Below are 41,458 nucleotides of genomic sequence, written 5' to 3'. Positions count from 1 at the left end.
TGTTCGAAAAAATAACCCGCGGGCGCTTCGCGGGTTATTCGTACAATTCTTTGTAGCGGGACGGCAGCACGCCGAAATATTTGCGAAACTGCCGGCTGAAATATTTGACGTCTTTATAACCGACCTCGGCGGCAATTTCATGCATTTTGAGTTCGGAACGGATCAACAAGGCGGCTGCGGCTTTCATCCGTTGCCGGGTCAAATAGTCATGAACGGTTTCCCCGGTCTGAAGCTTGAATTGCTCGCAGAAATAAGTCGGATTCATCGGAATTTGCTCCGCGATCGATTGGATCGTGAGCGGCTCGGTCAGATGAGCCTGTATCCACGCCTTGGCCTTGTTAACGGGCATTCTCTCCGATTGTTCCCGTTTCCGGCGGATGAACGCCGACGCCTGCAGCGCCAAATTCAGCAGCCGCTTCCGCAGCTCCGCGAAACTGGACGTATGGTCGTGCAGATCGTTCAACTCGGCCAGCATCCACGCTCTTGCCTTCTTATGATCGCTTTCCGACAGCACGCTCATCATTTGCAAAATGAAATATTGCACGGCCTGTTCCAGCGCGCCCGGTTCACGCCATTGGGCCAAATCATCCAAACATCGCTGGAGCAGCTTCACCGTCTCGGCCTCCTCGTCATGAACGATGGCGACGCGCAGCCTTTCCCCGAATTGCTGCAGCCTGGCGGAGCTTTCGGATGACGGAGACATCAGCATCTCTTCTTTCGAGTAGACGCGGTTGCCGCCGAAGATCAATCGCAGAAATAATTGGCCGAGCACTTCGTCGCGATAATCCGGCAGCGACGTCACATCGGCAAACTCCGATCCGACGGAAACCGTCACCGTTAATTTCAGATAGCGGTTGACGGAGGCGCGAACGGCATCCGCAAGCCGCTCCGCCTCCTCGATCCCTTGGAGCAGCATCCACGTATGTCCGTGGCTTTCCTGCCACACCCATCCTCTTCCGCCCTGACCGCCGCCATCGTCCTGATGAACCCATTCTTCCACAATATTCAGCACGGCATAGTAGAGCAAGTTCCAGTAACGTTCCGTATACCTTTTCATCCGTTGGGGAGGTTCGTCGAACGAGAGGCAGCAAAGACGGAATGTTCCCCCTTCCTTCAGCCACGGAGCCGCCGATTTTTCCATTCCCGCCATGCAGCGCTTGAAATAGTCAATCTGTTCCGCATACCGCTTTTTTTGCAATTTTCGTTGGATCTCCTGGAGCTGCGCGCGAAACAACTGACGGTCGACCGGTTTGAGAATGTAATCGATTACGCCTTGTTTCAGCGCGGTCCGCACGTAAGCGAAATCATCGTAACCGCTGATCACCAGCGGCACAATGTCCTGATGCGCTTTCAATTCCTGGATAAGCTTCAACCCGTCCATCTCCGGCATTTTCACATCCGTAATGAGCAGATCGATGCGCTGCACCGTCGACTTGATATAATTCAGCGCCTCCACCCCGTTGGCAAACGTATTCAAGACGTTCCACTCCGGGCTCGATTGCTCGACCATTCTGGCGATTCCTCTTCTGATCTTCGGTTCATCGTCCACGATAATGACATGCAGCCGTTCCTTCATGGCAATCTCTCACTTCTCCTTAACGCCGGAATGATGACTGTCGTAACCGTTCCTTCGCCTTCCTCGCCATCGATCCGCACACCGTACGGCTCGCCGAATTTGAGCAATATTCGGGAATGGACATTGGCCAGTCCTACGCCCGAATCCCTTGTCATGGCGGGAATTTCCCGCAGCGTCTGCCGCACCTGCTCGAGCCGGTCCGCGTCCATGCCGACCCCATTGTCGCGAATGACAAATCGGATCGCGTCCGTATTGTCCCTGTAATCCTTGACGTATTCGATCGTCAAGTCGATCTTCAATTGTTGGCGGTTCTCCAGACCGTATTTGATCGAATTTTCCACGATCGGCTGCAAAATGAACTTCGGTGTCATATACGCGTCCATATCGATCGATTGATGGATGGCATAATCGAGCGCCTCTTCGAACCGGTGGACCTGGATGCGCAGGAAGTCCTCCGTATGCTGCACTTCCTTCATTATGGGAACGATCGATTGATTGTCGCTCAAGGAATATCGCAGCATTCTGCCGAGCAGCGTGACCATTTCGACCACTTTCTCCTTCTCGTCCTCTTCGACGGACATGGCGATCGTTTCCAACGTGTTATACATAAAATGCGGATTGATCTGAAACTGCAAAGCGTACAGTTCCGCTTCCTTCTGCTTGATTTCGATCTGATAGTTTTCGCGAATCAGATCGCGGATCTCTCTCACCATCTGATTGAAACGGCGAGCAAGCATCCCCACTTCGTCGCGGGAGCGGATTTGCAGATCCACATCGAAATTGCCCCTCTCCACATCTTTCATCAGCAGGCTTAATTGATTGATCGGGCGCGTAAAATTCCAGGTAAGGAAAATCGAGATGGCGCCTGTTACGATGATCATGATGACAAAGACGACAAAGACCATATTCCGCACCTGACTCGCTTCGCCGGTCAATTCTTCGACCGCGATCCGATGCGTCAGCATCCACCCCGTCAATCTGGACTGGCTGACACTGTACAGCTCGCCGCCGGCGGCGGTGCGCTTTTCAAAGCTGCCGTTCTTCAGCGGAAAATTCGCGATTTCCGCGAACCGGCGGCCGATCCGTTCCGGGTCCGGATGATAGATGATTTGCCCGTTTTCGTCCATTATCCACAGTTCGGTCGAATCTCCTTCGATCAATTCGTCCAAAGCGTCCTTTAAAAATTGCAAATCGACGGCGATATAGATCGTACCCAGCGTCGTGCGGTTGTCCGAATCATAGATGGACTTTGCGAACAGCAGGTAAGGAATGTCGCCTTCGAACGTCAAAGGCGCCGATTTCGGAAGCAGGATGCGCACTTCTCTCTCCGCTTCCGCCGCTTGGTCGAACGGAAACGAGGCCAATTCGTCGAAATGCTCGTAGGGAACGCGCGCCGACTGAAATATCCGGTTCTTGGAAGCGATGAACACGCCCAGCAATCCCTTGTAATTGCCGGACAAGTAATACCGCGTCAAATTGCTTTCGATCGTAAACCGGTCTTTCAGCATTTCGGATTGGGATTGATACGAACCTTTTCTCAGGATGCCGATCATTTCCCGGGAGTTGTGAATCAGCTCCGGCAAATTTTGCAGCTCTTCCAGCTGGCGGTCGATATTTTGATTGGACTGTCTTAGCAGCTTCGGGATATAGGTGCCGACCTGGGTTTCGACGGATCTCTCGTATTCGATATAGGAAATGTAACCGAGAATGCCGATGGGGATGACCGTGAGCAGCAGGTAGGCAATCATTAATTTGGACGTAAACCGGTATTTTTTAAAAATCATACTCATTCACATTTTCCTTCGTAAAGTCCAAAGGCTCTCCCATAATGACCACGTCGCCCCTGACGCGTATATTTCCGACATTCGGAATTTCCTGCCCGTCGAAAGGCATTTGTCCGTCCAGCAATTGCTTGGCCAGATATACCGTCAAATACCCCAGCTTCTGAGGACTCCATAACGTCGTGACGGGCGCGATCCCGGCCTCGATATAAGGCTTCATCAACGCCGGACTGGAGACGCCGACCACAATCGTTTCATTCGCTCTGCCCGTATCCATAATCGCTTTGGCAGCGGCTGGCGAACTGATCGTGGCGACGCCGATAATCCCGCCCAGATCGGGATAACGCTCGAGCAGATCGAGCGCCAATTCGTAAGCTCGCTCTGGATCCTCGTCATTGGCCACCAGGTCGACGAATTGCATATGAGGGTAATACTCCTGCTGCTGAACTTTAATCCATTTGATCCATTCGTTTAAATTCATGGCGGTCAACGACCCGGTCATAATCGCGAACGAGCCCCTTTCCTTTTGATGCAAGGCCAGCGAATTCATAATATGGCGTCCCAATGTCTCCGCGTCGACCTGGTTGACGAAGAAAGTCCGCGCTTCCGGAATCGTGTCCGAGTCCCAGGTAAGCACTCTGATCCCATGCTGCTGCGCTTTCCGCATAACGTCCGAGAGCGCTGCCGGATCGTTGGCCGCTATGGCGATTGCATCCACGTTCTGTTCGATCAATTGCTCCACCACTTCAATTTGATGCTCGGCGTCCGCGATTCGCGGCCCCGTATAAATCACTTCGATATCGAGCGCCTTGCCGGCTTCAAGCGCCCCCTGTTTCGCCACATCGAAATACGCGATACCGTCGATCTTCGGCACCAGGGCGATTCTGTACTTTTGATCCAGCTTGTTCCCTGCCGTCTCGCGGATCGCGTTGTGCTCGGCCGGGGGATCGTAATAGATCACTTTATAGGATTCGCCATTTTTGCAAGCGCTTACGAAAATAATTAGAATCAAAAGGACCGCGAAGCTTGCCGTTCTGCAGGTGTTCATTTCATCTCATCTCCCCCTCGATGTGTGCCGTTATGAAATCAAGTCGAATAATAGTGAATATTACTAGAAATGTTTCTTCCAATCAAGAAAGCCTATTCATTAAAAACCAAGCGATGCCCGGTTCTATCCCCATTATATAAAACGATCCCCCGGGAAATTCCCGCGGGAAGAGGATCGTCTGTCTCGAAACTCCGACTTTATCGGCTTATGAAGCTACGAATTCAACCGGATTTTGTTTGGCATACAACTCTTTGTAATAACCGTTTAATTTCAGCAAGCTCTTATGGTTGCCGCATTCGATGATCCTCCCGTTTTTGACGACAAAATCGTATCGGCATGAAGCACCGTCGAAAGCCGGTGGGCAATCATAATGACCGTTTTATCACGATCAATTTGTCGGATCGATTCTTGAACGAGCTTTTCACTTTCGTTATCAAGTGCGCTCGTTGCTTCATCCAATAGGATAAGTGCCGGATCTTTTAAAAAGACACGGGCAAGGGCAATCCGCTGCTTCTGGCCCCCGGACAGTTTGACTCCTCGTTCACCGACTTCCGTATCATAACCGTTTGGCAACGCACAAATAAAATCATGCGCGAAAGCTTTCTTCGCTGCGGCAATCACTTCGTCATCCGTCGCGTCAAGCTTAGCCATTCTTATATTGTCTCGCACCGAAGAGCTGAATAAAAAGTTATCCTGCGTGACGATCCCCATTTTGTCCCTGAGACTGGATAGGGAATAGTCTTTTATGTTGACGCCGTCGATTATAATTTCACCGCGATCCGCATCATACATCCGGGTCAATAGCTGCAATATCGTACTTTTGCCGCCGCCGCTCCCGCCGACAAACGCATAGGTTTTCCCTTTTTTGAGCGTGAAAGATAAATCCTTGACCACTTCATCGCGGTTATCGTAAGAAAAAGAAACGCCGGAGAACCGGATGGAGTCTTGAAACTCTTTTAATTCTATGGGCCGATCGATTTCTTTAATGGTTGTCGGCGTGTTTAAAAATTCAAACAATCTTTGCAGAGCCACGCTTCCTTCCGTGATCGCCGGAAAAGCTTGAACTAAAGCCGCAACGGGACTTCTCATCCTATCCACATAAGCAAAGAAGGCAATCAGGCTTCCAAGGGTCAGACTGCCGTCGATGACGTACAGACTGCCGGCTAACACTACAATAAAAGGCGTCACGTCGCTGAGAACGTTGACGGAGGCTAACGAAATGGCATTGTTTCCAGCTTGCTTATCCGTTAAACGTTCATATCGATCCAAGTGTCGATCAAGCTCTTCTTGATCCCGAATTTCTGCCGAAAACAGTTTGGACCAAAAAGCTCCTTGTATTTTTCCAAAATGAATCCGCTTAGAACAGAACGGTAATTCATCATTTGGCGCGTAGTCGTTTTTAACTTCTTGGAAAGAATGTGAGCCAGCACAAATTGAATGCTGACAAGCAGCACGGAAAGCAACGCTAAATTCACATTTAAGGTAAGCATCACACTAACGACGAACAACAGAACAATCATTTCGATCCAGATATTGGAGAAAACGGCGGTCATGAAGCCTCTAATTTTCTCGATATCATCGAAGAAGCGTATTCCGATTTCCCCGCTTTTGTTATCCGCCAAATATTTCGCATCAAGTGAATGAATTTTGCTGAAGGCATCTTTACGGAGCGCTTTAATAATATTGTTGTTTGCCTTATGCATGAAAAACTGTCTCACATATTCCATCGGCGCCCGGATCAGGAAAAATACAACGAGTATAACAATGGCAATAAACAGCAATTGTTCCATTTTTCCGAACGGGAAAATGCTTCGTTCTGAAGCAAATCGTCGAACAGGTATTTAATCGCCAAAGGAACGGAGAGCGGGATAAGAAATCGAAATAAACTGCCGACAAATCCGACTATATATCGTTTCTTTTCTTTATTCACATAGGGTAAAAATTGTCTGTATACGTCCAAATGAAAACCCCCTTTTACGCGATCTTTCCAGATTTACTTGCAAAACCTTCGCTTTGCAATATCCCATAAACAAACCACGAAAGCGACCGCCATTCCTATTAGGAAAACTGCCGAAAAAATCCCGACGATTCGTTTCGGTCTGTCGCTTCCTATTATTTCTAAACAAATAGTAACACCAAAACATATAAGCATTCCGATCTGGCTGACGAAAACGATCCAGTCAAACATCCGATGCCGACTCATATTTATCCTCCTCGTTAACACGGTATTGGGTCTATCAACATCTTAACGTGCGAAGAGGCGCTGCAACGCGCAAACAATGAACGCGGCCCCGCAAAAGATTGCGGTCCGCGCGCAAATCATGACGAATCGATGATCGGGATTATTTATTTATTCCACCTCGACGACAAAAGGCACCGTAATCAATTTGCCGTCCCGTTGAAATTGTGCCCAAATTTTATAAATGCCTTTGTTTGGGAAGTTGGTAACAAACCGGGCCTCCGGCCCCTTTGCTTTCTCATCAACCGGATGGACATGCAGGTAATCCTCGGTGTCTTCGCTTAGGATGACCACGTGGCCTACAGCACCCAAATATGGCTCCAAATCGGTTACGGGTTCTTTCGTATTCGCATCTTCAAGTAGAAAATTCAACTCAAAATCCTGGCCGGCCCTCGGGTGGTCGTTCTGCAGCGTTACCTGCAAACCGTCTACGATTTTCGAATGATGGCGATCGGGTTGAAGCGGAACAGCATCTACGGAAGTCCCCTCCACCTTTATCCATTCCGTTTGGGTCGTTGTGCTCCCTCCGGCCGGGACGTAATCGGCTATCAGCTTATACTCCCCGCCGGCAGGGAAAGAGGTCGTGATCTCAAAGTCACCGCCGCCCTTATACTCGGGATGAATATGATCGAAGTAGGACAAATCTTTGCTGACCACGATCAGATGCAGCAGCTTCTCATGGTTGATGTCGAAATTCTCCACCGGTTTTCCTTCTTCATCCTGTATGTGAATCCGAAGCGTTGCATTTTCACCAGCCTTGGCATTCTCCGCAGACCAAACTGCATCGGTAGTCATCGAGACCGCGCTGCCGCGGTCGTTGCCATGGCCGTGCGCCTCTTGCTGTTTCCCTGCCGTCTCCTGATCGGCCTTCGGAACGTTCTCCTGTTTGCCGAAACCATAACCGGCAAAGAACGACATGCCGGCAAGCAATAATACCAGTACGAATTGCATTCTTCCATTCATCCCGATGTCTCCGTCCTTCACTGTTTTTCCGCGTCCTGTAATCGAAGGGCATTGAGCATAACGGAAACCGAGCTCAGCGCCATAGCCCCTCCGGCCAGCCATGGCGCAAGATAGCCGAAAGCCGCTATCGGTATTCCGATCACATTGTACGCAAGCGCCCAGAATAGATTTTGCTTGATATTGACCATCGTTTTCTTGCTCATCAAAATCGCGTCCGGGATACTGTTCAAGTCTCCGCGCATTAACGTCACGTCCGCAGCTTCCATGGCCACGTCCGTTCCCGTTCCGATCGCCATTCCGATATCCGCCGCGGCCAACGCGGGAGCGTCGTTAATCCCGTCTCCAACCATAGCCACTATCTTGCCGGACGCTTGCAGTTTCTTCACTTCGTTCGCTTTGCCGTCCGGAAGCACCTCAGCCAGCACATGATCAATACCGACTTGACTTGCAATCGCCTTGGCCGCACGCTCATGATCACCGGTGATCATCACGACTTCGAGGCCAAGCTGTTTCATGCGGTCAACGGCTTGCTTGGATGTTTCCTTGACGGTATCCGCTACCGCCGCCAATCCGGCATACCGGCCATCAACGGCAATAAGCATTACGGTTTTACCTTGGGATTCCAAACTGATCATTTCATCAAGCGCGTTTTCCACCTTCACGTCGTGTTGCTCCATCAGCTTCCTAGTCCCGATCATGACGGCCTTACCATTCACGACAGCCATAACCCCGTAACCCGGGATGGCTTGAAACGATTCGGCCTGCGGCATAGCGATCCCTTTATTGCGAATGCCCGCTACAATGGCCTCTGCGAGCGGGTGCTCGGAGTTTTTCTCCGCCGCACCGACCCAGGAGAGCAGCTGCGTTTCATCGAATTGTCCCTCGACCCGAATATCGGTCAATTCCGGCTTGCCCTTGGTGACCGTACCGGTCTTGTCCAATACGACCGTTGTGACTCGACGGGTATTCTCCAGATGTTCTCCGCCTTTGAACAGAATACCGAGTTCCGCCGACCGGCCGGAGCCGGCCATAATCGATGCAGGTGTCGCAAGTCCCAATGCGCAAGGGCAGGCAATGACGAGAACGGCGATCGCTTTCTCCAGAGCCTCGGCGAGATTCCCGCGCTCCACGATGAAGTACCATCCAAGAAAGGTGAGGACGGCAATTGCAATGACGATCGGCACGAATATGCCCGAAATCACATCCGCTATCCGCTGAATCGGCGCCTTGGAGCCTTGGGCTTCTTCCACTACTTTGATGATTTGGGATAATGCCGTCTCTTTTCCGACTTTGGTTGCTCTTACCTTTAACATGCCGTTTTTGTTCAGCGTCGCCCCGAAGACAGGTCGGCCTGCATGCTTCTCGACCGGTATGCTTTCGCCTGTCAGCATCGATTCATCAACAGCCGATACACCTTCCACAACTATACCGTCTACCGGCACTTTTTCACCGGGTTTAACCAAGCAAATATCCCCTACGGCAACGTCTTCCACCGGTACGCTTATTTCCTCGCCGTCTCGTATGACGGTTGCCGTTTTCGCCTGCAGCCCCATCAGCGATTTGATCGCTTCCGACGAACGGCCTTTGGCCAACATTTCAAGCAGCTTGCCGAGCAGGACGAACGTAATTAACACGGAGCTGGTTTCGTAGTATAGCTCCGAAGGATTGCCATCGATGGTGACATACAGGCTGTAAAAATACGCCGCCGATGTACCCAGCGCCACGAGCACATCCATGTTCGCGCCGCCGCTGCGCAATGCTTTAAACGCCCCGATGTAGAACCTGCTCCCGATCATCAATTGTACAGGGGTGGCCAAGGCAAACTGAAACCAGGGGTCCATGAAACGATCCGGAACCCAAATCCACGACGTGAAGGAAAAGTGACCGACCATAGCCCATAATAGAGGCACGGTCAGCATGACCGATAAAATCAGCATCCATTGCTGGCGGCGGATTTGTTGCCGCCGGTGACCCTCATCGCTTGTGGATTCGGTTCGGAGCTTCGCTTTATACCCCAGCTGTTCAACCTTCTTAATCAAGTCGGCGGTAGTAACCAGGGACGGAACGTATTCTACTCGAGCGGTTTCCATTGCAAAATTGACCGTCGCCTTGACGCCTTCCATCCTGTTCAGCCCTTTTTCGATGCGGGCTGCGCACGCGGCACAGGTCATTCCTGCAATTTGAAGTGTTTCCTGCCGGTTGGATTGGATCAATGGAATCACCTTATTCGCCTTTTATTCGCTCGCATTATGGAACATTCACGACATAGGATACCGTAAACACCTGATTGTCTTTTTGAAATTGTCCCCATATCTTATAAATCCCGCTCTGCGGAAATTCCGTTTCGAAGCAAGCCTCCGGTCCCGTGTCCTGCCCTTCGTCGGCATGAACGTGCACATACCGCTCGCCATCCTCCGACAAGATGACGACATGCCCGATCGCTCCCAAATAGGGTTCAAGGTCCGTAATCGGTTGATTGGTCTTCTCGTCACGGAAGAAAAATTTCAGCGTCACCGCTTGCTTAGCCGCCAATCGGTCAATGGTAAGGGCAACCTTTTTCCCTTCGAAGGTTTTGTCCAGACTCGCATCCGGGACGACCGGTACCGGTTTTGCGCTTTCTCCCTTTATCCGAACCCACTCCATTTTCGTCATGGAATCGCCGCCGGTCGGCTTAAAATCGGCAATCAACCTGTATTCCCCGCCCGCGGGGAAGTCATTTTCAATCTCGAATACGCCGTTTCCTTTGTACTCGGGATGAATGTGATTGAAATAAGACAAATCTTTGCTGATCACCATCAGATGCAGCAGCTTTTCGTGATTGATATCGAAATTTTCAATCCGCTCGCCGTCGTTCTTCTTGATCTCGAGCCGGATTAACGTCCCCTCGCCGGTACCGGACGCTTGCCCGTCGGCAAGCGTCCATACCGTCGTGACGTGGTCTTCCAGAATTCGGTCGCTGACAACCGACACTTCCTCGTTCTCCCACGAAGGTTCAGAGCCGCAGGCCGATAGCAGAACGGACAGAACGAGCATAAGCAGGAGCGGTTTATTCATAACGAAGCACCTCGCTCAAGCGGGTTTTAGCGGCTCTGAATGCCGGCATGAAACTGGAAATCAAGCTGATCAATATACCGAACAAGCCGATGAACAGAATGATGGTCCATGAAACTCCAAATTGATAGGTCAAGGAATGAACCTCCAGAAAAGTTGACGTAATATAGATCAATAAGATTCCAAATATACAGCCGGTAACGGTAGCGGCGAGTCCGATGCCGAAGCCCTCCAATAAAACCATCCGTATCAGTTGGCGGCGCGTAACTCCGACCGCACGCATCATCCCGAGTTCACGAACCCGCTCCATAATATTGATAAGCAGCGTATTCGTAATTCCAATTCCGGAGATCATGATCGATAGAATGACAAGGAAGTTGATGATGCTGAATGCCCCCGTATAGGTCACGCTGATCACCGATACCCAATCTTCCGGTCCGAACATTTCCATGATCCTGCCCCCGAATTGGTTGAAGACTCTCTCTCTCAATTCCAGCGGGGTGGTGTTTTCATCTTTGAGTACCAGAGCATTCCTCTCATATTTGAGCCCAAAGCTGTCTCTAAAGTCGTCTTCACGCATAAAAGCGCCATAACCGCTGTTCTTCATCGAATTGACAACCGCCACTACTTTGAAATTTCGAGTTCCCTGAAGCGTCTCGAGCGAAATGCTCTCCCCGATTTTGCCGCCCCATACGTCGTAAGCGATTTGATCCATGATGAGTTCGTCTTTTTCCAGATTGCTGACCAGTTCGCTGTGCGATTTTCCGGAAACCGCGAACAGCGGGAAACGATCGATCCATTCCTCGCCTACGCCATAAACGGGGAGTTTGCGTTTTTGACCGTGCAGGTTCCAGATGACGGATTGCAAAGGGTAGGTTTGCGCATCGGCCACGCCTTCGATTTTCTTCAACTGTTCCAAATCCGTTTTTTCGATGTGATGGAACTCGATATCCAGGTTTCCGCCGTAAGAGGAATAGATGATTTTTTCGTAAGTTTGTATAAACGCGGAATTCAATGAACTCATCAAAACAATCATCGCAATCCCCAAACAGAGAATAACGGAGGTCATGGCCGTACGGCTTAGATTCCGGTTTAAATTGCGCGTCGCCACTTCCCCGCTAAATCCGAACAGCAGCCGGTAGACCGGCCTTAACAACCAAACGAACATTTTAAACAAATACGGAAAGACCAAAGCGACGCCGATCAATAACGGCAAAATCAGGAGCAAATGCTTGATGAAAATCCGGACAAGATCAGAAGCGCTCCGATCATGCCTTGCCACGGCTTGCGGGAAACCGCCTCGGACCTGATTTCCTTTAATGCCTCGATCACGCTGACTTTGCCTGCTTGGCGGATCGGATACAGAGAGGCAGCGATGGGCACCAGAATGCCGGCAAGTACGGAGACGATCATTCCTTTTGCAAGCACCATGCCGCTTTCGTCATGGACACTGAACAACATAAAGATGATCAATTTCAAAAGAACCGCAAGTCCATATCCGAACAATAACCCTACGGCAGTTCCGATGACGGAAAGCAGGAGCACCTCGAACAGGACAAAAGCCTGTATTTGCCCGGGGGTATATCCGATCGTCTTGAGCGCGGCAAATTCGTTCTTGCGCTCTCTGACGCTCACGTACAGGGAATTGAAAATGATAAAGGCGCTTAAGGCAATCCCAAGAAATCCGGCAATATAGAGTGCGAGAAAGAAGGTATCCACTTCTTTGAAATGCGAATCGAAATCGAGCACGACAGGCTGCATATAGATGTTGCCGTAACGGTTAACCCATTTATCTACCTGCTGCTGCACAATCATGGAATCCGGTATGTTAAGAGACTTGATTTGGATGTTCTCGATCTTTCCGGCTAATCCGAACCAATCCTGTACGACGGACAGGGGAACGGCGACCGACCAAGGGTGGTACTTGGCCATCGACCAACTGGATGGACCCATCAGTTCGGCTGTATACTTGACGATAGCGGATACTTGAATCTTTTGATTCCTTTGTCCGTGTCAAAGGAAATCGTATCGCCCACATCGGTTTTCCAGACTTTTGCCGTTCGATCCGTTATAATTGCGCCGCCCGATGTCAAGCTCCCTTTGATCAGTTTGAAATCCGTAAGCGGTGTGTCCAACTTGCTGTAACCTTTCAGATCGACCCGTTTCTGAATGGAAGATATACCTTCTTCTTCGATATGCAGTTTTGTAGCCTGGTTTAAAACTGCGACAGAAGCCGTGTTTTCGATTTTCTCTACTTCTTGAAGCACATTTTCTGAGAAATAAGCTTCTGTACCGTAAATCGTATAATCCGCCTTGCCAAAGGCTGCTTTAAGATAGAGGGGAAAAGTCTTCTTCGCGGTATCGACAGAGGCGATTACCGCGAACGTGGAACTTACCCCGATCACAATCGATATGACCGTCAGCAACGTTCGTAGCTTTCGGCGCATCAGGTTGCGCCACGCGATCTGCCAAAGATTCAATTCAAGACCCCTCCTTCCGTCCCGTCCTGCACCACTTCGCCGTCCCGGATCATAATGATCCGATCTGCCTGCTCCGCCGCATGCCGATCATGCGTGACCATCACAACGGTGATTCGCTCCTCTTTATTCAATCGGGACAATAGCTGCAGAACGTCCTGGCCGTTTTTCCGATCCAGATTTCCTGTCGGCTCGTCTGCCAGAATGAGCTGCGGTTTCATCGCCAGAGCTCGCGCGATCGCCACGCGCTGCTGCTGACCGCCGCTTAACTGGGACGGAAAGTGGGATTCTTTCCCCTCCAGATGGACAGCCTCCAGCAAGCGTTGTACTTTCGCTTTGATCTCGGATTTGGAAGCCTTATTGGCCGCTAGCGGAAGAGCAACATTCTCCGCCACGGTCATCATCGGCAGCAGTTGATAGTTTTGGAACACGAAGCCAACTTTTGTTCGGCGGAACAAGGTTCTATCCTTCTCGTTAAGTTCATTCAGTCGAACCCCGTCCACGGTAATGCTGCCGGAGGTCGGAAGATCGAGGCCCCCGATTAATTGCAGAAGTGTACTTTTTCCCGAACCGCTGGGCCCCATTATGGCAATGAATTCTCCTTTCCTGATATGAATATCGTTCTGCTTTAAGGCCGCGAAATTACCCGCTTCCAGAGCGAACACTTTCGATACATTTTCAAGTTTGATCATTAGATTGCCGTCCTCCCATTTTGTATGAAATCCAGTACCCTCGTTTCGTATGTGACCATCATAAACCAGGAAGAGACGGGCAAACGCGCAAACGATGCGCGCATTCCCGCAAATATTTGCGGTCTCCGCGCAAAATGGCCTGCTTTGGACAAAGCAAAAGGCCGGTATTGACCGGCCTTGAACATTTGCTAATATAGATCCTCAGTTGGCAGTATCCCCAAGCTTTTTGCTTTTTTAATCACCTCAACCCGCGAACTGACATGCAGCTTCTGGAAAAGTTCAGTCAAGCTGTATTCCAATGAACGCTGGCTGATCATCAATGTTTTGGAAATCTCTTTGTTGCTCTTCCCTTTCGCCAATTCCCGAAGCAGCCTGTCTTCTTCCTGAGTGATCGTTGTTTTCTCGTTGTCGTTGTCCCCTTGCACCACAATCTCTTGACGCCTAAGCTGCTTGAGCAGCTGCATCGGGACAATGGCCTCTTTCCTCGCAGCGCAGCGTATGGCCTGGATCAGTTGTTCCCGCGTGGATGTTTTGGCAATAAAACCGGAAACGCCCGATTCCATAAGCAAATTGAAATGAGGCGCGATTTCAAACCCCGAATAAATCAGGATCACGGCATCGGGAACGTACTCGAGCACTTTGCGCGTCAAATCGGCACCGTTCATATTCGGCATGTATAGATCGAAAAGAATGACGTCAAATTTTTGAGGCGAACCAAGTCCGGCACGCAATACACATCCGTCTCAATCGTCACATTGATGTCCGGCTCGGATTCGATCAGCATTTTCGTTCCCTCTACCACCGACCTGTGATCATCAACCAATAAGACTTCCATATCCCTCACCCTTAGACTGTATTTTGGGAAAATGAATGTTAACGTGAAACCCTTTTTGCGGAGCAGATGTAAATTCCACGTTCCCTTCTAAACTGAGCACTCTTTTTCAATGCCTGCAATGCCCATATGCTGAAATGAACCTTCCAAAGCGGATAAATCGATCCCGATCCCGTCGTCGGAATAGGAAAAATAAATATGATCGTTCCGGCCTGTCAGCGCCATCGTCACCTTGGTTGCTCTGGAGTGCTTGGATGCATTGTTCAATAGCTCCTGTACGATCCGGTATACCCCGAGAATTTGCTCTTCGTTAAGCGAACAATCCAATTGCTCGGCCGAAAATTCAATCTCGTAATTGGCAAACATACGCGTATAGGAAAAAAGACTCTTCAAGGATTCGACCAGCCCCATTTTAAGGAGAAAAGGGGGTCGCAACTCGTTGCAGGTTATACGGATCTGATGGATGGCATCCAGCAGGCCCTCTTCGATTTGGATCAATTCACGCTGCGTTTCCTCGTCAAATGAAGCGGAGGAGCGTAACGATTCCAGCTTGCGATACCAGATGATCAAATCCTGCAGCACCGAATCGTGCAAGTCGCTGGACAGGGAAGACCGTTCCTTCTCCGATAGCTTGAATAGCAGTCTAAGCATCCATTTGGGCGTTTCGTTGTTCTTGACCATGTCTTCCAGTCTCTTCATCAGATCTTCAATCAGGTGAAGATTGTCGTAGAGAATGGTGACATAATGAACGGCCGTTTCCAGCCATTCCTGCTCAATCTTAAGCAAGGAATGATCCATGGCGATCCGCAGGTAGACCGGCTGCTGCTTCTCGCCGATTTTGATCCACATATCATACGGGCTTAAATTGTCCGGTTCCTGTCCCCTCGGCACTTCCTCGATGGACACACTTGTGACTTGCAGTACTTCCCTCACCTCGTTGATTAGCCGATTCTCCAGCTCCGATACTTTCATAACGTTCGCTAGGTCATTAGAGAAACGATTCAAACTTTGCTGGAGAGACTTATATCGTTCTTCGCTTTGGATTAATTCCCTCTCTTCTTTTTCCGTTTTGTAATATCCTTTACAATGCCATGTATGCCATTTAACTCCCCGAAAAGGAAAATGGGAACAAACGTGATGCTTACAATTTTCTCACCCTCCGAATTGATGATTCGGCATTCGATATCCATCGGCTCTCTCCGTTGTTTCACCATATGAAGAGCTTCATATACCGACGCGTGATCCTCGTCAAAGATCAAACCCATAAAACAACGATCGGTCAGCCGGTTTAATCGAATGCCGGTGATCCTTTCAAAAGACCGGTTGGCATTTACAAAATAAAATCGGTTCAATTCGATAGAAAAAACGCCGTCCAAATTGTTTTCGAATAATGATTTATACCTTTGTTCGCTCTCTTCCAACGCCAAATCGGAATGCTTCTTCTCGGTAATATCCAATATGATGCCGTCGATTCGTTCGATCGCGCCCGTATGGTTCAGGTAAGGGTGGACAATCAGCCTGCCCCACCTGGTTTCTCCCTCAACATGGATAAAACGGAACGTTTGGCTGACCGGAACCCCCAGATCGAGCTTCGTTTTTACTTCTCCCATGAGAACCACGTTATCCTCGGGGTGGATATGGTCATGTATACGAATCGGATTAGACATGATTTCCTGCCGGGTCAATCCCGATATTTTTTCGATGCTTTCAGAGCAAAACGTGTAGCGGTTAAAATCTTTGTCGGTCGACCAAACCGCAGCGTTTACATTGTCCAAAATATTTTCCAGAAATTGCTCCGCCTTTTTCCGTTCGGTCACATCCCTGACAACAGCCACAACATACTTTACATTACCATTGCCGTCCAAAACAGGCTTTACCCGGGTTTCCAAGTAAATGGTATGGCCTTGGACATGGTTAAGACGATATTCCACATCTACAGGTATCTTGGTTTGAACGGCTTGTGCATGCAATAAGCGAACGCGATCCCTGTCTTCCGGATGAATGATATCGAATGCATCCATCTTTTCATACTCTTCGACATCGTAACCTGTCATGGACTTGATGGATGGCGATACATAACGAACAATTGCATTGTTATCGACCAGAACGATCGTATCTGTTGTATTTTCGGCGATAATTCGGTATTTTTCTTCGCTTTCGTCCGCCTCCATTTCCGTTTGTTCCTGTCTCACGGCATCCTTCAACAATACCGTATAGGCGATAATGGAATGGTCGTCATTCAGGATAGGCACCAAATGAACATTCACCCGTATACGGGTTCCATCCATGCAATAGCGGATTGAATGGACACCGCTTGCCGTTCCGCCGGAACTCCATTTTATTTTCTGTTCCTCCAGCTCATCGGAAGCATGTTCCGGAATGAACGCTCGATCATGATGGTACAGTTGCTCGCCGGTAAAGCCGAACATGCTTTGAAAGGCTTGATTGACCCACAGAATTCGATTATGATGATCCATCATATATATAGGGTCCGGCATGTTCTGAAGCATTTGGTTAGCGCCTCTGATTACATCCTGGTATTTTTCCATTTTATGTATGCCCCTTGTTTTCATCTGATCGCATCAAAGTTCCTTCAACACACCCAGAACCATTATAAATGAATCCTGTAGCGGATATCGCGCAAAAAATAGGGAACGCCCGCAATTTATGCTGACGTTTTATTTTCCCCGTAAAAAAGCAACCTCGATTCATGGAAAATTGAATCAAGGTTGCCAAGAGATGATTATTCTATTACGTTAGACGCTCGGAAAGATTACGGGAGCAAGCTAAGTTCCGCCCAGTGCGGATGCGCCTCAAGCCGCCGTTCCATGTCGCGGAACGCCTGGAGCGAGCGTCGCAGCTTCGAATAGGCGTCGCCTCCTTCGCTCCAGCCCTGAAAGCCGATCATCCCGTCAAAACCGATCTTTTTCAGCTGTCCGAGCAACGCGAAATTGTCCAGCTCGCCCTCATCCAACGGCTCGATCGTCGCGACGTTGCCGAAGCCGTGCGGACTCGGACGGCTGCCGGACAAGTTCACCTGCTTCAGGTACGGCGACACCTCCCGCAGCACGCCCGCCAGATTGGTCCTGTCAACGGCGTACCAATGGTAGCCGCAGAACACGATGCCGAGATTCGGATGATTCAACCGCCGGCACAGCCGCACCGCATCTTCGTGGCGCTCGATCCAGAAGGACAGATGCGTGTACAGCAAAATGTCGATGTTGCGCCGCTCGCAAATTTTGAGCGCCTGCTCCAGCCACTTGACCGCGATGTCGTCACCCGCCGGGTCCGAAGGACGAAGATGACTGCCGACGGACTGAATCGCCAGTTCGACGGTCGAGCACCCTTCCATCGTCTCCAGCAGCTTCAGAATGCCCTGGTTTCTCGGATGGCTCTCACCCAAAGAGAGGTCCAGCACGACGTATACGCCCGCGACGTCCAGCCCGTATTTCTGCTTGACGCTGCTGAGCTTCGCCGCATCCCGCCACCGCTCTCCGTGCCAGATGGACAGATGCGCGGCATCGTACCCGATCTCTTTCAGCATCTCGCACCGCGCTTCGAAGCTGTATATCCCCATCGAATTGTAAAAGGAAAAATCCATCGCATAGACACGATAAGCCATCGTGATCAGCTCCTCCTTCTCGCCGAATCGGGTCCGCCGTCCACGTCCACGGAATCGCCGTAGGTACGCCCTAACGTATAGGCACGTTGCAACAGATTGTCGTAATGCCGGCCGATTTCGTCCTCGCTTTCCATATCTTCGGCCAGCGTGTTGTACAGAAATGCCACTTCCGATTGGGAAATGCCCGTATACCCGGCCAGACCTACATTCAGATAATGGGAAATCATCGTATCGAAATTTCGTTTTCGCAAGCTTTCTTCCGTCTCTCCGACAAGCGGAATCCACAATACTTTTTTGTGCGGCAGCTTCGTTCCGCCATACGCAAAGCCGTAGTTCCACGTGCGGTCTATATAGCCTTTCGTAATGGCCGGCAACGAATACCACCATAACGGAAAAATAAACGCAAGCCCTTCGTTTCGTTTCAGCCTCGCCATTTCGGCTTGAACGCGCGCGGAATAGCTTTTTTGCGGGTTATCCCAGTCGGGTTCGTCTTTTTCGAAGACGAGCGGATCAAATTCCTCCCCATACAAGTCGGCGATTTCCGCTTCATGGCCGGCATCGGCAAGTCCTTGAACGAAACGTTCGGCAACGGAAAACGTCAGCGAATTTCTTCTCGGATGCGAAACGATCGTCAGCACTTTCATAGGAGCCACTCCCTTAACGGATATTAGCGATCCCAACCGGTTCTGCCGCAACAGCGCCCGCCCTGTTCACGAACGATTTTGCCCGGCTGTCAATGCGGTTCCGCCGGTTAATGCGGGAAAATGGGGTACGACTTCCGCTCCCAATTCTTCGATCACGTCTTCGACAGGACGATGGCCGTACTTGAGGTTGATGATGACATGATTGACGCCCACATTTTGCAGAAACTCAAGAAATTCAATTAATGGTTTGCGCCCGATTTTGAACCCCAAATGAATCGGTACCGGAGCATGATTCGGATCTTCCATCAAATCGATATAGAGCGATTGGCTGAACGGTTTGAATTGATCGGTGAACGTTCGCCAATGTTTGATCAGTTCCGCTTGGAATTTGATATTCCGGGGATAATACATCCAACCGTCGCTGTTTTGGGCAATCCATTCAGGGGACTGCGAGCTGTGGCCGGTTACCAGCACCGGAATATCCGACAGACGCGGTTTGGGCAGCAGATCCCCGTTCGTCAGGTCGACTCGCTGCGATTGGATCGTCGGAAAACCTTCTTTCCACGCTTGTTTCATGACCGATACGGCTTCCTGAAACAAAGCGCCGCGCTCTTCGAAATTGACGGAGAACGCCGGGAATTCGATTGGCCGGTCCCCGGTCGCCACCCCGAGCACGAGCCGTTCGCCGGACAGGCGATCGACGGAAGCTGCCGCTTTCGCTACATGCAAAGGATGACGCAAGGTCAGAATAATGCTTGCGGTCCCCAACGCGATATTTTGGGTATGGGCGGCTATATACCCCAGATAGACCCACGGATCGTAAATTTGGCCTACATCCCCGAAATACGGGTCATGCAGCGGCACATCCCTGACGAACAATGCGGCAAAATTAAGCTCCTCCGCTCTTTTTGCCAGCTTCAATTGCTTTTCTATGTTCATCTCCGGCACGCTGCCTTCGTAGGATTCCAAAGGAAAGAACAAGCCGAGCGTCAACCGATTCTCTTTAAACATGCGCGAATAACCTTTGTGCTTTTCAAACCGACTCATCTTCGTCCCTCCATATCCATATTCATAAATATCTATAATTATCGATATAATAATATAAAATGAAGCATCCTGCAAGGATCAAAAAGCGGCTTACAAACATTTCAAATTACAATTCCGTCGATAACCACTCGGTCATTTTTTGATATTTTCTTCGTCCCTCTTATAATAAGTAAATTGCCCAATGCGTTTTGCTTTTATCAATCCGGCGTTTTGCAGCATGGACAGGTAAAGGGACACGGTCGATTGCGACAATCCCACTTTTTATGGATGTCGCTTACGCAAACGCCGTCTTCGTTAATATCCCCGTGCAGCGGTTTGGGAAAATGAATCTCCGGATTTTTTAACCACTGTATGATTTGCAGCCTTGTTTCATTGGACAAAGCCTTGAATACGTCCAAAAGTTCCATGGCTACCTCCAGATGCCTGAAATTGTATAATTTTGCGTACGCCGACCTAGCGCCGACGATCGAAGTTTTCATTATTCTAACATTGCAGCGCGTACGGTTGCAATTCAATTGTGGCCTGTCAAACCGCATCTATGAAATGACAATCCGGACGCACGGTCCGTGCGTCCGGAGCGGAGACCAAAGTTCGCGTCATTCTGCGGGCGAAGAGATTTGATTTTGACAGTCTTCGCAAACCCCATAAATCTCGAATCGGTGATTTACGATTTTATAATTTCCGGGAAGGTCCATGTTTTGTTCCAAAGGGCAGTAATCGAATGTCAGCGTCTTTTCACAGTTCAGACAGATCAGATGGTGATGGTGATGAGAATGGCAGCTTCCCTTGAATTTCAATCCGCCGTCCATAAAATAAAATTGCTCCAAAACTCCCATTTCGCTTAACATGCGGAGATTGCGATAAACGGTATCGAAACTGACGCTCGGGTACTTCACGCACATTTGATCGTACACGTCTTTCGGGGACAAGTACCCGTCATGATCGGCAAAAATTTGAGCCAACGTTCTCCGCTGATCGGTAATTCTCCATCCGTTTCTGGACATGACCGCAATCATTTCCTGTACTGTACCGGAACCAGACATTCCATTCCCTTTCCTTTCCGAAAATCGGCCTTGATGTGATCGGACCGTTCCCATTGCATCGAGCAACTTGATCGACCCTATTGTATCATTTCCGTTGCGCTGTTGCCATGCTGTCGGAGCCATGGTCCCATGACCGCCCGCTCATGACGGTGAAGCGGCATCGCTGCTGTCTATCGCGGCATTCGGCAAATTGTCCGGGAAAAGCCTCCAGTCCCGCTTCATTTCTTCTTCGGTCAGCAAGCAGGCATCCAGGCTGGAGATGAGACGGGCCCGATCCATGTCGATCCCGATAAATACCAGCTTGTTGATGCGGTCTCCGTATTCGGGGTTCCATTGTTCGGCCAAATCCGGATTTCCCGAAGTATGGCTTCCCGTTCTTCCCGAGGCAAAGCGCCAATCCAATATCCCGAAGGTCCGAATTGGATAGACGGCCCCGCCTGACTGAGGCTTTGAGCCAACTGATTGCGGGTGGCGAGCCAGACGATTCCTTTCGCTCTGACAACCTCGGATGGCCAGTCTTCCATCCATCGCATCAGTCTTCCGGGATGGAACGGCTTGACGCGTTCGTAAACAAAAGAGGAAATGCCGTATTCTTCCGTCTCCGGCGTATGGACCGGCTTTTTCAGCTCCTGGATCCAACCGGCCGATGTGCTTGCTTCTTCAAAGTTGAATAAACCGGTGTTCAAAATATCCGACGGATTTACCCGGCCATGTTCGGTCCGAATGATTTTGGCTCGCGGCTGAAGTTTTCGAAGAACGCTCTCCAGCTTCGCAAGCTCGTCCTCTTCCACCATGTCGCATTTGTTCAGCAGCAGCACGTCGCAAAATTCGATCTGGTCGATCAGCAAATCGACAACCTCGCGGGTGTCATCCTCTCCCACAGCCTGGCTCCGATCGAGCAGCGTCTCTCCGGATGAAAAATCATGCCAGAAGCGATAGGCGTCCACAACCGTGACCATGCAGTCGAGCCGGCAAAATCGGGACAAGTCGATCCCCTGCTCCTCATCGATATAAGTGAAAGTTTGCGCGACAGGAATCGGTTCGCCGATTCCCGTGGACTCGATCAGGATGTAGTCGAAGCGTTGCTCCTTCGCCAATTTCTCCACCTCGCGGAGCAAATCTTCCCGAAGGGTGCAGCAGATGCAGCCGTTGGACATTTCGACCAGCTTTTCGTTTGTCCGGGAAAGTCCTCCCCCATCCTTGATGAGCGAAGCGTCGATATTGACCTCGCTTAAATCGTTGACGATTACCGCCACTTTCAAGCCGTCGCGATTGTTCAACACATGGTTCAGAACCGTTGTTTTACCCGCTCCCAGATATCCGCTTAATACGGTAACCGGTATTTTGTTTTGCGTCATACCATCACCTTTTTAATTGTAATTTTTACGCTTATCGCGCAAGTGTAAAGCCGGGGCTGAAACCCGGCTCGCTTCGCGCTGATTTCGTATTCCTTTCTTAAATGTAATAATTACGTTTAAGCCAATTCTAGCAGGTCATGCTTGTTTCGTCAACCGCTTCGCGATCGGTTTCGCTTCATGCTGCGTATGAGCGTCTTCGTTTCCTCCGTCACCCGATGGGATTCTACAATTTTTTGCAGCGCTTTGTTGTACGTGATATCGTCCAGAGAATGGTTTTGCAGATAGGCCATGGTCGGTTCGGGCAGCTTCACAAAACAGATCGATATCGCCCATGCCACCGCCATTTTCACATAGTAGCCGTCATGCCGGATACGGTCCAGCCATCGCAGCACATCATGAATATATGACTCGTCAATATAATAATTGAGCAGCATGACGACGCCAAAACGGATGTCATATTCCCGGTCCGAAGCCAGATAAGGCTGTAAAAAATGCCATACCCGCTCCTTATGCGAACGGGTGAACTTCAGTCCCGCGCAAAAACTGTCGCATACGGACCAGTTATCGATTTTGGGCACAAATGCGGCAACATAGCGCAAAATTTCTTCGATATCCGCCTTCGCATAGCCGATGACCATGCCCTGCAGCATCACTTCCTCGAAAAATTCATCATCCGCTTGCGCCAGATAGGCGCGCCAATCGCTTCCGGCAATTTCCCGGGCCAGTTTGCGCAGCTGCGGCAAGCGGACGCCCAACACATGATCGACGTTCGGGATCAGCGCAGCCGCGAATTTTGATAGCCGGCATCAGCCAGTTCCTTTAATTGGTCTTTAATCGTTTTCTCCACTGTATACTCCTTACCGTTCGTTATGGCAACCGTTCGATCCTGTAGAATCCTCCCTATATCTCATTCTACAGTCGGGAGCAGAACGAAGCAAAGCCTGATCCGTCCTGCGCCCGCAGCATGGATCAGGCTCCATAGATTCCGCTAGGAAAGTTCGAACCCTTGGAATCGCGATTCCTTTCCGCGCGACTGGCGAAATATTGTGCCATCACGCTGAAATAACGATGGATGTGGCTTTCGAAATGCTCGGAAGTGCTTATCGATTTGACTGATCGTCGCATTCATTCTTATTCCTCCGGCAAGCCAGTTCCCGAACAGGCAACCTTATTTTTGGTAATCGGGTTTGACAAATCCTTCGAACCGGGTTTCGGTCACTTTTTTGAACTCCTCGGATTGATAGGCCTCTACGAGATCTTTTACGAACTGCTTGTCCTTGTCCGCCGTCTTCACCGCTACAAGATTCATGTATTGGTCCGGGGTTTCTTCCAATGCCAGCGCCTCCGTCAATTTAAGCCCGGAAGCCAGAGCGAAGTTTCCGTTAATGAAGGAGTAGTCGGCATCCTCCAAAGACCGCGGCAATTGGGCGGCTTCAATCGGCAGCAGCTCGATGTTTTTAATGTTTTCGGCCACATCCTTTTCGGACACCTGGATCGGATCGATATCATCTTTCAGCTTCAGCCATCCGAATTGCTGCATCATCACCAGCGCTCTGGCCTGATTGGTCGGATCGTTCGGAAGCGCGACTTTCGAGCCCGCCTCGACTTCGTCCAACGATTGATGCTTTTTGGAGTAAATGCCGATGGGGGCTGTTGGCACTTTGATCAAATCGATCAAATCCAGCTTTCGATCCTCCGCAAAGCTTTGCAAATAGATGATATGCTGGAACACATTCGCGTCCAGGGAACCGTCCGCCAAAGCGAGATTCGGCTGAATATAGTCGTTAAATTCGATTATGCTTACTTTGTAGCCTTTCTGCTCCAGAATCGGCTTGATGCCCCATTCGACCTGGTCGCTGTAAGGCCCGGCCGTCGCTCCGATTTTAATTTCTTTCTTTTCGGATCCCGAAGCTTGATTGCTATCGGATGCCGCTCCGCATGCGGAAAGCAAACCCGCATACAGAATGGCTGCCGCAAGTAATGGCCACGTTTTTTCATCCATGTTCACTCCTATCGTTTATCCAGCAACCGAGCCAGGAAATTGCCTGAAAACTGAATGATCTGCACGAATATAATCAACAAAATGACGGTTAGTATCATGACGTCCGTCTGAAAACGGTAATAGCCGAAACGGATCGCCAGATCGCCGATGCCGCCCCCGCCGACAATCCCCGCCATGGCCGAATAAGACAGCAGGCTGATAGTCGTCAGCGTAATGCCGAGCACAATGCCCGAGCGGGCTTCCGCCAACAGCACCTTCCAGGTGATCTGCAGAGGGGTGGCCCCCATGCCCAAGGCAGCTTCGATGACGCCTTTCGGAACTTCGCGCAGCGATTGCTCGACCAGTCTCGCGAAATAGGCCGTCGAGGCGATGGACAACGGCACGGCGGCCGCCACCGGACCGATCGTCGTTCCGACCATCACTCTTGTTAACGGGATCAGCGCGACGAGCAAAATGACAAACGGCAGCGATCGGACCGTATTGACCACATAATTCGTAATCCGGAACAGTACAGGCCGCTCGAAAATTTGACCGCGGCCGGTAAAGTAAAGAAACACGCCCAGCGGAATTCCGAACAGAACCGCGCAGCACATGGAGATGAACAGCATAACCCCCGTCTGCACAATCGCCAGTCCGATTTCCGGCATTAAGGACAGAAGATTGTCAAACATACGCGACTCCTCCTTTCAAAGCCTCGCGCCGGTCTCCGAGCAGCAGCTTGGCGATTTCCGTCGTCGGCTTCTGGCCGGTTCCGCTCAAATCGAGCGTCTCCACGATCGACCCGTGCTCCATGACGGCAATTCGGCCGCAAATGTGCTTGACGACCTCCATATCATGTGAGACGAGCACGATCGTCACGCCGAATCGCTTGTTGATGTCGCGAATAAACTCGAGAATGACGCCGGTCGTCTGGGGATCGAGCGCGGAAGTCGGCTCGTCGCACAATAGCACTTTAGGCTCCGTCGCCAATGCGCGGGCGATGGCGACCCGCTGTTTTTGTCCTCCGCTCAATTGGGCCGGGTAGGCTGACGCCTTGTCTTCCAGACCGACGATTTCCAGACATTGCTTCACCCGCTGCTCCCGGTTTTTTTTGGGCACGCCCGAAATCTCCAAAGGAAACGCAATATTATCTGCGGCCGTCCGGTTTTGAAGCAAATAAAAATGCTGGAAGATCATGCCGATCGACCTTCTGGCGACGCGCAGTTCCTGCGGCGAACATTTCGTCAAATCCCGGCCGTTTACGATGACCGACCCGGTCGTCGGCGCCTCCAGCAGATTCATCATCCTTAATATCGTCGATTTCCCTGCGCCGCTTTGACCGATAATTCCGAATATTTCGCCTTCGGCCACTTCCAATGACGTCGGCGCTACGGCAGAAATCAGGCCGTCCTTGCTCCGGTAGCTTTTGCTTACCTGCTCCAGCACAATCATCGACATCCCCCCTCCCTTGGTTTACCAACGATGGCCCTCGGCATTGGAAAGCGAGGCCGTCCTTGCTTCATGCATCTTCGGCATGACATATTCGTGAAATTCGACCAGCTCCTTCAGCGGAAACCGGAACGTAAGCAGCAGCATCTGCACGCCCGCGCTGCGCAGCTCCGCGATTTTATCGGCCACCTGGCTGTAGGAACCGATCAGCCCCGTGCGGAATCCTTCGTTGTTCGCGACAAAATCGCTGACGGTTGCGGCACGGGTCCACATGCCTTTGGCTCCTTTCGCCCTTTCCTGGAATTGACGGATCGCGGAATGATCGGCACGCTCCAATATATACTGATATTCCTCGCGGGCTTCCTGTTCGGATTCTCTTGCGATCACAAACGCGTTCACCGCAAACCGAACCGTTCGGCCGTGCTGGGCCGCCATTTCGCTCACCTCGCGAATCTGCTCTATGATTTCAGACGTCGGCGCGCCGTTGATGAAATACCAGTCCGACAGTCTGGCGGCCATGTTCCGCGCTTCCTGGGAGTTCCCCCCCTGAAAAATGGCCGGATACGGCCGCTGGTAAGGAAAAGGCCGGATTCTGCCTTCCTTGATCTTGTAATAATGGCCGTCGAAGGTGAACGTTTCGTGCTGCCAAAGTCCTTTCAAAACTTCGATATACTCTTCGGAACGCCGATAGCGCTCGTCGTGGCCGATCCAGGGGACGCCGAACATCTCCTGCTCCTCCTGGAACCAGCCGGTCACCAGATTGACATGCCAACGGCCCGAGCTGATATGATCGATCGTCGCGCCCATCTTCGCCAACGTTACCGGCGGCAAAAAGCCCGGCAGGACGGCGCTGATGAGGCGAATCCGGCGGGTCGCGGCCGCGATCGCCGCCGCCGTCGCCAGCGGATCGAGTTGGCCGCTCCCCGAATTCCCTCCGCCGATCGCTCCGATATAGCGGACGGGATACAAAATCGCCTCGTAGCCGAGATAGTCGGCAAGCTGAGCGAGCCGCAAATTGTAAGCGAAGCTTGCGTCTTTATCCTGCTCGACCGCGGAACGAACAAAACCGCCCGCAATATTCGAACCCCAGATGGCGAACTGCATGCTCATCGATGCTCACCTTTCCTTTACGCTCTATTCCTTTGCCGCCGGTACGCGATCGTTCGCGGCGTTGCCGATCAGCTTCCACACCGGGTCCGTCAGCTTTGCCTTGTCGTATCCCAGATACTGCGCCGCGTAAGTTCTCACCGGATCGCCCGAGTAAAAGATTTCATACAGCTCGTGGCGGGAGCCTAACGGGCTCGCGATCAAATCCCAGGCCAACTTGAACAGCCTGACGCGCTCCGATGCGGGAATGTCGGCACCGCGATAATATTTTGCACAAGCGGTCCGATCGGTCCGTCCAGCTCGGCGACCGTGGCCGGAGTCTGCATCAGTCCCCCTGCGGCGAGGTGACGCAAAATGCCGGTCGCCCGCGGATAATAACGGCTCCCCAAGTTCCGGGCCGTCGTCAACGGATCGATGGCCGGCAGCCATACTCCGGTCTCCCCGTCCGGTTCCGCCAGCTCCTCGGATACGGCAAGAAGAGCCTTGATCGTCTCCACCTGCACAAGCAGTTCGCCCAGCTTTTCCTGAACATGCAGATGATGGGTGACGCCGATAGCCGTCGATATTTCATTCGCGACCGCGGCGACAAATTTCAGCTTGCTGATCAACCGAACGACCGTCTGATGCTGGCTTAACGCGACGGCGGCTGGGTCCTGGCGGAGTTGCCAGATGGCGTCCGGGTCGTCGTGGATGAAGACGCGTTCCCACGGAACGAACGCATCGTCGAAAATAATGACCGCGTCCATCTCGTCGTACTTGGCGCTAAGCGGATAATCTTCGTGCCGATCCGAGGCGAACGATTCCCGGCAGACGACATGAAGCCCCGGAGTGCCGACCGGAACGGCAAACATCGTGGAATACGCCAAGTCCGCGGACGACCTTCGATGAAAAGGAAATACGAAAATCTCGTCCACATAGGGGGCCGCGGTCGCAATCATTTTGGCACCTCTCACCCAAATCCCTTCGCGGTTCTGCTTGACGACCCGCAGATACGCATCCGGATCGCCGGCTTCGGAAGGCCCCTTGGAACGGTCGATTTGCGGATCATGAAGCGCCGTCGTGGACAGCCAGTCTCCGTCCCGGCTTTGTTCGTAGTAACGGGCTATTTTATCCGCGAACCCTTTTCGGGCGTCGCCCCCCAAACGATGGCGGCTCGCATACCAGCCGGTCAGCAGCGATCTCGAGTATTCGGACAACCGGCTCATCATGCCGAAGGTGGCGTCCGACCAGATTCGAAAAGCCGTATGCCGGCGCAGGATGTCCTCCTTGCCGAACGGCGCCAGAAAGGCGGCATTGACCGGCTTGCCGCTGCCGGGGCTGACGAATGTCAAATCGTCCCGGGTGTCCGGTTTTTCCTGCAGATCCAGAAGGGACGAGACGGTGTCCACGGTTCCTTTGAAGGCGGGATGACCGGGAACATCCGCAATGCGCTCGCCCGCAAGCCATACCGTTCTGGCGTCATTGAGGCGTGTACGATAATGCTGGCCCGGCGTTGTCGGATTCATGGAGACCCTCCTCTCTTGCAGCGTGCGTTTGTCTGAAATTCCGCATTAGCCCGGTCAGTTCGCTTTTATCCGCATACAGGTATTGATTGGCGTACGTACGGACCGGATCGCCGGCATAAAAACGCTCGTACAGCTCATGCCGGGAGCCCAGCGGGCTGCCGACCAAATCCCACGCCAATTTGAACAGCCGCACTTTATGTTCCGCGTCGATCTGCTTGCCGGCGTAGCATGTTTTCATCAGGTTCGCGAGCGGTCCATCCAGCTCGCCCAATGTCGACGGCACCTGCATAAACCCGCCTGCTCCGATCTGCTGCAAAATTTCAATGGCTCGCGGATAATAGCGGGTTCCCAAATTTCTCGCCGTTTCAATCGGGCTCAGCGCAGGCAGCACGGTTCCGGCATCGTTGCGGCGGGCTTGAATTTCGGAGGCGAGCAAAAGCGCTTTTATGCTTTCCACCTGGGTGACGAGTTCGCCGAGTTTCTCCTGAACGTGCAGGAAGCCGGATGCCCCGATCGAGTCGGCAACCGCAAACGAAACGCCGGCGACAAATTCCAGCTTCGCGAGCAGCCGCACGACGGTTTGATGAAAAGCGAGGGCGTTCGCGGTCTCGTTCATGCGAAGCTCCCAAATGCCTTGAGCGCTTCCCTTCAACAAAACGCGCTCCCAAGGGACCAGCACATCGTCGAATAACAGCACCGCATCCATTTCTTCGTATTTCGCGCTTAACGGGTGGTTGTCGTCTTGAAGGGACGCAAAAGATTCCCTGCAAATGATGTGCAAGCCGGGCAGGTTGGCGGGAACGATCAGGAGATGGGCGTATTGTTGTTCGTTTTCTTTCAGCCGGTAATAAGGGAAGATCAGAAAATCATGGCAGTAAGGGCCGGCCGTCGCGACCATTTTCGCTCCTCTGACGACCACCCCGTCCTCCGTTTCTTTGACGATGCGCAGCACGGCGTCCGGGTGCTGCTGCTCGCTCGGACTTTTGGAACGGTCGATTTGCGGGTCTAGCAACGCGGTCGTAAGGAATAAATCCTTGTCTCTCGCCTCTTCGTAATAGCGTGTAATCTTCTCGTCGAAATGCGGATCGAACGAAGCGAATTCGTGCCGTGACGCATACCAGCCTGTAACCAGGGAACGGGCATAATCGGACAGGCGGCTCATCACGCCGTACGTTTCATTCGCCCAATAGGCGAAGGCGACTCTCCTTTTCTGCAAATCCGCCTTGCTGGCAGGCACGAGAAAGGAGCTGTGGGCATAGGCGTTTGTCGCCGGATTCCAAAACCCGACTTGCTCCCGGACGTCCTTGTTGTCCAACGTATCGAAAAGATGCTTTAACGTTCGCAATGTGCCCCGAAATGCCGGATGGCCCGTCACATCGTCCAGCCGCTTTCCGTCCAGCCAGATACTCCGTCCATCCTTCAGGCTTTGAATAAATCGTTCTCCGCGTGTCAGCGTCATCATTCTCCTCCCTGAACTTTCTAATTGTTTCGTACCCGCTATGCTTGCCGCTGCAGGGAATCGTTCTTTTCGAATAAAGGAAGCAGTAATTGTCCCGTTCGTTCGGCTTCCTCCAAATGGGGAAACCCGGAAAGTATAAAATGCGTCACGCCAATATCGATATATTCCTGCAGACCTTCTCTGACCTGCTCGGGATTTCCGACGACGGCCGTGCCCGCTCCTTTGCGAACCCGTCCGATGCCGGCCCATTTGTATTTGTCAAACCGGTAATCGCCTTGCAGCAACCGGTTCATTCTCGACTGGGCCACGGAATCGGCTTCCCGGTAATACTGTTTCATCCGCTGCTCGACCGCCGGGTCGATATCCGAGACGAGCCTGTCGGCGGCTTCCCAGGCTTCCTTCTCGGTTTCGCGGACAATAACGTGAATGCGTATGCCGAATTCGAGCGTTCTTCCGTACTTGCCCGCCCTTGCCCGCACATCTTCGATTTGCCGGCGCACCTCTTCGACAGGTTCTCCCCACTGCAAATACACGTCGCCGTGCCGCGCGGCAACTTCTTTGCCGGCATCCGACGAACCGCCGAAAAACACCGGGATTTTCGGTTGTTTATTGCGCGGGATCAGAACGGCATCCTTCACAGCATAAAATGGACCTTCGTAATCGACCTGCTTTTCTTCCCACAGCTTCCTCAGCACGTTCATAAAATCGCTTGTGCGGCTGTACCTTTCATCGTGGGACAGAAAATCCCCGTCTTGCCCGAGTTCGTACGGCGATCCGCCGGTTACGATATTGATGTCGATTCTTCCGCCGCTGAACTGATCCAGCGTCGCCGCCATTTTGGCGGACAAAGCCGGCGCGATGAAACCGGGACGAATGGCAATGAGCGGGCGGATTTTGGACGTATGGTGAACGACAGCGGAGCCGACCATCCAGGAATCCAGAAAAGGGGTTCCGACAGGGACTAAAATCCCGTCAAACCCCACTCGTTCTGCCGTTTTGGCCACTGCAACGATGTAGTCCGGATCGGGTTCCCTTTCGGGCTTGGTCAGACCGATTCGTTCGCCGTCGCCGTTCGTCGGCGTAAACCAGGAAAAACGCACCTTCATCAAATTCTCCTCCCGAAAATGAAAAAAGCTCGTCATTGCAACATGCCGCAGCATCATTGCAACTAGAGCCTTCAGTGGTCTGATGGGCTTTTTCAGTTCAAAAAGGGGCCTTGAAACTCTCGTCGAACAAGAGAACAAGGCCTCCAACTTGTCAGGTAGGCATTCCCATATGATTACTATGCATTTAACCAAAATTTAACACATGCCTGCCATAGTGTCAATGCGATTTTCAGAACCGGTCACCGGTCACCACATGATCGGCAATTGAGGGGAAGCTGCGCGCAGCGCTTTTTCCATCTCGGCTTTAATCCGCTTCAGCCCGTCCTGCGATTCCGCTTCCGCCCGCAGCACCAGGATCGGCTGTGTGTTGGAGCTGCGGACAAGTCCCCAGCCGTCGGGGAACAGCACCCGGACACCGTCCACTTCAACCGTCTCGTAACTTCCGCGGAAATGCTGCTTCACCTTGTTCAAAATGCCGGTTTTTTCATCTTCCCGGCACGGAACCCTCGTCTCGGGCGTCGCGCAATAGCGGGGCACGTCCGCAAAGCATTCCGAAAGACGCTTGTCCGTATGGCTCACGATTCTCAGCAGCCGCCCGGCGGCATACAGCCCGTCATCGAATCCGAAATATTCGTCGCGGAAGAACAAATGGCCCGACATTTCGCCGGTAAACGGCGTATTCAGCCTGCGCATCGAGGCCTTGATATGCGAATGCCCGGTTCGATGAAACACCGGCTTGCCACCCAGCTTCTCGATTTCTTCGATAAGCGCCTTCGAGCATTTGACTTCCACGAGCGCCTCGCAGCCCGGATATTTGGGAAGAATTTCCCGCCAGAACAGGATCATAAGCTGGTCGCCCCATAAAATATTACCCTGCTCGTCGACCACGCCGAGCCGGTCGCCGTCTCCGTCGAACGCGATGCCGAGATCGGCCTGCTCGGCTTTCACCCGCTCGATCAGATCGGTCAAATTTTCGGATCGACCGGATCCGGATGATGGTTCGGAAAGTCCGGATTCGATTGGCAGTACAGCTCCACCACTTCGCAGCCCCAATTTCTCAACGCCTTCGGAGCGAACGGCGATGGCGTGCCGTTCCCGCAGTCGACTACGACTTTCAACTTGCGCGGTCCGAGCACGATTTTTTCTTTCAGCATAGACAAATAGGGCGTTTCGATGTCTTGCCGCTGCAGCAAATCCATATTCCAATCGAACGTTGACGGCAGATTGTCTTCTTCCGCCAGCCTGCACATCGCTTTTCGCAAGTCCTGGATCGCTTCTCCGTAGATCGTCGAATAATTCATTGCGATCTTGAACCCGTTCTCGTCTCCGGGATTGTGGCTGGCCGTAATCATGACGCCGCTCGGGCGCTTCAAATATTCCAGCGCATAATAGAACATGGGTGTCGTCACTTCGCCGATATCGATGACCTGGCAGCCGGATTGCTGCAGTCCGCTAATGAGCGCCCGGTGAAAGTCAGGCGAGGATTTGCGGTTGTCCCGTCCGACCACCACCGTATTCGCGCCGTCCGCTCCGGCCTTTTCCCCGAACGCTCTGCCGAGCAGATAACAGAAAGGAAGATCGATTTGCTCATAGGCTTTGCCGCGAATATCGTACTCCCGAAACACGTCTCCCGGAATTCGAGTCGTATTACGTTGTGCAAGCTGCATAATGATCCACCTCTCTCTTCTGATTGATCTGTTTCAGATAAAGCGCCTCTGTGATCAGGTAAGAGATGACCGCTTCCGCACCCTGGTTCAGGTTCGGGCCCGTATCCGTCAATCCGTCGTAACAGCTTCCTTCGGCCGCGTTAACCATGGAAACGCCCGCATCGTTCTCCCCATAGAACCAGTCCCGGCATTTCGCCGCAATTTCCGCATAACGGGTCGTCCCCGTTATCTGGAATGCTTTCGCAGCGGCCAGACACAGCTTCATGACGTCAATCGGCTGCTGGTCCCACAGCGCTCTGCTTTCGCGGCCGCACCACCCTTTGTTGCCGACGGGGCGAATTTGCCCTTTTTCATTCGTCGACAACCGGATTAGAAAATCGAGGCTTTCGGTCGCCACGTTCAAAATCCGGTTATCCCGGACGACTTCATACGCATTCAGCAGCCCCCATGGCAGGATCGCGTTGCTGTACGAGACGACCGGCTCGAACCAGTTCCAGCCGGCAGCGGCCTGCGAACGGTAAGCATCGACCAGCCTTTGCGTCAGCATTTCCAGCTCGTTCATCAAATGATGCGGATAGCGGTGAGCGATCAACAGGCTTAAAGCCGACATCGCATAAGCCTGCCCGCGCAGGAAGCGCATCGCGGACACTTGCGTCAGCGCCTTTTCCAGCACCGTCTCCGCCGCCACGCGGCGCTCCGGCTCCCGCAAGCGCACCAGCGCAAGCGCGGCTGCCCACAAGCAGCGCCCCAGGCAGTCGTCCGACGGCGCTTCCTTCTCCTGCGTGCGGTCGTACGCGATATTGTTGTGAAAATGCCCGTTATCCTTTTGCACCCATAGCAGAAAAGCCAAGTAAGTATCGATCAGATCGTTCAGCTTCCCGGCTTCCTCTTCTCCGGCCAAATCAAGCCATTCCAGACAAGCCCAAAGCGCTCTGGCCTGATCGTCCGTGCTGTACCCTTCCTTGCGGCGGGGAATCCGGCCGAGAGCATGCTCCACGATTCCCGTATCGTCCGTGAGACGGAGAATATGTTTGAAACGATTAACGGACGTTTGCAACTTCTCTCACCCCGGCAAACAACGCCGCATGTTGTCTGCCGATTTCCGGCCAGTGCATCGTTTGGCCGATGCGCCCCATATTGCGGGCACATGCTTCCAGCCGCTCGCGATTTTTCAGAAGCGAAACGATTTTCTCCGTCCACTTAGCCGCGTCCCCGGCGTCGACCAACAGTTCCGGGTAGTCGCGCAACAAATCGGTAGCGTACGAATACGGGGTAGACAATACCGGCCTTCCCAGTCCTACGGCATAAGCCAGCGTTCCGCTAGTAATTTGTTGCAAGCCCGGGTAAGGCGTCACGTAAATGTCGCAAGCCATAATGTGCTTGACCAGATCGGACTCTTCCATGTACCGGTCGATCATGACGACATGCGCGTCCATGCCGTTGCTGCGGATCAGCTCCCGCAGTTCGTCCCGGTAACGCTCGCCTTCCCGCTTTTTCACCTCCGGATGCGTTTGTCCGACAATCGCATACAGCACATCCGGAACTTGCTTGGCGATGTCGGGAAGGATGTTCAAAATCAGCTCCAGTCCTTTGCCGCGGCTCAACAGGCCGAAGGTCATCAAGACGCTGCGGCCGTTCCAGTTCAATTGCTGCCGGAACGCTTCTCTTCGATCGGGATCCGGCTCGGGCGTGCCGTGCGGGATAAAGCATATCTTCTCGACGGGAACGCCGAACGATTCATGCAAGTACTCGATCGCCTTGCGATTCATCACGATAATTTTCGCGCTCTTCTCGGCTATTTCTTGCTGAATGTCGCGATAGGGCGGAAGAGGCCGCTCAAATACCGTATGGAACGTCGTCACAAGCGGCTTTTCCAAATGCCGTATGAATTGCAGTATATGGGCTCCCGCTTCGCCGCCGAATATCCCGAATTCATGCTGAAGGGATACGACGTCGATATCGGAATGATTGATTCTTCTGGCCATTTTCACGTAATCGTCCGCTTCGTCGCGGCGCAGCGGCCACAGAATCGGGTCTTCGACAGGCTCCTGCCGGTTGCCGGTAAGCACGACGACCGGGTCTTTGCCTTTCCAGTCCTTCGCGCCGTTCACCGCCTGTCTTAAATGAAACGTATAGGTCGCAAGACCGCACTTTTGCGGTACGTAAGTGCTGACATAAGCGATCCGGGTCATGCCTGCAACACCCCGATCCGGCTCATCACCGCTTCGTGCAAAATATGCTTCGAACCGATCTCGAGATCGTATCCGAAAATGCAATTGTTCATCACGACACCGTTATGGGCCAGGCAGCGGTCCCACATAATCGTCTCCGCGCAGCGCACATGCTTTCCGATTACGCAATCGTTGCCGATCACGCTAAACGGTCCGATAATGGAGCGTTCTCCGATTTTTACATTGTCCCCGATCAGAACCGGAGGAATCAGCAGTACGCCGGAATGAATATCGCAGTTTTTGCCGATCCAGATTCCTTTTCCGTTTTGCCGGCCCGGAAGCGGCAGCCGGTATGCCCGATTTAACAAGTCCCAGTGGATACGGCGGTACCGCTCTTTCGTCCCCATATCCATCCAGTAACCGGAAATGACGGTCCCGTAGACTCCTTCCCCCTTTTCAATCAGTAAAGGAAATGTTTCCCGCTCGATCGATACCTCCTGTTGTTCCGGAATATAGCGCAGCATCTCTTTGTCCATTACATATATTCCGGCATTGATCCGATTGGAAGGCGCTTCTTCCAGGCGAGGTTTTTCCACAAAACGGAGGATGCGTCCTTCTCCGTCCTGCTCGACAACGCCGTAATGCGTCGGGTCGTCCACCTCGGTTAATCCGATCGTCACGCCTCCCCCGTGTCGTTTATGGAATGCGAGCAACGGCTCGATCTCGATTTCATGAACGATATCCGCATTGATGACGATAAACCGGTCGTCCAGATAAGGCTCGGCGTTTTTGATGGCACCGGCAGTGCCGAGCAGCGTTTGTTCCACGGCATACTGAATGTTTACGCCCCATTTCTCGCCCGTGCCGAAATAGTTCTCAATCACTTCGGGGTAATGCTTTACCGCGATAACAAAGTGCCGAATCCCCTGTTTTTTCAGATGAACGATCAGATGTTCCAGCCAAGGGCGGTTAGCCACCAAAGCCATCGGCTTGGGCAAATTTTCCGTCAAAGGTCTTAACCGTGTTCCCAGTCCTCCAGCAAGCAGCAGTGCATTCATATTTCGAACCACCCTCCTAAAAATAAAAAAAGAAGCATTGTTTAAAGCCAGGGATCCTCACGCCTTTCGGCCAACAAAACTCCGTAATACGCGGTCCCCTAAAAGCAACTACGTATTGCGCATTTTGTTTGTGGACAAGCTTGATCTTGCTCGACTTGCCCAGTAAAAATCATTGGTTTTAAAAAATCTTCTTTTGTTTCGATTATGAAGTTTTTAGGAGTTTTCTGCGGGATGCGGCCATATCAGGCTTTGGGAGGAATTTTGAGCGGGCGCTTTCGCCAAACCGCTGCAGATCGTAAGAGGCGGCGAATTGCATTTCTGCTTAACCGTTTCATGTTCTCCCTCCTTTCGACTATGTTATTATCACTCGGTAATATTGAGTGCTAACAAAATTTTATTCCGAATAATTGGGCGGCTCAAGTCCTGTTCATGGTAAATAGCGCCGAAATTGGATGGAAATACGGGAAAAATTTCAGAATCTTTATGAATTTCTTTTTATATCTCGATTGCACGCCCGCTCCAGCATGATCCCGAATGCGCGAAGCGCAAAGCCCGCACCGTCATTTCGGCGGAACGGGCTTTAAGCTGCGTTATTGCTCGATCGCCTGGGGATCCATATCGAAAAATTCCCACAGATGGCCGTCAACGTCCTGGAAGCTCCGGGTGTACATAAATCCGTGATCGGCAGGGTCGCTGTAAGCCTTCCCTCCGGCCGCAAGCGCCCTGTCGACAAGCTCGCCGACCTTCTAGCCGCATCCAAAAATTTGATTCGCCGTAACCGCCACCCCGATCACCTCACCATCGTATTGGCTGGCATCTGCGTTTCGGATTCGCATCGATAATCGCCGGATAATTTCAGTCTATCGGAATAGTAAAGCGCCGGTTTTTTCTCGATTGCGCATTTGGCCGGATCAAAATTTGTCAAGATTGTCTTTGTTCTTCTCCCAGCTGTCCCGAATCCGCTCGTTAATGATGTCCTCGATCGCTTTATACCCCAAGGCGATATTTTTGTCCTGGAACTCTTTCAATATTTTATCGAATTCCGCTTCGGATTTCGCAAGATACAATTTGGGCAAATACTCTTGCACGGAGTCGTTCATTTTTGGAACGTCATCGCTTCCGGACTGTTCGGTTCAAACTGGTCCGGACCGCCCAGCCACCAATCCACCTTCGTCATGCCGACCTTGGGCAGGTCGTTATAGTTGGTCACATGGAGCGCTTCAAAAATTTCACGATCGATTTCATCGTAGCTGCCTTCCAGATAATATTTGTTCTCATGGAGGTTAAAGGCGTCTCCTTTGGAATCGAATCCGTCGAAGTACCCTCCAAGCAGCGGACGCCATTTTCCGATCCCGGTTTTTCCTGCCAATTCGGATCGGACTTGGCCAGTTCGATCAGCTCGGGCTTTGGTTTGCGGAAGCCTTCCTCGTCATAATCCCAATGCACGCCCTCAAGCCCCATGCCGGTCAATACGTTGCCTTCCTCCGTCCACAACCAGGACAGACGCTTGATGATTTCCTCCGGATTTTTGGCATTGTCGGTAATAAACAAATGGAATCCGGCGCCGTTCGGAAAATATTGCCCTGTAATCGGCTGTCCGTCATAGCCGTCCAGCTTCAGCCACGGATAAGGGATGATGCGCTCTTCCGGCTTGCCTGCGGCGATGCGCGACCGGTTCGCCACGCCGTCCATCCAGTCTCCGCCGTAATAGTTGACATATATTCGGCCGTCGTTCAGCTTCTGCATATATTGCTCATGGTTTTGAATGGCGCCTTCCGGATCGGCATACCCTTCGCGAACGGCACGGTTCAAAAATTTCGCGATCTGAATAAATTCCTTCGAAAACGGTACCCACGTATAGCGCGCATTGTCATTGAAATCGTAAGGGCCGAACCAGCCGCTCACTCCGCCCAGCCTGAACATCGCATGATAGGCCCAGAACCCCCAATCGCCGAACCAGGCGGAGAACGCGTACGCTTTGCGTCCGTCGACCGTCGGGTTGGCGTCCTGCGCTTTCTTCGCAAACTCGTACAGGTCTGTCAGCGTTTCCAGTTTCGGATAACCTTGCTGCTTCCACAAGTCATACCGGATTCCGATCATCGGCTCGATTAACGGATTTTCCTTGCTGTATCCGAATCCGCCGGGAACCGACCACATGCCGGGTTTCTCATATCTGGAATACCCGCTGGCAAGCGCGTCATGCCGCTCTTTCAGATGCGGCGCGTACTTGGCCATATAATCGTCCAGTTGGACGATGTAGCCGCTGTTTACGTAAGCGGCCATCTCGTCGCCTTCCTTGAGCGCTATAGCGTCGGGATAATCTTTGCTCGCCAGCATCAGGTTCAGCTTCTGGTTTGCATCGCCGGCCGTATACAGAACTTCGACGTCAACGCCCAGCTTCTCCCGAATATATTTGTGGATCGGATCTTCCTCGGGCATTTGCCCCGGATCGGCTCCGCCCCAGAAGACGGTAAGCTTGATCGGATCGGTGTTCGCATTTCCGTCGCTGTCGCTGCCCGGCGCATTGCTACTGTTCGCGTTGTCCTCGCCCGTACTCTCTTTGCTGCAGCCAACGACCGAGAATACAAGAGCAAAGACAAGCGAGATGACAGCGATCGATTTGACTTGTCGGTTCATAGCTGTGTTGACTCCCCCCTGCAAATAGATTGGTCATGTCTGTCACACCTTCATTATGAGTCACGCCATTGCCTGTCACCATCCGGCGAAGTAAAGGAATTGTACGGCCAAATTGCAGAAACCGGACCGTCAGCCTTTAATGGAACCGAGCATAATGCCTTGGGTGAAATGCTTCTGGAAGAACGGGTAGATCAAAATAATCGGCGTCGTGACGAGAATCGTAATCGCCGCCCTGAGCGACTCGGGCGTCATCTTCTGCCGCTGAATGGCGTCCAGATTGAGATTCGCCGCCGACATCGAAACGTTCGCCGTTTTCAGCAAGTTCACCAATATGAGCTGCAGCGTCGTCAATTCCGGCGAGTTCGAGGTGAAGAAGAAATTGTCCTGCCAGCTGTTCCAGTGGCCGACGGCGTTAAAAATGGAAATCGTCGCGATAATCGGCATCGACAGGGGCAGCGCAATGCGAAAAAAATGTAGATATCGTTGGCCCCGTCCATGGATGCCGACTCGATCAGGCCGTCGGGCAAGTTCTCGAAGTACGCTTTCATAAGCAGCATATTGAATACGCCGATTAAACCCGGAATAATGTAAACCGCGTACGTCTCCAGCAGGCCGACCCAGCGAAGCGTCATATAGTAGGGAATCAGACCGCCGCCGACAAACATCGTGATCAGAAAATATTTCGAGAAGAAGCTTCGCCCGATCAATTCCTTGCGGCTTAACGCATACGCCAGCACCGCCGTGCACAATACGGAAGAAAAGGTGCCCAGCACCGTTCTCGAAACGGAAATCCAGGCCGCCGAGAGCAGATTCTGCGTAGCAAATATCGTCTCATAAGGCGCGAGCGAAAATTGGCGCGGCCACAGCCATATACCGCCTCTCGACGCGTCGACCGGATCGTTGAACGAATAAATGAGCAAATAATAGAGCGGATAAACCATCACGATCGACAATAAAACACAACAGGAAACGGAAATATAGGTGAACGAACGGTCAGCCCACGATTCTTTCATACCTGCAGCCTCCTCTCCGGCTTGCTACCATAATGAATATCCGTTCGTCCTGCGCAATACGGTGTTGACGATCCAGAGGATGGTCAGACTGACCGCCGTCTTGAACAACCCGACAGCGGTTGCGAATGAAAACTGTCCCATGCTCAGGCCGTAACGGACGACATACGTATCGATAACGTCCGAATATTCCCACGTCGCCGGACTGCCCATCAGGTAATACTGCTCGAATCCCGTGTTCAGAAGAGATCCGGCCGACAAAATGAGAATAATGCTGATCGTCGGCATCATGCCCGGAATTGTGACGTAGCGAATGCGCTGCCAGCGGCTGGCGCCGTCGACATACGCGGCGTCGTACAGGCTCGGATCGACGGAGGCGATCGCAGCCAGAAACACGATGGACGACCAGCCCAGTTCTTTCCACAAGTTGGCCAGCGTAAGGATCGGCCATATTAGCTTCGGTTCTCCCAGAAAGAAATAAGGATTGTCGTACAGACCGAGTCGGATCAGCCACGTATTCAGCCAGCCTTCCAGCGACAGAAACTGAAAAAGATCGTGGCCACAATGGCCCATGATACAAAATGGGGAAAATAGGAGATCGTTTGCACGACCCGTTTGAACATTCTAAGCCGCAGCTCGAACAACACGATCGCAAACAAGATCGCCAGCGGCGTGATCGTAGCCATGGCGAGCAGGCTCAGCACGATCGAATTTCGCAAAATGGTAAAGAAGTCTCCGGAATAAACGATGAAATACTCGAAGTGCTTCCATCCGACCCACGGATTATCAAAAAACGCTCTCCCCGGCCTGTAGTCCATAAAGGCCATCAACAATCCCCACAAAGGCATATAGGAAAACACGAAGGTCAAGGCGACGCAAGGAAGCAGAAGAAGCATCAGATATCTCTGACGCTTCAGCTTGATCCATAACGATTTCCGAGCTTTATGCGCAGCCCCCGCTCCGTTCGTTTCCGCTGCCGTAGACATTCCACTTCCTCCTTTCCCGATGTATTGTCGATTCGACTCCTCACTATTTTACAGGCAAGACAGCGGTTTCAACTTCCTGAAGAGTATAGGTAATTACCCTGTAAAATTTAGACGGTGCCGTTGCGGGCGCTCTGTAATAATGCGGACACTCTGTAATAATGCGGACGTTCCGTAATAATGCGGGCAATAATGCAAAAACGCTCCGTAATAATGCGGACGCTCTGCAATAATGCAGACGTTCCGTAATAATGCGGGCAATAATGCAAACGTTCCGTAATAATGCGGACGCTCTGTAATAAAACGTGGCTGTCTCACATGTTCATGGCTCATTTGTCAGCTTGGCGGGCGAGGGGGTATTCGATAAGTTACCCCCGGCTCAAAACCAATCCTGCAAAAGTGCAGTTTTTTCCGCTATTAACAGCCCGAACGCTCAAATTCCTGCGACTATACAATATTTTTGACCTCCAAGCGTCGTGTAAGACGGAAACGATCAAAAAATCCTGTACTTTCGCAGTAATTTGAGCCAAAGACATCCGTCAGGGGCGAAAATCCTGCACTTTTGCAGTATTCACCGCTCTTCAGCTGTTACCGGCGCCCCTGCCCCGTCGGAATAGGGTCGATCGGCTATCGCCGGTGACATCGGCCCGCTGGGCATAGCCATCTTCGGCTATCGCCGGCGACATCGCGGCCCGCTGACATAGCCATCCTCGGCTAACGCCGGCGACATCGGCCCGCTGGGCATAGCCATCTTCGGCTATCGCCGGTGACATCGCGGCCGCTGGCATAGCCATCCTCGGCTAACGCCGGCGACATCGGCCCGCTGGGCATAGCCATCTTCGGCTATCGCCGGCGACATCGGCCCGCTGGAGCGGTCCGACAGCAACATAATCGCGACGGCTACTCTTCTGCCTCAATGTCCGGTGGCGGACGAGACCGCTATAAGACAAAA

Annotated in this window: 34 protein-coding genes and 7 pseudogenes; all 41 read right to left on the bottom strand. The window is 52.0% G+C overall.

Going from position 1 to position 41,458, the window contains the following annotated elements; all coding sequences use genetic code 11:
- Positions 1-34: 34 nt before the first annotated feature.
- On the bottom strand, positions 35-1,576 hold the full coding sequence (locus PACILC2_RS00585) for a response regulator (protein ID WP_213526778.1): 1,542 nt from the start codon (positions 1,574-1,576) through the stop codon (positions 35-37).
- Positions 1,573-3,366: a cache domain-containing sensor histidine kinase gene (locus tag PACILC2_RS00580; RefSeq protein WP_213526776.1), complete on the bottom strand. Its 1,794-nt coding sequence runs from the start codon at positions 3,364-3,366 to the stop codon at positions 1,573-1,575. Before PACILC2_RS00580 ends, PACILC2_RS00585 begins: the two co-directional genes overlap by 4 nt.
- On the bottom strand, positions 3,350-4,405 hold the full coding sequence (locus PACILC2_RS00575; protein WP_213526774.1) for an autoinducer 2 ABC transporter substrate-binding protein: 1,056 nt from the start codon (positions 4,403-4,405) through the stop codon (positions 3,350-3,352). Before PACILC2_RS00575 ends, PACILC2_RS00580 begins: the two co-directional genes overlap by 17 nt.
- Before the next feature lie 270 nt (positions 4,406-4,675).
- Positions 4,676-5,674, bottom strand: a complete 999-nt coding sequence (locus PACILC2_RS26070) for an ABC transporter ATP-binding protein (protein WP_244863125.1) — start codon at positions 5,672-5,674, stop codon at positions 4,676-4,678.
- Positions 5,653-6,195 (bottom strand): ABC transporter transmembrane domain-containing protein, encoded by a 543-nt coding sequence (locus tag PACILC2_RS26065; RefSeq protein ID WP_244863124.1) that lies wholly within the window; start codon positions 6,193-6,195, stop codon positions 5,653-5,655. Before PACILC2_RS26065 ends, PACILC2_RS26070 begins: the two co-directional genes overlap by 22 nt.
- Positions 6,196-6,755: 560 nt before the next feature.
- Entirely contained in the window at positions 6,756-7,607 is an 852-nt protein-coding gene (locus tag PACILC2_RS00565; RefSeq protein WP_244863123.1) for a DUF8832 domain-containing protein, read from the bottom strand.
- Positions 7,608-7,624: 17 nt separating this feature from the next.
- On the bottom strand, positions 7,625-9,829 hold the full coding sequence (locus tag PACILC2_RS00560; RefSeq protein ID WP_280515243.1) for a heavy metal translocating P-type ATPase: 2,205 nt from the start codon (positions 9,827-9,829) through the stop codon (positions 7,625-7,627).
- 25 nt (positions 9,830-9,854) lie between these two features.
- On the bottom strand, positions 9,855-10,661 hold the full coding sequence (locus tag PACILC2_RS00555; protein WP_213526773.1) for a DUF8832 domain-containing protein: 807 nt from the start codon (positions 10,659-10,661) through the stop codon (positions 9,855-9,857).
- Entirely contained in the window at positions 10,654-11,886 is a 1,233-nt protein-coding gene (locus PACILC2_RS26060; protein ID WP_244863122.1) for an ABC transporter permease, read from the bottom strand. The genes PACILC2_RS00555 and PACILC2_RS26060 overlap by 8 nt, the downstream gene beginning before the upstream one ends.
- A complete protein-coding gene (locus PACILC2_RS26055; RefSeq protein WP_244863121.1) occupies positions 11,877-12,611 on the bottom strand; it encodes an ABC transporter permease in 735 nt (244 codons plus the stop codon). The genes PACILC2_RS26060 and PACILC2_RS26055 overlap by 10 nt, the downstream gene beginning before the upstream one ends.
- The gene (locus PACILC2_RS26050) at positions 12,611-13,138 is read right to left on the bottom strand and encodes an ABC transporter permease (RefSeq protein WP_244863120.1); all 528 of its coding nucleotides are present in this window, start codon (positions 13,136-13,138) and stop codon (positions 12,611-12,613) included. The genes PACILC2_RS26055 and PACILC2_RS26050 overlap by 1 nt, the downstream gene beginning before the upstream one ends.
- Positions 13,135-13,827, bottom strand: coding sequence for an ABC transporter ATP-binding protein (locus tag PACILC2_RS00545; protein ID WP_213526771.1), 693 nt, complete (start codon positions 13,825-13,827; stop codon positions 13,135-13,137). Before PACILC2_RS00545 ends, PACILC2_RS26050 begins: the two co-directional genes overlap by 4 nt.
- Positions 13,828-14,015: 188 nt before the next feature.
- Positions 14,016-14,662 (bottom strand): annotated as a pseudogene (locus tag PACILC2_RS00540) (response regulator transcription factor).
- A gap of 87 nt (positions 14,663-14,749) precedes the next feature.
- A complete protein-coding gene (locus tag PACILC2_RS26045; RefSeq protein ID WP_244863119.1) occupies positions 14,750-15,631 on the bottom strand; it encodes a sensor histidine kinase in 882 nt (293 codons plus the stop codon).
- A gap of 71 nt (positions 15,632-15,702) precedes the next feature.
- Positions 15,703-17,208: a PAS domain S-box protein gene (locus tag PACILC2_RS26040; RefSeq protein ID WP_244863118.1), complete on the bottom strand. Its 1,506-nt coding sequence runs from the start codon at positions 17,206-17,208 to the stop codon at positions 15,703-15,705.
- Positions 17,209-17,432: 224 nt separating this feature from the next.
- A complete protein-coding gene (locus PACILC2_RS00530; protein ID WP_062492872.1) occupies positions 17,433-18,281 on the bottom strand; it encodes a sugar phosphate isomerase/epimerase family protein in 849 nt (282 codons plus the stop codon).
- Between the two features lie 5 nt (positions 18,282-18,286).
- Entirely contained in the window at positions 18,287-18,925 is a 639-nt protein-coding gene (locus tag PACILC2_RS00525) for an NAD(P)H oxidoreductase (RefSeq protein WP_213526769.1), read from the bottom strand.
- A 66-nt stretch (positions 18,926-18,991) separates the two neighbouring features.
- Positions 18,992-19,972 (bottom strand): LLM class oxidoreductase, encoded by a 981-nt coding sequence (locus tag PACILC2_RS00520; protein ID WP_213526767.1) that lies wholly within the window; start codon positions 19,970-19,972, stop codon positions 18,992-18,994.
- A gap of 132 nt (positions 19,973-20,104) precedes the next feature.
- Positions 20,105-20,379: pseudogene (locus PACILC2_RS00515) on the bottom strand (ArsR/SmtB family transcription factor).
- A 189-nt stretch (positions 20,380-20,568) separates the two neighbouring features.
- The gene (locus PACILC2_RS00510) at positions 20,569-21,015 is read right to left on the bottom strand and encodes a Fur family transcriptional regulator (protein ID WP_213526783.1); all 447 of its coding nucleotides are present in this window, start codon (positions 21,013-21,015) and stop codon (positions 20,569-20,571) included.
- 141 nt (positions 21,016-21,156) lie between these two features.
- Positions 21,157-22,373, bottom strand: a pseudogene (locus PACILC2_RS00505) (GTP-binding protein).
- Between the two features lie 149 nt (positions 22,374-22,522).
- Positions 22,523-23,220: pseudogene (locus tag PACILC2_RS00500) on the bottom strand (DNA alkylation repair protein).
- Positions 23,221-23,541: 321 nt separating this feature from the next.
- Positions 23,542-24,375, bottom strand: coding sequence for a MetQ/NlpA family ABC transporter substrate-binding protein (locus PACILC2_RS00495; protein ID WP_213526765.1), 834 nt, complete (start codon positions 24,373-24,375; stop codon positions 23,542-23,544).
- 8 nt (positions 24,376-24,383) lie between these two features.
- Positions 24,384-25,046, bottom strand: coding sequence for a methionine ABC transporter permease (locus tag PACILC2_RS00490; protein WP_213526763.1), 663 nt, complete (start codon positions 25,044-25,046; stop codon positions 24,384-24,386).
- The gene (locus tag PACILC2_RS00485) at positions 25,039-25,806 is read right to left on the bottom strand and encodes a methionine ABC transporter ATP-binding protein (RefSeq protein ID WP_213526761.1); all 768 of its coding nucleotides are present in this window, start codon (positions 25,804-25,806) and stop codon (positions 25,039-25,041) included. Before PACILC2_RS00485 ends, PACILC2_RS00490 begins: the two co-directional genes overlap by 8 nt.
- Before the next feature lie 21 nt (positions 25,807-25,827).
- Positions 25,828-26,913, bottom strand: coding sequence for an LLM class flavin-dependent oxidoreductase (locus tag PACILC2_RS00480; protein ID WP_244863117.1), 1,086 nt, complete (start codon positions 26,911-26,913; stop codon positions 25,828-25,830).
- Positions 26,914-26,937: 24 nt separating this feature from the next.
- Positions 26,938-28,415, bottom strand: a pseudogene (locus tag PACILC2_RS00475) (4-hydroxyphenylacetate 3-hydroxylase family protein).
- A complete protein-coding gene (locus PACILC2_RS00470; RefSeq protein ID WP_244863116.1) occupies positions 28,369-29,877 on the bottom strand; it encodes a 4-hydroxyphenylacetate 3-hydroxylase family protein in 1,509 nt (502 codons plus the stop codon). The pseudogene PACILC2_RS00475 and the gene PACILC2_RS00470 overlap by 47 nt, the downstream one beginning before the upstream one ends.
- 35 nt (positions 29,878-29,912) lie before the next feature.
- Complete coding sequence (locus PACILC2_RS00465; protein ID WP_213526759.1) at positions 29,913-30,980, bottom strand: LLM class flavin-dependent oxidoreductase; 1,068 nt, start codon at positions 30,978-30,980, stop codon at positions 29,913-29,915.
- A gap of 246 nt (positions 30,981-31,226) precedes the next feature.
- Positions 31,227-31,442: a hypothetical protein gene (locus PACILC2_RS29825; RefSeq protein ID WP_504739373.1), complete on the bottom strand. Its 216-nt coding sequence runs from the start codon at positions 31,440-31,442 to the stop codon at positions 31,227-31,229.
- 126 nt (positions 31,443-31,568) lie between these two features.
- Positions 31,569-32,549 (bottom strand): annotated as a pseudogene (locus PACILC2_RS00460) (phosphohexomutase domain-containing protein); the annotation flags it as partial.
- A 78-nt stretch (positions 32,550-32,627) separates the two neighbouring features.
- Positions 32,628-33,704: a glycosyl transferase gene (locus PACILC2_RS00455; protein ID WP_213526757.1), complete on the bottom strand. Its 1,077-nt coding sequence runs from the start codon at positions 33,702-33,704 to the stop codon at positions 32,628-32,630.
- Positions 33,688-34,839 carry a glycosyltransferase gene (locus PACILC2_RS00450; protein WP_062492858.1) on the bottom strand — a complete coding sequence of 384 codons (1,152 nt, stop codon included), beginning with the start codon at positions 34,837-34,839 and terminating at the stop codon, positions 33,688-33,690. The genes PACILC2_RS00455 and PACILC2_RS00450 overlap by 17 nt, the downstream gene beginning before the upstream one ends.
- Positions 34,836-35,876 carry a nucleotidyltransferase family protein gene (locus PACILC2_RS00445; protein WP_062492857.1) on the bottom strand — a complete coding sequence of 347 codons (1,041 nt, stop codon included), beginning with the start codon at positions 35,874-35,876 and terminating at the stop codon, positions 34,836-34,838. The genes PACILC2_RS00450 and PACILC2_RS00445 overlap by 4 nt, the downstream gene beginning before the upstream one ends.
- 590 nt (positions 35,877-36,466) lie before the next feature.
- A pseudogene (locus PACILC2_RS26035) lies at positions 36,467-36,622 on the bottom strand (VOC family protein); the annotation flags it as partial.
- A 165-nt stretch (positions 36,623-36,787) separates the two neighbouring features.
- Positions 36,788-36,976, bottom strand: coding sequence for a hypothetical protein (locus PACILC2_RS00440; protein ID WP_213526754.1), 189 nt, complete (start codon positions 36,974-36,976; stop codon positions 36,788-36,790).
- A gap of 106 nt (positions 36,977-37,082) precedes the next feature.
- On the bottom strand, positions 37,083-38,513 hold the full coding sequence (locus PACILC2_RS00435; protein WP_213526752.1) for an extracellular solute-binding protein: 1,431 nt from the start codon (positions 38,511-38,513) through the stop codon (positions 37,083-37,085).
- 129 nt (positions 38,514-38,642) lie between these two features.
- Positions 38,643-38,840, bottom strand: coding sequence for a hypothetical protein (locus PACILC2_RS00430; protein WP_213526750.1), 198 nt, complete (start codon positions 38,838-38,840; stop codon positions 38,643-38,645).
- A gap of 20 nt (positions 38,841-38,860) precedes the next feature.
- The gene (locus PACILC2_RS00425) at positions 38,861-39,526 is read right to left on the bottom strand and encodes a carbohydrate ABC transporter permease (RefSeq protein ID WP_213526748.1); all 666 of its coding nucleotides are present in this window, start codon (positions 39,524-39,526) and stop codon (positions 38,861-38,863) included.
- Between the two features lie 24 nt (positions 39,527-39,550).
- Positions 39,551-40,096, bottom strand: a complete 546-nt coding sequence (locus PACILC2_RS00420; protein ID WP_213526746.1) for an ABC transporter permease subunit — start codon at positions 40,094-40,096, stop codon at positions 39,551-39,553.
- Positions 40,042-40,509 carry an ABC transporter permease family protein gene (locus tag PACILC2_RS00415; protein ID WP_213526744.1) on the bottom strand — a complete coding sequence of 156 codons (468 nt, stop codon included), beginning with the start codon at positions 40,507-40,509 and terminating at the stop codon, positions 40,042-40,044. The genes PACILC2_RS00420 and PACILC2_RS00415 overlap by 55 nt, the downstream gene beginning before the upstream one ends.
- Positions 40,510-41,458: the final 949 nt, after the last annotated feature.

It is taken from the genome of Paenibacillus cisolokensis, assembly GCF_018403665.1.
GTDB lineage: Bacteria > Bacillota > Bacilli > Paenibacillales > Paenibacillaceae > Paenibacillus_AH > Paenibacillus_AH cisolokensis.
Note: the sequence above shows the minus strand (reverse complement) of the source record. Positions and strands in the feature narration are given on the sequence as shown.

Bases quoted from the DNA above. Each gene is read 5' to 3' on its own strand.
- PACILC2_RS00585 (WP_213526778.1), bottom strand. From the start codon at position 1,576: ATGAAGGAACGGCTGCATGTCATTATCGTGGACGATGAACCGAAGATC.
- PACILC2_RS00580 (WP_213526776.1), bottom strand. From the start codon at position 3,366: ATGAGTATGATTTTTAAAAAATACCGGTTTACGTCCAAATTAATGATT.
- PACILC2_RS00575 (WP_213526774.1), bottom strand. From the start codon at position 4,405: ATGAACACCTGCAGAACGGCAAGCTTCGCGGTCCTTTTGATTCTAATT.
- PACILC2_RS26065 (WP_244863124.1), bottom strand. From the start codon at position 6,195: ATGGAACAATTGCTGTTTATTGCCATTGTTATACTCGTTGTATTTTTC.
- PACILC2_RS00565 (WP_244863123.1), bottom strand. From the start codon at position 7,607: ATGAATGGAAGAATGCAATTCGTACTGGTATTATTGCTTGCCGGCATG.
- PACILC2_RS00555 (WP_213526773.1), bottom strand. From the start codon at position 10,661: ATGAATAAACCGCTCCTGCTTATGCTCGTTCTGTCCGTTCTGCTATCG.
- PACILC2_RS26055 (WP_244863121.1), bottom strand. From the start codon at position 12,611: ATGGGTCCATCCAGTTGGTCGATGGCCAAGTACCACCCTTGGTCGGTC.
- PACILC2_RS00545 (WP_213526771.1), bottom strand. From the start codon at position 13,827: ATGATCAAACTTGAAAATGTATCGAAAGTGTTCGCTCTGGAAGCGGGT.
- PACILC2_RS26045 (WP_244863119.1), bottom strand. From the start codon at position 15,631: ATGAAAGTATCGGAGCTGGAGAATCGGCTAATCAACGAGGTGAGGGAA.
- PACILC2_RS26040 (WP_244863118.1), bottom strand. From the start codon at position 17,208: ATGGAAAAATACCAGGATGTAATCAGAGGCGCTAACCAAATGCTTCAG.
- PACILC2_RS00530 (WP_062492872.1), bottom strand. From the start codon at position 18,281: ATGGCTTATCGTGTCTATGCGATGGATTTTTCCTTTTACAATTCGATG.
- PACILC2_RS00525 (WP_213526769.1), bottom strand. From the start codon at position 18,925: ATGAAAGTGCTGACGATCGTTTCGCATCCGAGAAGAAATTCGCTGACG.
- PACILC2_RS00520 (WP_213526767.1), bottom strand. From the start codon at position 19,972: ATGAGTCGGTTTGAAAAGCACAAAGGTTATTCGCGCATGTTTAAAGAG.
- PACILC2_RS00510 (WP_213526783.1), bottom strand. From the start codon at position 21,015: ATGTCTGGTTCCGGTACAGTACAGGAAATGATTGCGGTCATGTCCAGA.
- PACILC2_RS00495 (WP_213526765.1), bottom strand. From the start codon at position 24,375: ATGGATGAAAAAACGTGGCCATTACTTGCGGCAGCCATTCTGTATGCG.
- PACILC2_RS00490 (WP_213526763.1), bottom strand. From the start codon at position 25,046: ATGTTTGACAATCTTCTGTCCTTAATGCCGGAAATCGGACTGGCGATT.
- PACILC2_RS00485 (WP_213526761.1), bottom strand. From the start codon at position 25,806: ATGATTGTGCTGGAGCAGGTAAGCAAAAGCTACCGGAGCAAGGACGGC.
- PACILC2_RS00480 (WP_244863117.1), bottom strand. From the start codon at position 26,913: ATGAGCATGCAGTTCGCCATCTGGGGTTCGAATATTGCGGGCGGTTTT.
- PACILC2_RS00470 (WP_244863116.1), bottom strand. From the start codon at position 29,877: ATGATGACGCTGACACGCGGAGAACGATTTATTCAAAGCCTGAAGGAT.
- PACILC2_RS00465 (WP_213526759.1), bottom strand. From the start codon at position 30,980: ATGAAGGTGCGTTTTTCCTGGTTTACGCCGACGAACGGCGACGGCGAA.
- PACILC2_RS00450 (WP_062492858.1), bottom strand. From the start codon at position 34,839: ATGACCCGGATCGCTTATGTCAGCACTTACGTACCGCAAAAGTGCGGT.
- PACILC2_RS00445 (WP_062492857.1), bottom strand. From the start codon at position 35,876: ATGAATGCACTGCTGCTTGCTGGAGGACTGGGAACACGGTTAAGACCT.
- PACILC2_RS00440 (WP_213526754.1), bottom strand. From the start codon at position 36,976: ATGAACGACTCCGTGCAAGAGTATTTGCCCAAATTGTATCTTGCGAAA.
- PACILC2_RS00435 (WP_213526752.1), bottom strand. From the start codon at position 38,513: ATGAACCGACAAGTCAAATCGATCGCTGTCATCTCGCTTGTCTTTGCT.
- PACILC2_RS00425 (WP_213526748.1), bottom strand. From the start codon at position 39,526: ATGAAAGAATCGTGGGCTGACCGTTCGTTCACCTATATTTCCGTTTCC.
- PACILC2_RS00420 (WP_213526746.1), bottom strand. From the start codon at position 40,096: ATGGGCCATTGTGGCCACGATCTTTTTCAGTTTCTGTCGCTGGAAGGC.
- PACILC2_RS00415 (WP_213526744.1), bottom strand. From the start codon at position 40,509: ATGTCTACGGCAGCGGAAACGAACGGAGCGGGGGCTGCGCATAAAGCT.